The sequence below is a fragment of the Enterobacter sp. RIT637 genome (assembly GCF_019718755.1).
Classification (GTDB): Bacteria; Pseudomonadota; Gammaproteobacteria; order Enterobacterales; family Enterobacteriaceae; genus Enterobacter.
Genome location: NZ_JAIHAZ010000022.1, coordinates 1 through 57,671 on the forward strand (window position 1 = coordinate 1; position 57,671 = coordinate 57,671).

General features: G+C 55.9%; 48 protein-coding genes (1 of these 48 running past the window's edge). 22 read left to right on the forward strand and 26 right to left on the reverse strand.

The window, feature by feature from the left end:
- Positions 1-287: 287 nt before the first annotated feature.
- From hemG to pepQ, 4 genes are read right to left on the reverse strand one after another with little or no spacing between them, the layout of a single operon-like run.
- The gene (gene hemG, locus K5E19_RS21325; RefSeq protein ID WP_221552970.1) at positions 288-833 is read right to left on the reverse strand and encodes a menaquinone-dependent protoporphyrinogen IX dehydrogenase; all 546 of its coding nucleotides are present in this window, start codon (positions 831-833) and stop codon (positions 288-290) included.
- A 10-nt stretch (positions 834-843) separates the two neighbouring features.
- Positions 844-2,295: a Trk system potassium transporter TrkH gene (gene trkH / locus K5E19_RS21330; RefSeq protein ID WP_221552971.1), complete on the reverse strand. Its 1,452-nt coding sequence runs from the start codon at positions 2,293-2,295 to the stop codon at positions 844-846.
- Between the two features lie 40 nt (positions 2,296-2,335).
- Entirely contained in the window at positions 2,336-2,950 is a 615-nt protein-coding gene (locus K5E19_RS21335; RefSeq protein WP_221552972.1) for an IMPACT family protein, read from the reverse strand.
- Positions 2,950-4,281 carry a Xaa-Pro dipeptidase gene (gene pepQ, locus K5E19_RS21340; protein ID WP_221553020.1) on the reverse strand — a complete coding sequence of 444 codons (1,332 nt, stop codon included), beginning with the start codon at positions 4,279-4,281 and terminating at the stop codon, positions 2,950-2,952. The genes K5E19_RS21335 and pepQ overlap by 1 nt, the downstream gene beginning before the upstream one ends.
- 188 nt (positions 4,282-4,469) lie before the next feature.
- Between pepQ and fadB the strand changes: the two genes are divergently transcribed.
- Both fadB and fadA read left to right on the forward strand, forming a co-directional pair.
- On the forward strand, positions 4,470-6,659 hold the full coding sequence (fadB, locus tag K5E19_RS21345; protein WP_221552973.1) for a fatty acid oxidation complex subunit alpha FadB: 2,190 nt from the start codon (positions 4,470-4,472) through the stop codon (positions 6,657-6,659).
- Positions 6,660-6,668: 9 nt separating this feature from the next.
- Complete coding sequence (gene fadA / locus K5E19_RS21350) at positions 6,669-7,832, forward strand: acetyl-CoA C-acyltransferase FadA (protein ID WP_221552974.1); 1,164 nt, start codon at positions 6,669-6,671, stop codon at positions 7,830-7,832.
- Between the two features lie 80 nt (positions 7,833-7,912).
- Here fadA and glyS read toward each other — a convergent pair whose 3' ends face one another.
- The 3 genes from glyS to K5E19_RS21365 all read right to left on the reverse strand — a co-directional run bounded on the left by glyS (position 7,913) and on the right by K5E19_RS21365 (position 11,369).
- On the reverse strand, positions 7,913-9,982 hold the full coding sequence (glyS, locus tag K5E19_RS21355) for a glycine--tRNA ligase subunit beta (RefSeq protein ID WP_221552976.1): 2,070 nt from the start codon (positions 9,980-9,982) through the stop codon (positions 7,913-7,915).
- A gap of 9 nt (positions 9,983-9,991) precedes the next feature.
- Positions 9,992-10,903: a glycine--tRNA ligase subunit alpha gene (gene glyQ, locus K5E19_RS21360; RefSeq protein ID WP_221552977.1), complete on the reverse strand. Its 912-nt coding sequence runs from the start codon at positions 10,901-10,903 to the stop codon at positions 9,992-9,994.
- Positions 10,904-11,063: 160 nt separating this feature from the next.
- Positions 11,064-11,369, reverse strand: coding sequence for a YsaB family lipoprotein (locus tag K5E19_RS21365; RefSeq protein WP_221552978.1), 306 nt, complete (start codon positions 11,367-11,369; stop codon positions 11,064-11,066).
- Between the two features lie 184 nt (positions 11,370-11,553).
- Between K5E19_RS21365 and K5E19_RS21370 the strand changes: the two genes are divergently transcribed.
- Entirely contained in the window at positions 11,554-12,549 is a 996-nt protein-coding gene (locus tag K5E19_RS21370) for an acyltransferase (RefSeq protein ID WP_221552979.1), read from the forward strand.
- Here the strand turns inward: K5E19_RS21370 and K5E19_RS21375 are convergent.
- The 4 genes from K5E19_RS21375 to xylA form a co-directional block, all read right to left on the reverse strand.
- On the reverse strand, positions 12,542-13,462 hold the full coding sequence (locus K5E19_RS21375) for a GlxA family transcriptional regulator (protein ID WP_221552980.1): 921 nt from the start codon (positions 13,460-13,462) through the stop codon (positions 12,542-12,544). The two genes, K5E19_RS21370 and K5E19_RS21375, sit on opposite strands and share 8 nt — an antisense overlap.
- Positions 13,462-14,001 carry an isochorismatase family protein gene (locus K5E19_RS21380; protein ID WP_221552981.1) on the reverse strand — a complete coding sequence of 180 codons (540 nt, stop codon included), beginning with the start codon at positions 13,999-14,001 and terminating at the stop codon, positions 13,462-13,464. Before K5E19_RS21380 ends, K5E19_RS21375 begins: the two co-directional genes overlap by 1 nt.
- A gap of 102 nt (positions 14,002-14,103) precedes the next feature.
- Positions 14,104-15,558 (reverse strand): xylulokinase, encoded by a 1,455-nt coding sequence (gene xylB / locus K5E19_RS21385; RefSeq protein WP_221552982.1) that lies wholly within the window; start codon positions 15,556-15,558, stop codon positions 14,104-14,106.
- Positions 15,559-15,618: 60 nt separating this feature from the next.
- Complete coding sequence (xylA, locus tag K5E19_RS21390; protein ID WP_221552983.1) at positions 15,619-16,941, reverse strand: xylose isomerase; 1,323 nt, start codon at positions 16,939-16,941, stop codon at positions 15,619-15,621.
- A gap of 370 nt (positions 16,942-17,311) precedes the next feature.
- On the opposite strand from xylA, the gene xylF reads away from it, so the two are divergent.
- From xylF to xylR, 4 genes are all read left to right on the forward strand, one after another.
- Positions 17,312-18,304: a D-xylose ABC transporter substrate-binding protein gene (xylF, locus tag K5E19_RS21395; RefSeq protein WP_221553022.1), complete on the forward strand. Its 993-nt coding sequence runs from the start codon at positions 17,312-17,314 to the stop codon at positions 18,302-18,304.
- 71 nt (positions 18,305-18,375) lie between these two features.
- Complete coding sequence (locus K5E19_RS21400; RefSeq protein ID WP_221552984.1) at positions 18,376-19,917, forward strand: xylose ABC transporter ATP-binding protein; 1,542 nt, start codon at positions 18,376-18,378, stop codon at positions 19,915-19,917.
- Positions 19,895-21,076: a xylose ABC transporter permease XylH gene (xylH, locus tag K5E19_RS21405; protein WP_010436746.1), complete on the forward strand. Its 1,182-nt coding sequence runs from the start codon at positions 19,895-19,897 to the stop codon at positions 21,074-21,076. Before K5E19_RS21400 ends, xylH begins: the two co-directional genes overlap by 23 nt.
- 34 nt (positions 21,077-21,110) lie before the next feature.
- Positions 21,111-22,289, forward strand: coding sequence for a D-xylose utilization transcriptional activator XylR (gene xylR, locus K5E19_RS21410; RefSeq protein ID WP_221552985.1), 1,179 nt, complete (start codon positions 21,111-21,113; stop codon positions 22,287-22,289).
- Between the two features lie 39 nt (positions 22,290-22,328).
- Here the strand turns inward: xylR and K5E19_RS21415 are convergent, their stop codons facing one another.
- Positions 22,329-23,153, reverse strand: coding sequence for a protein bax (locus K5E19_RS21415; protein ID WP_221552987.1), 825 nt, complete (start codon positions 23,151-23,153; stop codon positions 22,329-22,331).
- A 315-nt stretch (positions 23,154-23,468) separates the two neighbouring features.
- Here K5E19_RS21415 and K5E19_RS21420 point away from each other — a divergent pair, with 315 nt between their 5' ends.
- Positions 23,469-25,499 (forward strand): alpha-amylase, encoded by a 2,031-nt coding sequence (locus K5E19_RS21420; protein ID WP_221552989.1) that lies wholly within the window; start codon positions 23,469-23,471, stop codon positions 25,497-25,499.
- Between the two features lie 186 nt (positions 25,500-25,685).
- A complete protein-coding gene (gene avtA, locus K5E19_RS21425; RefSeq protein WP_221552990.1) occupies positions 25,686-26,942 on the forward strand; it encodes a valine--pyruvate transaminase in 1,257 nt (418 codons plus the stop codon).
- A gap of 4 nt (positions 26,943-26,946) precedes the next feature.
- Here the strand turns inward: avtA and K5E19_RS21430 are convergent, their stop codons facing one another.
- Both K5E19_RS21430 and K5E19_RS21435 read right to left on the reverse strand, forming a co-directional pair.
- The gene (locus tag K5E19_RS21430; RefSeq protein ID WP_221552991.1) at positions 26,947-27,402 is read right to left on the reverse strand and encodes a 4Fe-4S dicluster domain-containing protein; all 456 of its coding nucleotides are present in this window, start codon (positions 27,400-27,402) and stop codon (positions 26,947-26,949) included.
- 92 nt (positions 27,403-27,494) lie between these two features.
- Positions 27,495-28,304, reverse strand: coding sequence for an AraC family transcriptional regulator (locus K5E19_RS21435; RefSeq protein ID WP_221552992.1), 810 nt, complete (start codon positions 28,302-28,304; stop codon positions 27,495-27,497).
- Positions 28,305-28,529: 225 nt separating this feature from the next.
- On the opposite strand from K5E19_RS21435, the gene K5E19_RS21440 reads away from it, so the two are divergent.
- Positions 28,530-29,930, forward strand: a complete 1,401-nt coding sequence (locus K5E19_RS21440; RefSeq protein ID WP_221552993.1) for an MFS transporter — start codon at positions 28,530-28,532, stop codon at positions 29,928-29,930.
- 10 nt (positions 29,931-29,940) lie between these two features.
- Entirely contained in the window at positions 29,941-31,890 is a 1,950-nt protein-coding gene (locus K5E19_RS21445) for a glycoside hydrolase family 127 protein (protein ID WP_221553023.1), read from the forward strand.
- 55 nt (positions 31,891-31,945) lie between these two features.
- Here K5E19_RS21445 and K5E19_RS21450 read toward each other — a convergent pair whose 3' ends face one another.
- The 3 genes from K5E19_RS21450 to K5E19_RS21460 form a co-directional block, all read right to left on the reverse strand.
- Entirely contained in the window at positions 31,946-32,350 is a 405-nt protein-coding gene (locus tag K5E19_RS21450; RefSeq protein WP_221552994.1) for a type II toxin-antitoxin system HicB family antitoxin, read from the reverse strand.
- A gap of 14 nt (positions 32,351-32,364) precedes the next feature.
- Positions 32,365-32,550, reverse strand: a complete 186-nt coding sequence (locus K5E19_RS21455) for a type II toxin-antitoxin system HicA family toxin (protein WP_221552995.1) — start codon at positions 32,548-32,550, stop codon at positions 32,365-32,367.
- A 209-nt stretch (positions 32,551-32,759) separates the two neighbouring features.
- Complete coding sequence (locus K5E19_RS21460) at positions 32,760-33,500, reverse strand: MipA/OmpV family protein (RefSeq protein ID WP_221552996.1); 741 nt, start codon at positions 33,498-33,500, stop codon at positions 32,760-32,762.
- A 117-nt stretch (positions 33,501-33,617) separates the two neighbouring features.
- Here K5E19_RS21460 and K5E19_RS21465 point away from each other — a divergent pair, with 117 nt between their 5' ends.
- On the forward strand, positions 33,618-34,583 hold the full coding sequence (locus K5E19_RS21465) for a LysR family transcriptional regulator (RefSeq protein ID WP_221552999.1): 966 nt from the start codon (positions 33,618-33,620) through the stop codon (positions 34,581-34,583).
- Here the strand turns inward: K5E19_RS21465 and K5E19_RS21470 are convergent.
- Positions 34,580-36,118 (reverse strand): aldehyde dehydrogenase family protein, encoded by a 1,539-nt coding sequence (locus K5E19_RS21470; protein ID WP_221553000.1) that lies wholly within the window; start codon positions 36,116-36,118, stop codon positions 34,580-34,582. The two genes, K5E19_RS21465 and K5E19_RS21470, sit on opposite strands and share 4 nt — an antisense overlap.
- Positions 36,119-36,283: 165 nt before the next feature.
- Between K5E19_RS21470 and K5E19_RS21475 the strand changes: the two genes are divergently transcribed.
- Entirely contained in the window at positions 36,284-37,168 is an 885-nt protein-coding gene (locus tag K5E19_RS21475; RefSeq protein ID WP_221553001.1) for an ROK family protein, read from the forward strand.
- A gap of 3 nt (positions 37,169-37,171) precedes the next feature.
- Here the strand turns inward: K5E19_RS21475 and selB are convergent, their stop codons facing one another.
- The 5 genes from selB to K5E19_RS21500 all read right to left on the reverse strand — a co-directional run bounded on the left by selB (position 37,172) and on the right by K5E19_RS21500 (position 42,690).
- Positions 37,172-39,010: a selenocysteine-specific translation elongation factor gene (gene selB / locus K5E19_RS21480; RefSeq protein WP_221553002.1), complete on the reverse strand. Its 1,839-nt coding sequence runs from the start codon at positions 39,008-39,010 to the stop codon at positions 37,172-37,174.
- Entirely contained in the window at positions 39,007-40,392 is a 1,386-nt protein-coding gene (gene selA / locus K5E19_RS21485) for an L-seryl-tRNA(Sec) selenium transferase (RefSeq protein ID WP_221553003.1), read from the reverse strand. The genes selB and selA overlap by 4 nt, the downstream gene beginning before the upstream one ends.
- Positions 40,393-40,494: 102 nt before the next feature.
- Positions 40,495-41,103, reverse strand: coding sequence for a glutathione S-transferase (locus K5E19_RS21490; RefSeq protein ID WP_221553004.1), 609 nt, complete (start codon positions 41,101-41,103; stop codon positions 40,495-40,497).
- A gap of 91 nt (positions 41,104-41,194) precedes the next feature.
- Positions 41,195-42,331 (reverse strand): HlyD family secretion protein, encoded by a 1,137-nt coding sequence (locus tag K5E19_RS21495; protein ID WP_089599703.1) that lies wholly within the window; start codon positions 42,329-42,331, stop codon positions 41,195-41,197.
- 2 nt (positions 42,332-42,333) lie between these two features.
- A complete protein-coding gene (locus K5E19_RS21500; RefSeq protein ID WP_010436687.1) occupies positions 42,334-42,690 on the reverse strand; it encodes a DUF3302 domain-containing protein in 357 nt (118 codons plus the stop codon).
- A 661-nt stretch (positions 42,691-43,351) separates the two neighbouring features.
- Between K5E19_RS21500 and K5E19_RS21505 the strand changes: the two genes are divergently transcribed.
- The 8 genes from K5E19_RS21505 to trmL all read left to right on the forward strand — a co-directional run bounded on the left by K5E19_RS21505 (position 43,352) and on the right by trmL (position 51,948).
- The gene (locus tag K5E19_RS21505; RefSeq protein WP_221553005.1) at positions 43,352-45,259 is read left to right on the forward strand and encodes a PTS mannitol transporter subunit IICBA; all 1,908 of its coding nucleotides are present in this window, start codon (positions 43,352-43,354) and stop codon (positions 45,257-45,259) included.
- A gap of 102 nt (positions 45,260-45,361) precedes the next feature.
- Positions 45,362-46,510: a mannitol-1-phosphate 5-dehydrogenase gene (gene mtlD, locus K5E19_RS21510; RefSeq protein ID WP_010436681.1), complete on the forward strand. Its 1,149-nt coding sequence runs from the start codon at positions 45,362-45,364 to the stop codon at positions 46,508-46,510.
- The gene (gene mtlR, locus K5E19_RS21515) at positions 46,507-47,097 is read left to right on the forward strand and encodes a mannitol operon repressor MtlR (RefSeq protein WP_010436680.1); all 591 of its coding nucleotides are present in this window, start codon (positions 46,507-46,509) and stop codon (positions 47,095-47,097) included. The genes mtlD and mtlR overlap by 4 nt, the downstream gene beginning before the upstream one ends.
- A gap of 57 nt (positions 47,098-47,154) precedes the next feature.
- Positions 47,155-47,517, forward strand: a complete 363-nt coding sequence (locus K5E19_RS21520; RefSeq protein WP_039261135.1) for a YibL family ribosome-associated protein — start codon at positions 47,155-47,157, stop codon at positions 47,515-47,517.
- A 271-nt stretch (positions 47,518-47,788) separates the two neighbouring features.
- A complete protein-coding gene (gene lldP, locus K5E19_RS21525; protein ID WP_221553006.1) occupies positions 47,789-49,444 on the forward strand; it encodes an L-lactate permease in 1,656 nt (551 codons plus the stop codon).
- Positions 49,441-50,214 carry a transcriptional regulator LldR gene (lldR, locus tag K5E19_RS21530; RefSeq protein WP_221553008.1) on the forward strand — a complete coding sequence of 258 codons (774 nt, stop codon included), beginning with the start codon at positions 49,441-49,443 and terminating at the stop codon, positions 50,212-50,214. The genes lldP and lldR overlap by 4 nt, the downstream gene beginning before the upstream one ends.
- The gene (gene lldD / locus K5E19_RS21535; RefSeq protein ID WP_126546162.1) at positions 50,211-51,398 is read left to right on the forward strand and encodes an FMN-dependent L-lactate dehydrogenase LldD; all 1,188 of its coding nucleotides are present in this window, start codon (positions 50,211-50,213) and stop codon (positions 51,396-51,398) included. The genes lldR and lldD overlap by 4 nt, the downstream gene beginning before the upstream one ends.
- Before the next feature lie 76 nt (positions 51,399-51,474).
- A complete protein-coding gene (gene trmL / locus K5E19_RS21540; protein ID WP_221553010.1) occupies positions 51,475-51,948 on the forward strand; it encodes a tRNA (uridine(34)/cytosine(34)/5-carboxymethylaminomethyluridine(34)-2'-O)-methyltransferase TrmL in 474 nt (157 codons plus the stop codon).
- 38 nt (positions 51,949-51,986) lie between these two features.
- Here the strand turns inward: trmL and ilvC are convergent, their stop codons facing one another.
- Positions 51,987-53,462, reverse strand: a complete 1,476-nt coding sequence (gene ilvC / locus K5E19_RS21545) for a ketol-acid reductoisomerase (protein WP_221553012.1) — start codon at positions 53,460-53,462, stop codon at positions 51,987-51,989.
- Between the two features lie 152 nt (positions 53,463-53,614).
- On the opposite strand from ilvC, the gene ilvY reads away from it, so the two are divergent.
- Positions 53,615-54,505 (forward strand): HTH-type transcriptional activator IlvY, encoded by an 891-nt coding sequence (gene ilvY, locus K5E19_RS21550; RefSeq protein WP_221553013.1) that lies wholly within the window; start codon positions 53,615-53,617, stop codon positions 54,503-54,505.
- A 45-nt stretch (positions 54,506-54,550) separates the two neighbouring features.
- On the opposite strand, the gene ilvA is transcribed toward ilvY, so the two are convergent.
- Both ilvA and ilvD read right to left on the reverse strand, forming a co-directional pair.
- On the reverse strand, positions 54,551-56,095 hold the full coding sequence (ilvA, locus tag K5E19_RS21555; protein WP_023315026.1) for a threonine ammonia-lyase, biosynthetic: 1,545 nt from the start codon (positions 56,093-56,095) through the stop codon (positions 54,551-54,553).
- A 2-nt stretch (positions 56,096-56,097) separates the two neighbouring features.
- Positions 56,098-57,671, reverse strand: the 3' portion of a protein-coding gene (gene ilvD / locus K5E19_RS21560; RefSeq protein WP_047366694.1) for a dihydroxy-acid dehydratase. It continues 277 nt past the right edge of the window; the window shows 1,574 of its 1,851 coding nt (coding positions 278-1,851); its start codon lies off the right edge, out of view; the stop codon is at positions 56,098-56,100.

A 57,671-nucleotide genomic window follows, 5' to 3' on the forward strand; every position in this document is an offset into this window, starting at 1 on the left:
TATTGTCCGAAGACATTAAGAATCCATGTCACTTTGAGTGCCCACACAGATTGTCTGATAAATTGTTAAAGAGCAGTGCAACGCGGCTTTCGCTCACCGTTGCGAGGTGGCGTATATTACGCTTTCCCGCTTCAGAGTCAAGCGTTTATTTTCGCTTTTCTCTGCTGACCCGGCGGCGTGTGTGCCGTTGTTCCGTGTCAGTGGAGGCGCATTATAGGGAGTTATTCTGAAGTGACAAGCACAAAATACAAAAAACTTTTCGTTCGCTCACTTTTCAAACTTAACGCTTATTTAAGTCGCGAATCGCCCGTTAAATGCGCGATCTCCCGCGCAAAACTGGCTACCTGCGACCAGTCGGTGTACACCACTTCTTTATGCGTATCGGTTTCACCGCCCGTCATCTTCATAATAAAGCGGATCATAAAGCGGTCATACCAGCGGTAGCGCGGATAGCGCAGCGCCCCGGCAAAGACCGCGCAAAGTGTTGGCTGCCACGGAGAGTTAAGTAAAAACTTGCGCGTGTAGCTGTTCGTCTGCGGCGTGCGCTTTTCTGCTTTACGGGCAACCAGATTGACCGAGTAGAAGGCACTGGGCAGCTTATTGAGCACGTCCTTATGTTTCTTCACAAAACGATCCAGCGCAGGATGGAAATGCCCGTAACGAATAGACGCCCCAATCACCACACGATCGTACTCCTGCCAGGCAATGTGTTCGGCACGGTTCAGGTTCACCACATCCGCGTAAATGCCCAGCTCTTTTAATTCAGAAGCCAGATAAGCGGCAATCTCGCGCGTTTGTCCGTCCCGCGTAGAGAAAAGAACTAATGTTTTCATTAATGACTCCTTACTCGCGCCAGAATGTTGGGGTAAACAGCACCAGCAGCGTAAAGACCTCAAGACGCCCAAACAGCATGTTAGCGATAAGGATCCACTTCGCCACCGGATTCATGCTGGCAAAGTTATCCGCCACCACGCCCAGCCCAGGCCCGAGGTTATTAAGCGTCGCCACAACGGAGGCGAATGCGGAGAAATCATCCACACCGGTAGCAATAATAGCCAGCATACTGACGATAAAGACCAGCGCATAAGCAGAGAAGAAGCCCCACACCGCTTCGAGAATACGTTCCGGTAGCGCACGATTCCCCAGCTTAATGCTATAAACAGCATTCGGGTGGACCAGGCGCTTCAGCTCGCGGTTCCCCTGTTTAAACAGCAGCAGAATACGAATGACCTTCAGGCCACCGCCCGTAGACCCCGCACAGCCCCCGATAAATGCGGAGCATAAAAGCAGCACCGGCAGGAACAGCGGCCAGCGCGCAATGCTGTCCGTGGTAAAACCGGCGGTTGTTGCCATCGATACTACCTGGAAGAACGCCTGATTTAGCGTGGTCAGCGCGGAGTTGTAGACATTATGGAACCACAGCACCAGGGTACAGATGATCACCAGCGTCAGCTGGACGCCAATGAACATGCGGAACTCTGGGTCACGCCAGTACACTTTCAGGCTGCGCCCGCTCAGTAAAGAGAAGTGCAGCCCGTAGTTACAACCAGAAATCAGCAGGAAAATGGCAATAATAGTGTTAATTGTTGGGCTGTCGAAGTAGCCCACGCTGGCATCGTGCGTGGAGAACCCTCCAATCGCGATCGTCGCGAAGCTGTGTCCGATGGCGTCGAAAGCGGGCATTCCGGCAAACCACAGCGCCAGCGCACAGGCCACCGTCAGTAATACATAGATAAGCCAGAGCGTTTTCGCCGTCTCGGCAATACGCGGGCGCATCTTATTATCTTTCAGCGGCCCGGGCATTTCAGCGCGATAGAGCTGCATCCCACCGACGCCCAGAATGGGCAGGATAGCCACCGCCAGGACGATGATCCCCATCCCGCCGAACCACTGCAGCATCTGGCGATAAAAGAGAATGGCATGGGGAAGAGAATCCAGCCCCACCAGCGTTGTCGCTCCGGTAGTGGTTAAACCAGAGAACGACTCAAAGAACGCATCCGTGATGCTCAGATTGGGCTGTTCAGAGAAGATAAACGGGAGCGAACCGACGCTTCCCAGCACCGTCCAGAACAGCACGACAATCAGAAACCCTTCGCGAGATTTCAGCTCGCCTTTCTCACGACGGTTTGGCCACCAGAGCAGCGATCCGATCGCCAGCGCGACAAAAAAGGTCTGGGTAAACGCACGTCCCGCGCCGTCCCGGTAGATAAGTGCCACCAGTCCTGGGAGAATCATCGTCCCGGAAAAAAGTATGACCAGCAGTCCAACGATTCGGGTTATGGCACGAAAATGCATCTCTGCCGCTTCCTTTGGTATTCAAAAAGTGAGGTGGGGATTATTCTTCAATCGGCAGCAATTGCAACGAACCACGACTAAAATCAGCGAGTTTTGCTGAAAAAGAAGCCAATTCCGCCTGAGGAAGCGCCACGCGTAATTGCACCATTGCCTGGTAATCACTGTGCACAATCACACCGTTAACGTGCTTCAGTAACGCTTCAATGCCCGAAAGCTGCGAGTACTCGCATACCAGAGTATATTCGGTAAGTGGCGTTTTGCGGGTAGTTATCAGCAGATTAAGAGCCTGCTGGACACCGCCACCATAGGCTTTCACCAGCCCACCCGTGCCTAACAAAATGCCGCCGTAGTAGCGAACCACGACGGCGGTGATCTCACCCACGCCGCTGCCCATCAACTGCGAAAGCATAGGTTTACCGGCCGTGCCAGCCGGTTCACCGTCGTCAGAAAACCCCAGCCGTTGCGAATCGTCCGGCGGTCCTGCCACCCACGCCACGCAGTGATGACGTGCGTCAGGATGCTCCGCCCGGACAGACTCAACAAACGCCTTTGCCGCCTCTACGCCGTCGGTATGCGCCAGCAGCGTAATAAAGCGGCTTTTCTTGATTTCCTCGACAAAGGTGACCGGTTCAGCCGGTATCAGCCAGCTTTCCATCAGGCCAGCTTCAGGTCTCGCGTCATATTCTCGATACCGTTCTCGTGAATAACCACGTTATCTTCGATACGAATGCCGCCAAACGGCTTCAGCGCGTCAATTTTTTCCCAGTTGAAGTGCTTGCTGAACTGCCCTTCACGCCACGGCGCCAGCAGGGATTCAATAAAGTAGATCCCCGGCTCGATGGTCAATACCATGCGCGGCTCAAGAATACGGGTACAGCGCAGGTAAGGATATTTAGACGGTGCCGCCAGGTGCGTGCCGGTATCATCCTGCATAAAGCCCGCAACATCGTGAACCTGCAGGCCCAGCGGGTGGCCGATACCGTGCGGCATAAATGGCCCGGTCAGATCGTTCTCGACCATCGCCTCTTCGCTCATGTCTTTCACAATCTGATGCTTACGCAGCAGTTTGGCGATGCGCTGATGGAACTGGATGTGGTAATCCACGTAGCTGGTTCCCGCCTTCATGGTGCCAATCAGCGCCAGCTGTTCATCGTTCACGTCTTTAATCAGCTGGGCGAAATCGGTATCTGCATTCGCCGCCCAGGTGCGCGTCAGGTCGGCCGCGTAGCCGTTATACTCTGCCCCTGCATCCAGCAGGAAGCTGCGCATTTCCGACGGAACCTGGTGATCCAGTTTGGTGTAGTGAAGCACAGACGCGTGCTCGTTCAGCGCGACGATGTTGCTGTACGGCACGTCGGTATCGCGGTGACCGGTTGCGGTCAGGTAGGCAAGATTGATGTCGAACTCGCTCATGCCCGACTGGAACGCTTCGTGTGCGGCGCGGTGGCCATTTACCGCCGTTTTCTGCGCTTCACGCATGCAGTAAAGTTCGTAATCGGTTTTATACGCGCGGTAATAGTGGAGGTAATCCAGCACCCCTTTCGGGTTGAGTTTATCTGCCGGAATATCCAGACCCAGCGCACGCTCCGGTACAGGGCCGATGTAGCCGATGTTGCCACGCGCGGCAGGCAGCTGGCTGCCAATACCGTCCGCTTTCGGCAGCGCGATGACGTCAATTTCTTCCGTCCAGAAAGAGGTCGGCAGCGGTTCCACGTTGTGCCAGTAATCCACCGGCAGATAGAACCACAGTTTCGGCTTGTTCACGCCATCCACCAACAGCCAGCAATTTGGAACCTGTGTCACCGGCACCCAGGCTTTAAACTGCGGGTTGACCTTAAACGGATAAGCATGGTCATCAAGAAACGTGTTCATCAGCTCGCCGGAGTGGATCAGCAGGGCATCCAGCTTGAAGCGGGCCAGTACATCGCGGGTACGTTCCTGTAGGGTAACGATATGATTTTTATAAAGCGAAGCCAGTGAGTCCATCATTCTTCCTTTCGTTTTTGAGCTCAAGTCATCGCATCTTAGCACACCTCTCTCCGGCTGCGTGATTTCCACCGACCGTGATCAATGCAGCAATTTCTTAATGAGTAATTTGCATTTTATTAACATAAATTCCACACTCCGTCTCATCTGGTATGACCAGATCCACTTGCTGGATTCAGGAGACTGACATGCTTTACAAAGGCGACACCCTGTACCTCAACTGGCTGGAAGACGGCATTGCCGAACTGGTGTTCGATGCCCCCGGCTCAGTGAACAAGCTTGATACCGCGACGGTGGCCAGTCTTGGCCAGGCGCTGGATGTTCTTGAAAAACAACCTGAATTAAAAGGGCTGCTGCTGCGTTCGAACAAAGCGGCCTTTATTGTCGGTGCCGATATCACCGAGTTCCTTTCGCTTTTCCTGGTGCCTGAAGAACAGCTGAGCCAGTGGCTGCACTTTGCCAACAGCGTCTTTAATCGTCTGGAAGATCTGCCTGTTCCGACCATTTCCGCCGTTAACGGCTACGCGCTGGGCGGCGGCTGCGAATGCGTACTGGCGACCGACTACCGTCTGGCGACGCCGGATCTGCGCATCGGCCTGCCGGAAACCAAGCTGGGCATCATGCCGGGCTTTGGCGGCTCCGTGCGTATGCCGCGCATGCTGGGTGCCGACAGCGCGCTGGAGATCATTGCAGCAGGTAAAGATGTCGGCGCAGAACAGGCGCAGAAAATCGGCCTGGTCGACGGCGTCGTGAAACCAGAGAAACTGGTTGAAGGCGCACTCGCCATCCTGCGTCAGGCAATCAATGGCGACCTCGACTGGAAAGCCAAACGCCAGCCGAAGCTGGAGCCGTTAAAGCTCAGCAAAATTGAAGCCACCATGAGCTTCACCATCGCTAAAGGCATGGTAATGCAGACGGCGGGTAAACATTACCCGGCACCTATTACGGCGGTGAAAACCATTGAAGCCGCGGCCCGCCTCGGTCGCGACGAAGCGCTGAAGCTCGAAAATCAGAGCTTTGTCCCGCTGGCGCACACCAATGAAGCCCGCGCGCTGGTTGGCATCTTCCTTAACGATCAGTTCGTTAAAGGAAAGGCGAAACAGCTGACCAAAAACGTTGAGACGCCAAAACACGCGGCGGTTCTCGGCGCCGGTATTATGGGTGGCGGCATCGCTTATCAGTCGGCCTGGAAAGGCGTGCCGGTGGTGATGAAAGACATCAGCGAGAAATCCCTGACGCTGGGCATGACCGAAGCGGCCAAGCTGCTGAATAAACAGCTGGAGCGCGGCAAAATTGACGGGCTGAAGCTTGCGGGCGTGATCGCCACCATTCAGCCTGTGCTGGAGTACAGCGGTTTTGACCGTGTCGACGTGGTGGTTGAAGCGGTCGTTGAGAACCCGAAAGTCAAAAAAGCGGTACTGGCGGAAACGGAAGACAAGGTTCGTCCAGAGACCGTGCTGGCCTCTAACACCTCCACCATTCCAATCAGCGAACTGGCGAGCGTGCTGAAGCGTCCGGAAAACTTCTGCGGGATGCACTTCTTTAACCCGGTACACCGTATGCCGCTGGTCGAAGTGATCCGTGGAGAAAAAACCTCTGACGAAACCATCGCTAAAGTGGTGGCATGGGCAAGCAAGATGGGCAAAACGCCGATCGTGGTGAACGACTGCCCGGGCTTCTTCGTCAACCGCGTCCTGTTCCCTTACTTCGCCGGTTTCAGCCAGCTGCTGCGCGACGGTGCGGACTTCCGCAAAATCGACAAAGTGATGGAAAAACAGTTCGGCTGGCCGATGGGCCCGGCGTATCTGCTGGACGTGGTCGGCATTGATACCGCCCACCACGCTCAGGCGGTGATGGCGGCAGGCTTCCCGCAGCGTATGCAGAAAGATTATCGCGACGCGATTGACGCCCTCTTTGACGCCAACCGCTTTGGTCAGAAAAATGGCCTGGGCTTCTGGCGCTATAAAGAAGACAGCAAAGGCAAACCGAAGAAAGAAGAAGATGCCGCGGTGGATGGCCTGCTGGCCGACGTCAGTCAGCCGAAACGCGACTTCTCCGAAGACGAGATCATCGCCCGCATGATGATTCCAATGATCAACGAAGTGGTGCGTTGCCTGGAAGAAGGCATCATCGCCAGCCCGGCAGAAGCGGATATGGCGCTGGTGTACGGCCTGGGCTTCCCTCCGTTCCACGGCGGCGCGTTCCGCTGGCTGGATACGCTCGGCAGCGCCCGCTACCTCGATATGGCGCAGCAGTACCAGCACCTTGGCCCGCTTTATGAGGTGCCAGAAGGTCTGCGTAACAAAGCGCGCCATAACGAACCCTACTATCCAGCAGTTGAGCCAGCCCGTCCGGTTGGCGAACTGAAAACGGCTTAAGGAGTCACAATGGAAAAGGTTGTCATTGTTGATGCGATTCGCACCCCGATGGGCCGTTCAAAAGGCGGCGCGTTCCGTAACGTGCGTGCGGAAGATCTCTCCGCGCACCTGATGCGTAGCCTGCTGGCGCGTAACCCGGCTCTGGATCCAGCCGCGCTGGACGATATCTACTGGGGCTGCGTGCAGCAGACCCTGGAGCAAGGTTTCAACATCGCCCGTAACGCGTCGCTGCTGGCGGAGATCCCGCACTCGGTTCCGGCTGTCACCGTCAACCGCCTGTGCGGTTCGTCCATGCAGGCGCTGCACGACGCGGCGCGCATGATCATGACCGGCGATGCGCAGGCCTGCCTGGTGGGCGGCGTTGAGCACATGGGCCACGTGCCGATGAGCCACGGGGTCGATTTCCACCCGGGCATGAGCCGTAACGTGGCGAAAGCCGCGGGGATGATGGGTCTGACCGCCGAGATGCTCTCTCGTCTGCACGGCATCAGCCGTGAAATGCAGGATGCCTTTGCCGCGCGCTCTCACGCTCGCGCCTGGGCGGCGACGCAGTCCGGCGCCTTTAAGAATGAGATCATCCCGACCGGCGGCCACGACGCAGACGGTGTACTGAAGCAGTTCAGTTACGACGAAGTGATCCGCCCGGAAACCACGGTCGAAACGCTGTCTACCCTGCGCCCGGCATTTGATCCGGTCACCGGCACGGTAACGGCGGGAACGTCGTCGGCGCTGTCCGACGGTGCCGCCGCGATGCTGGTGATGAGCGAAAGCCGCGCCCGCGAGCTGGGCTTAACCCCTCTTGCTCGGGTACGTTCGATGGCGGTCGTGGGCTGCGATCCTTCAATCATGGGTTACGGCCCAGTTCCGGCCTCGAAGCTGGCGCTGAAAAAAGCGGGCTTAACCGCCAGCGACATCGACCTGTTCGAGATGAACGAAGCCTTCGCCGCGCAGATCCTGCCGTGCATTAAAGATCTGGGGCTGATGGATCAGATCGACGAAAAGATTAACCTCAACGGCGGCGCGATCGCTCTCGGTCACCCGCTGGGCTGTTCCGGCGCGCGCATCAGCACGACGCTTATCAACCTGATGGAACGCAAAGATGCCCAGTTTGGTCTGGCAACAATGTGTATCGGGTTGGGTCAGGGTATCGCGACGGTATTTGAAAGAGTGTAATAAAAAAGCCGGACTGCTTTTGCAGCCCGGCATGAGTTTAGTTGCCGTTCTTCCCGCCTGTCAGGGGCGGGTTTTTTGCATTACTGCAGCAGCGAAATATCCGCCACGCGCAGGAACAGCTCGCGCAGTTTCTCGAGCATAGAGAGACGGTTAATACGCAGATCTTTATCGTCCACGTTCACCATCACTTTCTCGAAGAAGGCGTCGATAACGTCACGCAGTTCCGCCAGCTCCACCAGCGCTTCCTGGTAGCGACCTTCTGCGAAGATCGGCTCGAGCTTGTCGCGCAGCACCACAACCTGCATCGCCAGGGCAATTTCTTCCGGCTCTTTCAGGGTTGCAGCGTTCACGCGCTCGTTCAGCGTCTCGTCGGATTTCGCCAGAATGTTCGATACACGCTTGTTGGCCGCGGCCAGGGCTGATGCCGCTTCCAGGGTACGGAAGTGGGACACCGCCTTCATACGCGCATCAAAGTCTGCCGGACGGGTCGGACGACGCGCCAGCACCGCCTGAATGGTGTCAACGGTATAGCCTTCGTCCTGATACCACGCGCGGAAACGACCAAGCATAAAGTCGATAACGTCATCCACGACCTTCGCGTTGGTCAGCTTGTCGCCGTACAGACGCACCGCTTCTTCGGTCAGCGTTTGCAGATCGAGGTTCAGGTTCTTCTCAACGATAATACGCAGCACGCCCAGCGCGGCACGGCGCAGCGCGAACGGGTCTTTATCGCCTTTCGGATGCTGACCGATGCCGAAGATACCCGCCAGGGTGTCCATCTTATCGGCAATCGCCACGGCGCAGGCAACCGGGTTAGACGGCAGATCGTCACCCGCAAAGCGCGGCTGATACTGCTCGTTCAGGGCCACGGCTACATCTTCCGCTTCGCCATCGTGACGCGCGTAGTGCATGCCCATCACGCCCTGGGTGTCGGTAAATTCGAACACCATGTTGGTCATCAGGTCGCACTTGGACAGCAGACCCGCGCGGGTCGCGTGATTGACGTCTGCACCGATTTCACGGGCGATCCAGCCGGACAGCTCCGCGATACGGTCGGTCTTGTCGCGCAGCGTACCCAGCTGCTGCTGGAACAGCACGGTCTGCAGGCGCGGCAGGTTATCTTCCAGACGCTTTTTACGGTCGGTGTTGAAGAAGAACTCCGCATCCGCCAGACGCGGACGAACGACTTTCTCGTTACCGGAGATAATCTGGATCGGATCTTTCGATTCGATGTTCGCCACGAAGATGAAGTTTGGCAGCAGCTTGCCGTCGTTGGCGTATACCGGGAAGTACTTCTGGTCACCTTTCATGGTGTACACCAGCGCTTCAGCCGGAACGGCCAGGAATTTCTCTTCGAACTTCGCGGTCAGCACGACCGGCCATTCGACCAGAGAGGTGACTTCTTCCAGCAGGCTTTCGCTCAGGTCAGCGTTACCGCCAATCTGGCGCGCCGCTTCTTCAGCGTCAGCTTTGATTTTGGCTTTACGCTGCTCGTAGTCGGCAATGACTTTACCGCGCTCCAGCAGGATCTGCGGGTACTGGTCAGCATTGTCGATGGTGAACTCAGGCTCGCCCATGAAGCGGTGGCCGCGGATCACGCGATCGGACGCCACGCCCAGAATGGTCGCAGGAATCACGGTATCGCCCAGCAGCAGAGTCACGGTGTGAACCGGACGCACGAAGTGAACGTCGGATGCTCCCCAGCGCATCAGCTTAGGAATTGGCAGCTTAGCCAGTGAGGTCGCCATCATATCCGGCAGCAGCGCTTCCGCGCTTTCACCTTTCACATGCGCACGATACAGCAGCCACTCACCTTTGTCGGTGGTCAGACGCTCGGCCTGGTCAACGGTGATACCGCAACCACGCGCCCAGCCTTCTGCCGCTTTGCTCGGCTTGCCTTCCGCGTCGAACGCCTGAGCAATGGCCGGGCCACGTTTTTCCACTTCACGATCCGGCTGAGACGCCGCCAGATTTGCCACTTTCAGCGCCAGACGGCGCGGGGCAGCAAACCACTCAATTTTACCGTGTGCCAGGCCAGCGTTATCCAGCTCGGCGGTCACGTTCGCAGCAAATGATTCAGCCAGGCTGCGCAGGGCTTTTGGTGGCAGCTCTTCGGTGCCGATTTCCACCAGGAAAGTTTTTTCAGACATGGCCGCCTCTTATTTGTTTCGGTTGCACATCGGGAAGCCAAGGGCTTCACGGGACGCATAGTAAGCTTCTGCAACGGCTTTGGTCAGGGTACGAATACGCAGAATGTAGCGCTGACGTTCAGTCACGGAGATGGCTTTGCGGGCGTCCAGCAGGTTGAAGCTGTGGGCGGCCTTCAGAATACGCTCGTAGGCAGGCAGCGGCAGCGGAGTCTCCAGCGCCAGCAGATGCTGCGCTTCTTTCTCGTACTGCTCGAAGCAGGTGAACAGGAAGTCCACGTCCGCGTATTCGAAGTTATAGGTGGATTGCTCCACTTCGTTCTGATGGAACACGTCGCCGTAGGTGGTTTTACCCAGCGGGCCGTCGCTCCAGACCAGGTCGTAAACGCTGTCTACGCCCTGAATGTACATGGCCAGACGTTCCAGACCGTAGGTGATTTCACCGGTGATCGGCTTACATTCCAGACCGCCAACCTGCTGGAAGTAAGTGAACTGCGTCACTTCCATGCCGTTCAGCCACACTTCCCAGCCCAGACCCCAGGCACCCAGCGTTGGGTTTTCCCAGTTATCTTCCACGAAACGAATGTCGTGAATGGTCGGGTCCATACCCAGCTCTTTCAGCGACCCGAGGTACAGTTCCTGAATGTTGTCTGGTGATGGCTTAATCACCACCTGGAACTGATAGTAGTGCTGCAGACGGTTCGGGTTTTCGCCGTAACGGCCATCGGTAGGACGACGTGAAGGCTGCACATACGCGGTCGCCATTGGCTCCGGCCCCAACGCGCGCAAGCTGGTCATTGGGTGTGAGGTGCCTGCGCCTACTTCCATGTCCAAAGGTTGAACAATGGTGCAGCCCTGACGAGCCCAGTAATCCTGTAAGGTCAGGATCAGGCCCTGGAAGGTCTTGGTATCAAACTTTTGCATAGTATTTCGTGCTGGATACGTGTGGTTTTAAATGGAAGGGATCAGTATACCCGCTGGCTGCAAGATATACAGTACGAAACGGGGTTGTTTAAGATAAATTGGGGAATAAGGCGCGCAGCCAGAACGCCAGGGCATTGTGGCTGCTGATTATACGAGCAGATTAGCGCATCGAGAGATGTAAAAACTGACCGTCCGCGTCAAAAGAACAGACAAAGCCTTCTTTACGCGCAGTATAGCCTTTTAGCTCATAGCTCCCCTGAAAGCGCTCAAATCCGTTAACCGTAATTTTCTGCACCTCGGAATTATAGCGGCGCGCCGCCTGGTCTTTGCAGAGCTGCTCCATATTCAGCGAACGTTCAGGGCTGATTTTCCCCTGCTGTGCTTTTTGTTCAGGCACGTCCTGCGAGGCGCTGCACCCCGCCAGTATGAGTAGCAGAAAGAGTGACGCCACACGCTTCATCATCATTTTTATTACCGCCCCGGTCAGTGGCTGTTATTTTTAATATCAACGCTTTTATAGATTATGGTGCGTCATTCTGCGAATCTCGCGCTCCTCGTACAAGTTAAGCGAGTTAAACTCAGAATTTTCCAAGGGGAAAGTTTTACACAATCGCAGTCACACTTTCTTTATCAGAAATACAGAGGAACTGATGTCGTCAAAAATTAACTGGATTGATAACCTGCGCGGAATAGCCTGTTTGATGGTGGTAATGATCCACACGACAACCTGGTATGTCACCAACGCGCACAGCATCAGCCACGTTAACTGGGATATCGCTAATATCCTTAACTCCGCTTCCCGCGTGAGTGTGCCGCTGTTCTTTATGATTTCCGGCTTTCTCTTCTTTGGCGAACGCAGTGCGCAACCGAGGCATTTTATCCGCATCGCGTCATGCCTGGGTTTCTACAGCGCCATTGCGCTGCTCTACATCACGCTTTTCACCACAATTAACGCTGAACTTTCGCTGAAAAACGTGCTGCAGAAACCGATCTTCTATCACCTGTGGTTCTTCTTCGCCATTATCGTTATCTATCTGCTTTCCCCGCTAATCCAGGTGAAAAACGTCAGCGGGAAAATGCTCCTGGCCCTGATGGTGGTGATTGGCATCATCGCCAACCCGAATACGGTCTCGCAGAAAATCGACGGCGTTGAGTGGTTGCCGGTGAACCTCTATATCAACGGCGATACCTTCTACTACGTGCTTTACGGCCTGCTGGGGCGCGCCATTGGTATGATGGATACACAAAAACGGAGCATGAACTGGCTTTGTGGAGCGCTGTTTATCATCGGTGTGGTCGTGATTTCGCGCGGTACGCTTTACGAGCTGAAGTGGCGCGGGAATTTTGCCGATACCTGGTATCTGTACTGCGGCCCGATGGTTTTTATCTGTTCAGTATCCCTGCTGATACTCGTCAAAAATACGCTCAATGAACGCCCGCTTCCCCTGGTGGGATTTATTTCGCGCCACTCGCTGGGGATTTACGGTTTTCACGCGCTGGTGATCCATGCGCTTCGCACGCGTGGAATTGAGCTCAAAAGCTGGCCGCTGCTGGATATTATCTGGATTTTTGCCGCCACGCTGGTCGTAAGCTTATTGCTGTCGATGCTGTTGCAAAAAATAGATACCCGTCGCTTCGTTAGTTAGCGATTCTTTGCCGGGCACGGTGGAACTGGCGCGGGGAGGAAAACCCTGCCGCCAGCGACGCCTGCTCCACCCCACGCCCCTGCAACAACCACTGTTCGGCCACGGCCAGACGCAATTGCTCAAGGTAATCCCTAACGCTTATCCCTAAATGTTCCTGAAAAAGCCGGGTCAGGTGGCGTGGGCTGACGTGCGCCTGCGCGGCGATATCCGGTATCTGCCACGCTTTTTGCGGCTCAGCGGTAAGGGCGTCCTGAGCGCGGTGGATAGCCGGGTGAAGATGATTGCGGTAGCGTAGCCAGGGTGAAAGCTGCGGATCGTCCCCGGAGCGGCGGAACCAGACCACCATCTCACGCGCGACGGCCAGGGCTTTTTCTGGCCCACAAAGGCGGTTAATCATATGCAGCGCCAGATCGATGCCCGACGTGATCCCTGCGCTGGTCCAGATATTCTCATCCTGCACAAATATGCGGTTCTCTTTAATCGTCGCCGTGGGGGCTGCGGCGCGTAAGCGGCTAATGACGTCATGATGCGTGGTGCACTGCCGGTTATTCAACAAGCCCGACTTTGCCGCCAGCAACGCGCCGGAACAGACGCACATCACGGCGATCTCCCGGCGCTGGATCTGCGGCTGCAGCCGCATTAGCCAGTGCTGGACCTGCTGCGCCTGGGGGGTTGAGAACTGAACGAGGGAGTCGCTGACTCCCGGCAGCACAAGCAAGCTCCCTTCTGGCAGACGTTCCGGCAGCGGCTGAATGCCACTCATCGTCAGGCCAATCGACGTCTGAACGTCAGGCTGTGGGCCAATGTAATGCAGACGAAACGCGTCGCCTGCCAGCACAAAGGTTTCTGCCGGGCCGGTCATGTCTAATGACAGCACCCCGGGCAACATAACGAACCAGACGTCTATGCTCATTACAATGACTCCAGCGTCTCCGCTACCGTTTTAATCTCGGCAAAACGCCCGGCCAGCACCGTCTCGGTGCGATGACGCAGTTCGTCAGCGCTAAGCGTAATTCCCTTGTACGTCATCGGGAACGTCAGCGTAGCCTCGCTCACAAAGGTCACGGCATAGCCCAGGTCAGAGGCCACCCGTGCGGTGGTTTCACAGCATTGTTCTGTGCGAATGCCGCAGATAATCAGTCGGTTGATATCACGCTCGCGCAGCCAGCGGTCGAGCCCGGTGTCCGTAAAGGCATTATGGACGTGTTTCTGGAAAACCACATCCGGCTGATGACGTAAAAAGGCCATCGGTTTGACATAGCCGCTTTCCAGGGTGAAGGGACCGTCTTCATCTACATGAAAAATATCAACGACCGGAATATTGCGCGACTTGCAGCCTTCAATCAGCCCCAGCATGGCCTGCTGAAAGGCAGGAATATCGCCCTCCTGCCAGTATACGCGATGATGAAATGACTGCTGAGTGTCAATATTGATTAATGCGGTGCGGGACATGATGGAACTCCTCGTCAGTGGGTATGACCTTATCCTGACGAGGAAACGCAGGCACGAACAGACCAAAAAAGGACATCGTCATGCCTCTATCAGACAATCGTTTTAAGACATTAACGGCAGCAGCTGCTGGTAGATCCTGCGGAACACATCACGCCTTTCCGCGTAGCGCGAATGTCGTGCTGCGTCAGGAAGATGCGTTTGCTCAAGCGCAAGCTGTGGCAGCAACTGTGCGAGGGGTTTATCAGGGTTTACGGCTATCTGTGCCAGCCGCGCTGCGCCAAGCGCAGGCCCGACGTCGCCCCCGGTGCGATAATCAAGCTGTAGCCCGCTGATATCAGACAGCATCTGCCGCCAGTAACTGCTGCGCGCGCCGCCGCCAATGAGCGTAATGCTTGATGGCTTCAGCCCACAGTCATGTACGACGTCCATCCCATCCGCCAGCGCATACCCGACGCCCTCCAGTACCGCACGCGCCAGTTCAGCCGGGCCATGTTGATGAGTTAAACCGAAAAACACCCCTTTCGCTTCCGGGTTGTTGTGCGGCGTACGCTCGCCGGAAAGATAGGGTAAAAACCAGACGGCACCGGCATTTTCATCCGCCTGCTGCGCGGCTTCGATAAACGCAGGGACATCCGCCATTCCGGTCAGCTTCGCTGCCCAGTCAAGGCAGGATGCCGCACTCAGCATCACCGACATCAAATGCCATTTCCCCGGCAGGGCATGACAGAAGCTGTGGACCGCGCTTTCAGGGTTGCTGCGATACCCGTCGCTGACGGCAAAATAGACGCCGGAGGTTCCCAGCGAGAGCATCGCCTGCCCTGCCTCTACCATCCCGACACCGACAGCGCCCGCCGCGTTGTCGCCGCCGCCAGCCACCACCGGTACGGCAGGCATATTCCAGCGTTCGGCAATGGAGGATTGCAGCGTGCCGGTGACCTCGCTGCCTTCGAAGAGCACAGGCATATGGTCACGAGTCAGATGGCAGGCATCCAGCATCGCCTCGCTCCAGTCGCGTTTCGCCACATCGAGCCACATCGTCCCCGCCGCGTCAGACATATCACTGGCGAAATCACCCGTCATGCGAAAACGGAGATAATCTTTCGGCAGCAGAACTTTCGCGACCTGACGAAAAATCTCAGGTTCATGGCGCTGTACCCACAAGAGTTTTGGTGCGGTGAAACCCGGCATCATCAGGTTGCCGGTGATGTCACGAGAGGTCGGTACCCGTTCTTCAAGAAGCGCACACTCTTCTGCACAGCGACCGTCGTTCCAGAGGATCGCAGGACGCAACACGCGATGCTGGCTGTCCAGCAGCGTTGCGCCGTGCATTTGTCCGGCAATTCCCAGCGCTTTTACGTCACGGAGACTGTGCTGCGCACCTAAGGCTGTGATTGCGCGATCTGTCGCCTGCCACCACTGCTCCGGGTCCTGTTCAGACCACAGCGGATGCGGACGTGAAACCTGCAGTTTTTCCGTCTGCGTGTCTAACACGTCGCCCTGTTCGCTTAACAGGATGGCTTTCACACCCGATGTGCCAAGATCGATCCCGATATACATTGTGGTGACTCCTTTGACAGAAATGCCCGGTAGCGCTGCGCTTACCGGGCCGACATGCGGTTATTTATCGAACAGGTAATGATTGACCAGATTTTCCAGCAGTTCCTGGTGCCCGCTCTGATGCTGCGGTGCCAGCTGATGCTGTTCAGCGTACTTCGCGATCTCAGCAAGCGATAACTGGCCTTTCAATATTTGCTGGCCCAGCTCACTGTTCCAGCCGCTATAACGCTTCGCCACGCGTTTATCCAGCTCACCGTCTTCAATCATTCGGGCGGCGATTTTCAGCGCCAGCGCCATGGTGTCCATCGCGCCAATGTGACCGTAGAACAGATCGTACTTATCGGTGCTTTGACGACGCACTTTGGCGTCGAAGTTCAGACCGCCGGTGGTGAAGCCACCCGCTTTGATGATTTCGTACATCACCAGCGCATTCTCTTCCACGCTGTTTGGGAACTGGTCGGTGTCCCAGCCGAGCTGTGCATCGCCCCGGTTTGCATCCACAGAACCAAAGATGCCCAGCGCAATGGCGGACGCAATTTCGTGATGGAAAGAGTGGCCCGCGAGGGTAGCGTGGTTAGCCTCAATGTTCACTTTGATCTCTTTTTCCAGACCAAATTGCTTCAGGAAGCCGTACACGGTTGCGACATCATAATCGTACTGATGCTTGGTCGGCTCTTGCGGCTTAGGTTCAATCAGCAGCGTACCGCGGAAACCGATTTTGTGTTTATGCTCGACAACCATCTGCATAAAGCGACCAATCTGTTCACGCTCCTGGCGCAGATCGGTGTTCAGCAGGGTTTCGTACCCTTCACGACCGCCCCACAGCACGTAGTTCTCACCGCCCAGCTGGTGCGTGGCGTTCATCGCCGTCACCACCTGTGTGGCCGCCCAGCTGAACACTTCGGGATCCGGATTCGTTGCCGCACCCGCGCCGTAGCGAGGGTTAGTGAAGCAGTTTGCCGTGCCCCACAGCAGCTTCACGCCGCTCTGCTGCTGTTTTGCCGCGAGCACGTCCACCATCTGCGCAAAGTTGTTCAGATACTCTTTCAGCGACGCGCCTTCCGGAGAGACATCCACATCGTGGAAGCAGTAATACGGCACATTCAGCTTATGGAAGAATTCAAACGCGACATCCGCTTTACGCTTCGCCAGTTCGATGGCTTCGCCAGGCTGTTGCCATGGACGGTCAAAAGAACCCACACCGAACATATCGGCACCATTCCAGCAGAACGTATGCCAGTAACAGGCGGCAAAGCGCAGATGATCTTCCATGCGCTTACCCAGCACCAGCTCATCCGGGTTGTAGTGACGAAATGCTAAAGGATTGGTCGTTTTCGTGCCTTCGTAACGAACGCGATCGAGTTGGTCGAAATAAGCTTGCATATTGAGCTCCATAATCAGGGTATGCGGCGAGTCGTAGATACAGGAGTAATAGTGAATACACATTCCGGCTTGCTCAATTACGTTATTTCACACTGCTATTGAGAGAATGCACAACTGTGCGCTGGCTCGCAAAATAATGCGCAGACAAACTATTTTTCGGTGCAGATTCCAGAATCAAATGTAATTAATAAGTTACGTGTTTTAAAATCCGATCGCGGTCATAAATTCAGAAATAAACCAAATATCATAATGAGAAGATAAAAATCTGTAATTGCCAGCGGGCCTTTCCACGTTAAAAATTTGCTGCGTCTCAGCAGTGAATGTTTCTTTTATCTCAGCGACACATCCCCTACAAAAAGGCCTAATAATTATGAAGATAAAGAACCTGTCCCTTACACTCTGTACTACTCTCCTGCTTGCAAGCTTTGCCGGACATGCCAAAGAGGTGAAAATCGGCATGGCCATTGACGACCTGCGCCTGGAGCGCTGGCAAAAAGATCGCGATATTTTTGTAAAAAAAGCAGAATCCCTCGGCGCAAGCGTGTTTGTTCAGTCGGCTAATGGCAACGAAGAAACGCAAATGTCGCAAATTGAGAATATGATCAACCGTGGCGTCGATGTCCTGGTCATTATCCCGTATAACGGCCAGGTATTAAGTAACGTGGTGAAAGAAGCCAAACAAGAAGGCATAAAAGTATTAGCCTATGACCGCATGATTAATAACGCGGACATTGATTATTATATTTCGTTCGACAACGAAAAAGTGGGTGAATTACAAGCCAAAAGCCTGGTCGATAAAGTGCCTCAGGGGAATTATTTCCTGATGGGTGGCTCGCCAGTGGATAACAACGCCAAACTGTTCCGCGAAGGACAAATGAAAGTCCTTAAACCGTACATCGACAACGGAAAAATTAAAGTGGTTGGCGATCAATGGGCTGATGGTTGGCTCCCTGAAAACGCGCTAAAAATTATGGAAAACGCGCTGACGGCCAACAACAACAAAATTGATGCGGTCGTGGCCTCTAACGATGCCACCGCTGGCGGCGCGATTCAGGCCCTCAGCGCCCAAGGGCTGGCTGGCAAAGTCGCTATTTCCGGACAGGATGCCGATCTCGCCGGGGTAAAACGCATTATTGCTGGCACCCAAACCATGACGGTCTACAAGCCCATCACCGAGCTTGCAAATACGGCAGCTGAAATTGCCGTTGAGCTGGGCAAGGGTCAACAGCCTAAGTCTGACGCGACCCTGAACAACGGACTCAAAGATGTTCCGGCTCGTCTGCTCACCCCAATTGAAGTCAATAAAGAGAACATTGACGCCACTGTCATTAAAGACGGTTTCCACAAAAAGAGTGAACTGTAATCCCGCGTTGCCCCTGCCCGGCAGGGGCGCACCGGTTTGTCCTGTTCTCCCTCAGGTCACGTGGAGCAGTTATGTCTTATTTATTAGAAATGAAAAGCATCACCAAAGCCTTTGGCGCGGTGAAAGCGGTCGATAACGTAAGCCTGCGGCTAAACCCTGGCGAAGTAGTTTCGCTGTGCGGTGAAAACGGTTCAGGCAAGTCGACGCTGATGAAAGTGCTGTGCGGGATCTATCCATATGGCAGCTATGAGGGTGAAATCGTCTTTGCCGGTGAGGTCATTCAGGCCACACACATTCGCGATACGGAGCGTAAAGGTATCGCCATTATTCATCAGGAACTGGCACTGGTGAAGCACCTCACCGTGCTGGAAAATATCTTCCTGGGTGCCGAAATCTCACGTCACGGCGTGCTGGACTACGACACCATGACGCTGCGCTGTGAAAAGCTGCTGGCACAGGTAAGCCTCAGTATTTCACCGGATACCCGCGTGGGGGACCTTGGCCTGGGGCAACAGCAGTTGGTCGAAATCGCCAAAGCCCTGAACAAGCAGGTCAGACTGCTGATCCTAGATGAGCCAACGGCCTCGCTCACGGAACAGGAAACCGCTGTTCTGCTCAATATCATCCGTGACCTGCAAAACCACGGTATTGCCTGCATTTATATTTCGCACAAGCTTAATGAGGTGAAAGCCATTTCGGACACCATCTGCGTGATCCGCGACGGCCAACACATCGGCACGCGCGAAGCCACGGGCATGAGTGAAGATGACATCATCACCATGATGGTGGGGCGCGAACTCACTGCGCTCTACCCGAACGAACCCCACGCCGTGGGGGATGAAATCCTGCGCGTGGAAAATCTTACCGCCTGGCATCCTGTGAATCGCCATATCAGGCGAGTTAACGACGTCTCCTTTTCCCTTCACCGCGGTGAAATTCTCGGCATTGCTGGCCTCGTTGGTGCCGGGCGTACCGAAGCCGTTCAATGCCTGTTTGGCGTGTGGCCCGGACGCTGGGAAGGCAGCGTTTACATCGATGGTCAGCCGGTAAAAATCGACAACTGCCAGCAGGCGATTGCCCATGGCATTGCCATGGTGCCGGAAGATCGCAAAAAGGACGGCATCGTGCCGGTAATGGCCGTCGGTAAAAACATCACCCTCGCGGCGCTAAACCAGTTCTCCGGCGCCCTGACGAGCCTGGACGACGCTGCCGAGCAGCAGTGCATTCTTCAGTCACTCGCCAGGCTCAAGGTCAAAACCTCCTCCCCGGAACTGGCCATTGGGCGCCTCAGCGGGGGGAACCAGCAAAAGGCGATTCTGGCGCGCTGCCTGCTCCTCAACCCGCGAATTTTAATTCTGGATGAACCGACGCGCGGGATAGATATCGGCGCGAAGTATGAAATCTACAAGCTCATTAATCAGCTTGTGCAGCAAGGCATTGCCGTCATTGTCATCTCGTCTGAATTACCCGAAGTGCTCGGCCTGAGCGACCGTGTGCTGGTCATGCATGAGGGGAAACTGAAAGCCAATCTGATTAACCAGAACCTGACGCAAGAACAGGTGATGGAAGCCGCCCTAAGGAGCGAACGTCATGTCGAAAAGCAATCCGTCTGATATCAAAGTTGCCGTGCCGACACCCGGCGCGTTCGCGGGGCTGAAAGCGCTAAACCTGCAGGTCTTCGTGATGATCGCAGCGATTATCGCCATCATGCTGTTCTTTACCTGGATGACCGACGGCTCCTATTTGAGTGCCCGTAATATCTCTAACCTGCTGCGCCAGACTGCCATCACCGGCATTCTGGCCGTGGGGATGGTGTTTGTGATTATCTCAGCGGAAATCGATCTGTCGGTCGGGTCGATGATGGGCCTGCTCGGCGGCGTGGCGGCGATATTTGATGTCTGGTTAGGCTGGCCGCTGCCGCTCACCATTGTCGTGACGCTGGCGCTGGGTCTGGTACTGGGGGCGTGGAACGGGTGGTGGGTTGCCTACCGTAAGGTGCCGTCATTCATCGTCACCCTGGCCGGGATGCTGGCCTTCCGTGGGATTCTGATCGGCATCACCAACGGCACTACCGTCTCTCCCACCAGCGCGTCTATGTCGCAGATTGGGCAGAGCTACCTCTCTGATGGCATCGGCTTTACGATTGGCGTGGTGGGCATGATGGCCTTCATCGCATGGCAGTGGCGTGGCCGTATGCGCCGTCAGGCGCTGGGGCTGGCTTCTCCGGCATCGACCTCCGTGGTCGGTCGTCAGGCGCTCACCGCCGTGATTGTGCTGGGTGCCATCTGGCTGCTGAACGATTACCGCGGTGTCCCGACGCCCGTTCTGCTGCTGGCGCTCCTGTTGCTGGGCGGCATGTTTATGGCGACGCGCACCGCGTTTGGCCGACGTATTTATGCCATTGGCGGTAATCTTGAGGCGGCACGTCTGTCAGGAATCAACGTCGAACGTACCAAACTCGCCGTCTTTGCCATCAACGGCCTGATGGTAGCAATTGCAGGGCTGATCCTCAGCTCGCGTCTGGGGGCCGGTTCACCGTCGGCAGGGAACATTGCCGAGCTGGATGCCATCGCTGCGTGTGTCATCGGCGGAACCAGTCTCGCAGGCGGTGTCGGTAGCGTGGCGGGTGCGGTGATGGGCGCATTTATTATGGCTTCGCTGGATAACGGGATGAGTATGATGGACGTCCCAACGTTTTGGCAGTATATCGTGAAGGGAGCGATTCTTTTGCTGGCAGTCTGGATGGACTCTGCAACCAAGCGACGTGCCTGAGAACAGTATTGTTACTTATTTGGGAAAGTGAGCCATGTTTGAAAAGCGTCACCGCATTACGTTGTTATTCAATGCCAACAAAGCCTACGACCGTCAGGTGGTTGAAGGGGTTGGTGAATATTTGCTGGCGTCGCAATCCGAGTGGGATATTTTCATTGAAGAAGATTTCCGCACCCGTCTGGAGAACATCAAAGACTGGCTGGGCGATGGCGTTATCGCTGACTATGACGATCCCGTCATTGAGCAGTTGCTAACAGACGTCGACGTTCCTATCGTGGGCGTCGGCGGCTCGTATCATTCGCCCGATCACTATCCGCCGGTCCACTACATCGCAACCGATAACCATGCGCTGGTCGAGGCCGCCTTTCTCCATTTAAAAGAGAAAGGCGTGCATCGCTTTGCCTTTTACGGGTTGCCCTCTTCGAGCGGCAAACGGTGGGCGGTAGAGCGCGAGCATGCGTTTTGCCAGCTGGTCGCAAAGGAGAAATATCGCGGTGTGGTGTATCAGGGGCTGGAAACCGCACCGGAAAACTGGCAGCACGCGCAAAACCGCCTGGCGGACTGGCTGCAAACGCTGCCGCCCCAGACAGGGATTATTGCGGTAACAGATGCTCGTGCGCGCCACGTGCTGCAGGTCTGCGAACATTTGCATATTCCGGTGCCTGAAAAGCTGTGCGTAATTGGCATCGATAACGAAGAGTTAACCCGCTATTTGTCTCGCGTGGCGCTCTCCTCTGTCGCGCAGGGAACCCGTCAAATGGGCTATCAGGCCGCGAAGCTCCTGCACCGCCTGCTGGACAACGAAGCCTTGCCGCTTCAGCGCCTGCTGGTTCCGCCTGTGCGTGTCGTCGAACGCCGCTCAACCGATTATCGTTCCTTAAGCGACCCGGCCGTCATTCAGGCCATGCATTACATTCGCAACCACGCCTGCAAAGGCATTAAGGTGGATCAGGTGCTGGATTCGGTCGGCATTTCTCGCTCAAACCTGGAAAAGCGCTTTAAAGAGGAAGTGGGTGAAACCATTCACGCCGTTATTCATGCGGAAAAACTGGAGAAAGCGCGCAGCCTGCTGATCTCCACGTCGCTCTCCATCAATGAAATTTCACAGATGTGCGGCTACCCGTCGCTGCAGTATTTCTACTCGGTGTTCAGAAAGGAGTATGACACCACGCCGAAAGAGTACCGGGAACGGTATAGCGAAGTGCTGATATAAAAAGAAAAACGCCTTCCGATGGAAGGCGTTTTTTGGGGATTACATATGCGCGGCAATTAAGCGCTGGTTATCCTGGTACATCGCAAACAGATAGTTGTTATAGCGCTGTCCCTGGGTGGAATAACCTTTCAGCTTGTGGATCATCGTGCTGGCCGTCACTTCCTGATCCGCTTTACGCAGCTGGGCGCGAGACTTACGGAACGAAGAGTAGGCCGGATGCGTGTTTAGGTTCACGACATAGGCATTCACGGAATCTTTAACCGATTCAAACTGCGAGTAGCCTTTCACTTTACCGGGTGCATTATTACAACGCCCTTTCACGCATTTCATGCCGAAAAGATTGTTGTTGTTGCGTGCAAGCCTGGAGGTACCCCAACCGCTTTCAGCGGCGGCCATCGTTGCCACCATGCTGCCCGGAATGATGTCTACACGCTCCAGAAGTGAATTCCACGGCACACGACGCGTGTTGCCATTCCATTTCACCTTGTAGCGTTTTGAAATTTCTTTCAGGCGAGTGCGCTCAGACGGCGACCAGCGGCTATCGTACTGTTTTGAGATCAGCCAGTTACGATCCGCAGTAATCGCGGCATTTTGACTTGTGATGTAAGGCATTACCGTCCGGAGAAACGCTTTTTTCCTTGGTGTTCCGGAAGGGTATTTTCGCAAATCAGGAAGTGAACTACTCTTTGCACTATTGCGAGAATACTCTTGTTTACTGCTAACCTTACTACTTGTCGTCTTTATTACGTGGGCTTTCTTACTCGTTGTATCCGTGTGCGTCTTCGCAAGCACCTCACCCGAAAATGCCGTGGTGAGTAACATGAGTATCGCAGCCCCATATCGTCGAATGGGAGTCGATATCATTAGGTCTCCTGGTCGGATGTAATCATCCCAACACCTTATTTTTTTTCACAAATTTGAGAGCGGAATCTCAAATCATATCAAAAATAGTCTTCCAGAGCACGTATAGAAATAGTCCAAATCCGAAACTATGTCACCTGAAACATGCTCACTAAAGCATCAATTCTGAAAAAATGTGTGCGATATCGCAGATAACTGCCTAATTTTGCGCGGGATCACTCATCCCTTCGCGTCCTCCTGGCAGAAACCGTCGGAGGAGGAGTTTTTCCTCCGTAGCCGGTGGCACACTGGTCAAAAAAGCCGCGACAGGAAAATGGAATGAAACGCACCGCATTTGCTCTCCTGATATTACCCGCACTGGCACATGCAGACTGGTCATCGCCGGGATTCAGCGCATTTCGCGCGGAAGGTACCGGGGTCTTTACCAGCCAGGCAAAGCTTGCGAAGGGTACCCGTCCTTTAACAGTGAGTTTTGACAACACGTGCTGGCAGCCAACGGGCGCCATAAAACTCAACGAGATGCTGTCGCTCAAGCACTGCGAGGGCGCACCGCCACAGTGGCGGCTATTCCGTGACGGTGATTATCAGATGCGTGTCGATACCCGCTCTGGGACGCCAACCCTGATGCTGACCATTCAGAGTACAGCAGAGCAACCTGTCGCGAACGTCGCCCGGCAGTGCCCAAAGTGGGACGGCAAGCCTTTGACGCTGGAGGTAAACAATACCTTCCCGGAAGGCACGGTGGTGCGTGATTTCTACAGCAAACAAACGGCGACGGTGCAGAACGGCAAAATCACCCTACAGCCTGCCGCCAACAGCAACGGCCTGCTGCTGCTTGAGCGTGCCGAAACCGACCAGCCCGCGCCCTTCAGCTGGCAAAACGCAACCGTCTATTTCGTGCTGACCGACCGCTTTGTAAATGGCGACCCGAGCAACGACAACAGCTATGGCCGTCATAAAGACGGTATGCAGGAGATCGGCACCTTCCACGGTGGCGATCTCAAGGGGCTTACCGGCAAACTTGATTATTTGCAGCAGCTGGGCGTTAACGCGCTGTGGATAAGCTCTCCGCTGGAGCAAATTCACGGCTGGGTGGGCGGCGGAACCAAAGGTGATTTCCCTCACTACGCCTATCACGGTTACTACACGCAGGACTGGACGAAGCTCGATGCCAACATGGGCACCGAAGATGACCTGCGCCAGCTTGTTGACGAAGCGCACAAGCGTGGTATCCGTATTCTGTTTGATATCGTCATGAACCACGTTGGCTACGCGACCCTTGCGGACATGCAGGAGTACCAGTTTGGCGCGCTCTATCTGCAGGGCGATGAGCTGAAGAAAACGCTGGGTGAACGCTGGACGGACTGGAAGCCTGGCGCAGGACAAAGCTGGCACAGCTTTAACGACTACATCAACTTTAGCGACAAAGCCGCATGGGAAAAATGGTGGGGCAAGAAATGGATCCGCACCGACATTGGTGATTACGACAACCCCGGCTTCGACGATTTAACCATGTCGCTGGCCTTCCTGCCGGATCTGAAAACGGAATCGACGACCCCATCAGGTTTACCAAACTTCTACCAACTCAAGCCCGACACGAACGCTAAAGCGGTAGCCAGTTTCACGCCCCGGGATTACCTGACCCACTGGCTCAGCCAGTGGGTTCGTGACTACGGTATCGACGGCTTCCGGGTTGATACCGCAAAGCACGTTGAACTCGACGCGTGGCAGCAGCTGAAAGATCAGGCAGGCCAGGCACTGGCAGCGTGGAAAGCGGCTAACCCAGATAAAAAACTCGACAATGCACCCTTCTGGATGACCGGTGAATCCTGGGGACACGGCGTGATGCAGAGCGATTATTACCGCCACGGTTTTGACGCGATGATCAACTTTGACTATCAGGAGCAGGCGGCGAAAGCGGTGGAGTGTCTGGCTGATATTGATATGACGTGGCAGCAGATGGCGGAGAAACTGCAAAGCTTCAACGTGCTGAGCTATCTATCGTCACACGACACGCGACTGTTCCGCGAAGGCGGCCAGCGCGCGGCGGAGCTGCTCATGCTGGCGCCGGGCAGCGTGCAGATTTACTACGGCGATGAATCTGAACGTCCGTTCGGCCCGACAGGCTCCGACCCGCTTCAGGGCACCCGTTCGGATATGAACTGGCAGGACGTGACGGGCAAGCAGGCCTTAACCGTCGCTCACTGGCAAACGCTGGGCCAGTTCCGCGCCCGTCACCCGGCGATTGGTGAAGGCAAGCAAACCACGCTGTCGCTGAAAGAGGGGTACGGCTTCGTGCGCGAGCACAAAGGCGACAAGGTGATGGTCGTGTGGGCAGGGAATCAATAACGTTCTCCCCCCTCTCCCCTCCGGGGAGAGGGTTAGGGTGAGGGGAAACCTACCAGAACTATTCACTACACAAATCCAACTCTGCCAGACAAAACAACAAATCCGACCACATCCCCTGATTTGCACCAGCACGGTGCTAGCGTTATGGTTACCCCCTTTCATAATAAGCCCGACAGATCACCTGCTATGACGTTTTCACTTTTCGGCGACAAATTTACCCGCCATTCAGGCATTACCCGCCTGATGGAGGACCTCAACGACGGGCTGCGCACACCGGGCGCAATCATGCTCGGCGGCGGAAACCCGGCTCAAATCCCGGAGATGAATACTTATTTCCAGACGCTGCTCGCTCAGATGCTGGAAAGCGGCAAAGCAACCGATGCACTTTGCAACTATGACGGCCCTCAGGGTAAAACCGAGTTGCTAAAACTCCTCGCCGATATGCTGCGTGAAGAGCTGGGTTGGGATATTGAGCCACAGAATATTGCACTGACAAACGGCAGCCAGAGCGCGTTTTTCTACTTGTTTAACCTGTTCGCAGGGCGTCGCGCCGACGGCACCACTAAAAAAGTGTTGTTCCCGCTGGCACCGGAGTACATCGGCTATGCCGATTCCGGCCTGGAAGAGGATCTGTTCGTCTCCGCGCGCCCGAATATTGAACTGCTGCCGGAAGGCCAGTTCAAATATCACGTCGATTTTGAACATCTGCATATTGGCGAAGAGACGGGCATGATCTGCGTATCACGTCCGACTAACCCAACGGGCAACGTGATCACCGACGACGAGCTGATGAAGCTGGATGCGCTGGCCAATCAGCACGGCATTCCGCTGGTGATCGATAACGCCTACGGCGTGCCGTTCCCGGGGATTATCTTCAGCGAAGCACGTCCGCTGTGGAACCCGAACATCGTTCTTTGCATGAGCCTGTCTAAGCTGGGCCTGCCGGGCAGCCGCTGCGGTATCATCATTGCCAATGAAAAAATCATCACCGCCATTACCAACATGAACGGCATTATCAGCCTTTCACCCGGCGGCATCGGCCCGGCGATGATGTGCGAAATGATTAAGCGCAACGACCTGCTGCGCCTGTCAAATGACGTGATTAAGCCATTCTATTTCCAGCGCGTTCAGGAGACGATCGCGATACTTCGCCGCTATTTACCGGAAGAACGCTGCCTGATCCACAAACCTGAAGGCGCGATTTTCCTGTGGCTGTGGTTTAAGGATCTGCCGATTACGACAGAACTTCTCTACCAGCGCCTGAAAAAGCGTGGGGTGCTGATGGTACCGGGGGATTATTTCTTCCCGGGGCTGGATAAACCCTGGCCACACACGCACCAGTGCATGCGCATGAACTATGTGCCTGATCCAGAAAAAATCGAAGCGGGTGTGAAAATTCTCGCGGAAGAGATTGAGAACGCCTGGCGCGAAAACGGTCAGTAAGTTCTTACACCAGATTATGCAGCCGCTCGGCGCGTAATCTGGCGGGATCGACACAGCTTAACGCGTGGGTCGGGCACGCCTCAACGCAGGCAGGTCCGCCCTTGCGATGCGCGCATAAATCACATTTCAGCGCCTGCGCCCTATTTCCCTCCAGACGAACCTGCATCGCCCCAAACGGACACGCCACCATACAGCTTTTGCACCCGATGCAGCGCGCCTGCTCAACGAGCCAGGCTCCGTCTGAGCGTTGGATTGCGCCGGTTGGGCACACATTTGCACAGGGTGCATCCTCGCACTGATGACACCCGACCGCGGTGGTATAAGAATCTCCTTTCACCACCCGAATGCGGGGCATGAAATCATTTGCGGTGACGAATTCCTGATGCGAAACCGCACAGGCCACTTCGCAGGTGCGGCACCCAATGCATTTATCCGCATCCGCCATGATAAATCGGTTCATCTGTTACGCCTCGCGTGCTTAAAACCGGGTAATGCGGACATGATACATAACGCCCGTTTTAATGAAGATGCTATGCGTCAAATACGATGCGCTCATCCGGAATTAATGTGCTCTTTACAGTACCGCTGTTTCCAGACGGCGGGGGTTAGCCCGGTATGCTTTGAAAATATCTGCCGAAAATAGCCCACGTCATTAAAGCCGCAGCGGGTTGCCACTTCGGTCAGCGAGGCAGAGCCATCCAGCAACAGCTTTTCCGCTGCCCTGACGCGCTGGCGATGTATCGCCTCCGTCAGGGTTAAATGGAAAGTCCGGCGAAATACGCGTCCGAGGTAATCGGCATTGCAGTGCAATGCTTTTGCCAGCTGCGACGTAGAAAGCGGTAAATGAAACTGCGTGCGAATGAGCTGCTTCGCCTTCCACGCCATCGCCGCACCGGCTTCATCAGCATTATCTTCATATCCTGATGAAATGGAAATTTGCTGTAAAATCAGTAATAAAATGATTTCCAGCGCCACGCTTCGCTGTAATTTCTCCTGCTCACTCAGGAACTGGCGAAAAAGAGAAATCACATACTGTGCATCCCTCACTCGGCAATGTTGTTCTATTGCCAAATTTGGCAACCGGGGCGGGTGATGCTCAACCTCAAAATGCAGCCAGTAAAATTTAAGATCGGCCGGAAAGTCGCCCACGCCCACATGGCGTCGGTCTGGCCAAAGCAGCAAACTCTCTCCTGCTTTTACCTCAAATAACGTGCTTTCTTCCTGGATCGTTAATGTCCCTTTTTCGACAAAAATAATCTCCCACGACGTTAATTTTCGCGCAGGGTGGCGGCCCACACCCCGGGAGATAAATAACCCGCCATTTTGGACCTTAATCGGAAGCGCTATGGATAATTCAAGCATGGATATTCACCATTCCGCTTTTATTGCCATCAATATTCAACTTACGCTTTGATTATTAATCAATATTCGAATAACTGTCCGATCGGAATCACATTTTTATCATCAGGTCGGAATCGTCATCTTTTTATACTTTTCCCTTCCCTTGTTGGCCTTTCCGTTCGGTGCAGAATAAATGAGTACCTTGCACAAATACGATAATAAATTCGATTACTGAGGAGTTACTTCATGACTTCCACACCGATTACAGAATCAGACGTGACACAAGGGGCAACAGATAGCCACTTGTCCGTCCGCGAAAAAATTGGCTACGGCCTGGGTGATGCGGGCGGTACGGTGATTACCTGCCTGATCATGAATTTTCTGACCTTCTTCTATACCGATATTTTTGGTCTGACGCCTGCGCTCGTTGGCACGCTCTTTATTGCCTTGCGCGTATTTGACGCCATTTCCGATCCGGTTATGGGCATTATTGCTGACCGCACGCAAAGCCGCTGGGGACGTTTTCGCCCGTGGCAGCTGTGGGTCGCCTTCCCGATCGGGATTATCGGCGTGCTGACTTTCACCGTTCCGGAAGCCAGCATGGGCGTGAAAATCGCGTGGGCATTCGGCACCTACCTGCTGCTGTCCGTTGGCTACACCGCCATCAACGTGCCCTACTGCGCGCTGATCAACACCATGACCACCCGTCACAATGAGGTGATCTCCTGCCAGTCATGGCGCTTTGTACTCTGCGGTGTTGCGGGTTTCCTGGTCTCAGTGGGTCTGCCGTGGCTCGTCGAGGCGCTGGGCCAGGGCAATGCCGCAAAAGGTTACCAGCTTGGCGTTGGGGTGCTGTGCGCTGTCGCCGTGGTGATGTTCCTGTGCTGCTTCTTCTGGGTGCGGGAGCGCGTCCCGCTGGCGCTGATGGGCAAATTCACCCTGCGTGAGCATCTGGCCGGTTTGCGTAAAAACGATCAGCTGCTGCTGATGCTGGTGATGTCGTTCCTGCTGATCAACGTCTTCAACATTCGAGGCGGCGGGTATATGTACTTCATCACCTACGTGCTGCAGGGCAGTACCGCGTATACCTCGCTGTTTTTCACCATGGTGACCTTTGCCGCCATTCTGGGCGCGGTGATCGTCAGCCCGCTGTCGCGCCGTATTGATACCGTCAAACTCTACTATTACACCAACCTGGTGCTCGCCGCGCTCGCAGTGGGAATGTGGTTCCTGCCAGGCGGCCCGGCGTACCAGACGCTCTGGCTGATCGTCATTTTAAGCAACGGCGTGATCCTGGGCTTCAACCTGCCGCTGCACTTCTCGCTGATGGCCTTTGCCGACGACTACGGCGAGTGGAAAACCGGCGTGCGTTCGTCGGGGATGAACTTCGCCTTCAACCTGTTTTTCATCAAGCTCGCGTGGGCGTCCAGCGCCGGGATCATCAGCCTGGTGTTTATTGCCGTGGCCTATCAGCCAGGTGCGGGCAATCAGACGCCTGCTTCACTGCAGGGCATCACCGCCATGGAGACGCTGCTCCCCGCCCTTTTCCATCTGCTGCTGGCCGTCTCTATCCGCTGGTGCAGACTCAACAACCCTATGATGTCGCGCATTGCCACTGACCTGCGCCAGCGTCACATACCCTCCTGAGGAGAACATGATGTCCATTATGGAAGCCGACCTGCATAAACTGAAAATTAACGACCCGTTTCTCGGGCAGTATCAACGGCTGGTGCGTGAGGTGGTGATCCCCTACCAGTGGGATGCGCTAAACGATCGCGTGACGGAAGCCGAACCCAGCCACGCCATCACCAACTTCCGCATTGCGGCGGGCCTGGAACAAGGTGAATTCTACGGCATGGTGTTCCAGGACAGCGACGTGGCGAAATGGCTCGAAGCCGTGGCGTGGTCGCTGTGCCAGAAAGCGGATGCTGAACTGGAAAAAACCGCCGACGAGGTCATCGAACTGATTGCCGCAGCGCAGTGTGAAGATGGCTATCTCAACACGTACTTTACGGTGAAAGCCCCTGAGGAGCGCTGGACGAATCTGGCCGAATGCCACGAGCTATACTGCGCCGGACATATGATTGAAGCGGGCGTGGCGTATTTCCAGGGCACAGGGAAACGCCGTCTGCTGGATGTTGTCTGCAGGCTCGCGGACCACATCGACAGCGTGTTTGGCCCCGGTGAGAACCAGCTTCACGGCTATCCGGGCCATCCGGAAATCGAGCTGGCGCTGATGCGGCTTTATGACGTTACGCAGGAGCCCCGCTATCTCACGCTGGTGAAATATTTCGTTGAACAACGCGGCGTGCAGCCTCACTTCTACGATATCGAATATGAGAAGCGCGGCAGAACATCATACTGGAATACCTATGGTCCGGCCTGGATGGTCAAGGACAAAGCCTACAGCCAGGCGCATCAGCCGCTTTCTGAACAACAAACGGCCATCGGCCACGCAGTGCGTTTTGTCTACCTGATGGCGGGCATGGCGCATCTGGCGCGACTGAGCCATGACGAGGGTAAACGGCAGGACTGTCTGCGGCTGTGGAAAAATATGGCGCAGCGCCAGCTGTACATTACCGGTGGAATCGGCTCGCAAAGCAGCGGCGAGGCGTTCAGCAGCGATTACGATCTACCCAACGATACGGTGTATGCCGAAAGCTGTGCCTCCATCGGTCTGATGATGTTTGCGCGCAGGATGCTGGAGATGGAGGCCGACGGCCACTACGCCGACGTAATGGAGCGCGCGTTATACAACACGGTACTGGGCGGAATGGCGCTGGACGGTAAGCATTTCTTTTATGTGAATCCGCTGGAGGTGCATCCGAAAACGCTGGCGTTCAACCATATCTACGATCACGTGAAACCCGTCCGCCAGCGCTGGTTTGGCTGCGCCTGTTGCCCGCCGAATATCGCCCGCGTGCTGACCTCGCTGGGGCACTACATTTATACCGTCCGCCAGGATGCGCTTTTTATTAACCTCTACGTGGGCAACGATGTCGCCATACCGGTTGGCGACGAAACCCTGGCGCTGCGAATTAGCGGTAACTATCCGTGGCATGAAGAGGTAAAAATCGACATTACCTCGCCTGTTCCCGTCACGCATACGCTCGCCCTGCGGCTGCCGGACTGGTGTGCCGCGCCTGACGTTTTATTAAATGGTGAAGCGGTAACGGGCGAGATCTCCCGTGGATATCTTTATCTGACCCGCAGCTGGCAGGAGGGTGACGTCATTACGCTAACGTTACCTATGCCGGTTCGCCGGGTGTATGGCAACCCACAGGTCCGCCAGCAGGCGGGGAAAGTCGCCCTGCAGCGCGGACCGCTGGTCTATTGCCTGGAAGAGGCCGATAACGGTGCCAATCTTCATCATCTTTCTCTGCCTGAAAACAGCAAGTTCAGGGTCTTTGAAGGGAAAGGGATTTTCGCGCACAAGATGCTGATACAGGCAGAGGGGATTGGGTGTCACGTGAAGGACACGGATGCGCTGTGGCAGTACGATCGCTCGCCGATACAACGTCAGCCCCAGACGCTGACCTTTATTCCCTGGTTCAGCTGGGCTAACCGGGGAGAAGGGGAAATGCGGATATGGGTGGATGAAGGCTGAATATCTGCGGCCTGTTGCCCTCACCCCAACCCTCTCCCACGGGAGAGGGTGAATGCTACGGCAGCACGCGACGTGCTGCCTCAGCCAGAAATGCGCTTCGATTACCGAACTGAGGATGTTCGCTGACGAAGGAATCAATCTTTACCAGCAAACGTCGAGGCATCGTGATGTTGATACGCTCGGCCTTGCCGTCGAACTGTTTCATATTAATATCCACCAACAGCCATTGCCCGCCTGTGAAATCCTCAGGACGACTTTCCAGATGCGCTTCCACATTACCCGGAAGCGGCAGTGCATCATCCATTTCAAACAGCGCTTCGAAGTGCGCTGTGAGCGCATCACGTGCATCCTGAAAAGCATCGTCCAGGGAATCACCTGCAAAAAAACAACCTGGAACGTCAGGGAAAAAGCCGCTGGCGCTACCGTCGGAGTCAGAATGAATGTAAGCCGGATAAAACATAACTACTCCTGATATCAGTGTTTAATTCCCGCCTGTCGCCAGATCTGGGCGAGAGTGCCTGTTTTAATATCCTTCTTAGGATGTGGGACAGTAACCAGCCCTTTCTGTTCGGGATGGCGAAACTGATGATGGCTTCCTTTCGTTCTGACACATTTCCAGCCATGGCTTATCAGAACAGTAATGACATCCGCACTTTTCACATCCCAATCCTTCCATGATTATACACATGATACACACCATTGCTATCGGGTCGAATCACCTTAGCGCATAAGGAACATCAGTGCAGCCGTGTTTTAGTGGAACAGGAAGAAGCATCGAAAAATGAAAAAGGAATACGTTGTATTGCAGATAAAAATGCAGGCACGATCGTAGGCCGGGTAAGGCGAAGCCGCCACCCGGCTTTACCGCATCAGAAACGCCAGGTCAGGCCGGTCATCAGCGCGAAGCTGTCGTCGCGGTCAATCATCGGGCTGTTCTTCACGTCGTCAGGCAACACGGTATAGACCGCGCTGGCATTCAGGTACAGATTCTGCGTCAGCTGATATTTTGCCGCCAGGCCAACGTATGGCGTCCAGGTGTCGCCCGCGGTGTATTCATCCAGACCTGAGCGGCGAGACTCGCTGCCGGATACGCCGTAGTAGTAATCGTTATAGCTTTCATCGCTGTAGAAAATGCCCACAGAAGGCGTCAGCGTCAGGCGTTCCATGCGGATCGGGCGGAAGTAAGAAATCTCACCCACCACGCCGCCGCTTTCATCCATCGCATCACCGGAAACGGCAAATTTCAGGGAACCCCATTTTTCATGGCGATAGTACGCGCCGCCGAGGAATGCCGAAGCTTTACGCTCATCGAGGTGCTTCATCTGATGGTCGTCATTGTCATCCGGGTCGAAATGCAGCGGCATCCAGGATGCGGTCAGGCTGATTTCATTCTTACTGTCTTTCCACAGGATCCATCCGCCCGTGGTTTGGCGCACATAGAAGTTATCGCCTTCGTAGCTAATTAACGGTACAGCGGTGGTATTTTCGTTATACCCTTTGTAAGGCGACTCGTTAAATACCGCCCCCGCCCCTAGTGAAAAGTCGCCAGCCATTGCGGATGAAGCCGAAAATAATGCGGCAGCGATGAGTAAATTATATTTAACAGTCATTCTATGCAATCCATTTAAACGCCGAACAAGCGAGGCGCATAATAATGGTTACAAATTTGCCAAAGCAACGCTGCCGTTTATATAATACTATATATAAAACCATATAGATGGGCGTGTATGATGAATAGCTTACAATTGAAACCACGTGAATTAAAAATTATTTCCGTCATCGCCGCTACCCACAGTATTGGCGATGCTGCTGCCCTGCTGGGGATGGCGCAGGCCAATGTAAGCAAATATTTGTCCGATTTTGAAACCCGCGTTGGACTCAAGGTGTTTGAACGTACGACACGCCAACTAGCGCTGACGCAATTCGGTGAGGCGTTGCTACCTTATGTGAATGCCACACTGGATAAAAATAGCCAACTCATTAATTTTATTGCCGATTATAAACACGAAAAACGCGGCAAAGTGACGATTTACGCCCCAACAGGTATCGTGACCTATCTGGCGCGTCATGTGATCCATAAGATAGAAGAGATTGGTGATATTCGCCTGTCGTTAAAAACCTATAACCTCGATCGGAACGAGTTTTCCGACGGTGTGACGTTTCCAGACGATTGCGATATTCTCATTACTTACGCCCAGCCAAAAGATGAAAGCCTGGTCGCGAGCGTGCTGACAAAATATTCCGTCACCGCATTTGCCAGCAAGGAATATTTAACTAAACACCCGATTAAAGGACCGGAAGATTTAATAAATCATTCGTGTATATTAATAGACTCGATGTTGGTCGATGATGCCAATATCTGGCGCTTCCGCGTACACGGCAGTGAAGAGGCTCATGACTATAAAGTATCCGGAAATTATATTTGTGATAATACGCAGACGGCGCTAGAGCTGGCCAGAAATAATCTTGGTATTGTCTTCGCGCCAAAAGAAAGTCTAAAAAAAGAGCTGACTCATGGCATGCTGGTCGCCTGTTTCCCACATCAGGAAGAGTGGTGGCTCGATCTCACAGCGATATTCCGCAAGCGCGAATATCAACCCTGGCGTGTGCAGTATGTCCTGGACGGTGTACTGAACTGCCTGCGCCAGCAAATCACTCAGGCCGTCCAGGGACGGCCTGAGTTAGGCAATTAAAACAGTCCCAAAGGCTTATCGGAATAGCTGACCAGCAAACATTTTGTCTGCTGATAATGTTCCAGCATCATTTTGTGGGTTTCTCGCCCAATCCCCGACTGCTTGTAACCGCCAAATGCCGCATGCGCCGGGTAGGCGTGATAGCAATTGGTCCATACGCGCCCGGCCTGAATGCCGCGCCCCATTTTGTAAGCCAGATTTCCGTTGCGGCTCCAGACGCCCGCACCCAGGCCATACGGCGTATCGTTAGCAATCTCCAGCGCCTCCTCCATGGTTTTGAAGGTCGTTACGGCCAGCACCGGTCCGAAAATTTCTTCCTGGAAGACGCGCATGTTGTTTTGACCGGACAGGATTGTCGGTTCAAGGTAGTAACCCTCCTGCAAATCCCCGCCCAGCAGCTTACGACGGCCCCCGGTCAGGATCTCAGCGCCCTCTTTCTTACCTATATCAATGTAATTAAGAATGGTTTCCAGCTGCCCGTGCGAGACCTGCGCGCCCATCTGCGTGACGTTATCGAGCGGGTTACCGCTGCGGATAGACTCCACGCGGCGGATTGCCCGCTCCATAAAGCGCTCATAGATGGACTCCTGCACCAGCGCGCGGCTTGGACAGGTGCACACTTCCCCCTGGTTGAAGGCAAACAGCGCAAACCCTTCCAGCGCTTTATCGAAGAACGCATCCTCTTCATCCATAACGTCGGCGAAGAAGATGTTCGGTGATTTACCACCCAGCTCCAGCGTTACCGGGATGATGTTCTGGGTGGCGTACTGCATGATTTGCTGGCCCACTTCCGTCGACCCGGTAAACGCCACCTTAGCGATGCGTTTTGAGGTGGCGAGATATTCCCCAATCTCGCCACCGGCGCCGTTGACGACGTTAATGACGCCTGGCGGCAGCAGGTCTCCAATGACCTCCATCAGCAGCAGCACCGACAGCGGGGTTAAACGTGCCGGTTTGAGCACGATGCAGTTCCCGGCCGCCAGCGCGGGCGCCATTTTCCAGCTCGCCATCAGCAGCGGGAAGTTCCACGGGATAATTTGCCCCACCACGCCCAGCGGCTCGTGGAAATGGTACGCCACGGTGTCTTTATCAACTTCACTTATTCCCCCCTCCTGAGCACGAATACAGGAGGCAAAATAACGGAAATGGTCAATCGCCAGCGGCACATCTGCCGCCATGGTTTCACGGATCGGTTTGCCGTTGTCCCAGGTTTCCGCCGTCGCTAACAGCTCCAGATTCTGCTCCATCCGGTCGGCGATTTTGAACAACATGGCGGCTCTGTCCTGAACGGAAGTCTGGCCCCATTTATCTTTGGCTTTGTGCGCAGCATCCAGCGCCAGGTCGATATCGCGCTTGCCGGAGCTGGCTATCTCACACAGCGGCTGGCCTGTGACGGGCGTGAGGTTGGAATAGTATTCACCGTCGACGGGTGCTACCCAGTCGCCGCCAATAAAGTTGTCATAACGGGGCTTCAGCTTGAGGGGAAAACCATACTCGCCAGGCTGGATACGTGATGAGGGAGGATTGTTTGTCATGACCGTCTCCTTGCTGTTGGTGTACATCAAGGGTAGCTCCCACTGGCGATTTTCTCGCCAACCGGTGACGGGTTTACGAGGCGTATCACGGATTACCGTACTTTACGTTTCGTTTCTGCCGCTGAGCCATACTTAACAGCTCAAGGGCTCATGAGGAACGATGCGATGCAGCTATTTATCGGCTTTGACGTGGGCGGAACCCACATCAAACACGGCGTGATTGATGAAAACGGCAACGAACTCACGTCCGATGAGTACGATACCCCTGAGGATGCCAGTACATTCAAAGAGAAATGGAAAAGCGTTGTAGAGCAGTACCGAAAGGAAAATGACATTGTCGGCATCGGCGTCAGTTTTCCCGGCCATATTAACCACCATACCGGCGAAGCGGCAAAAGCGGGGGCGCTTGACTATCTTGATGGTGAAAACCTGTGCGAGCTGTTTACCGGGCTGACCGATCTTCCCGTTACCGTGGAAAATGACGCCAACTGTGCGGCACTGGGCGAACGCTGGCAGGGCGCAGGTAAGGACTACGAACATTTCGTCTGCATCACCATCGGCACGGGCATTGGCGGCGGAATAGTGATGGAAGGCGATCTCTATCGCGGGTCGCATTACCGTGCGGGTGAATTTGGCGTGCTGCCCGTAGGGGACAAGGGTGAACCAATGCATGAGGTCGCCTCTGCCAGCGGTCTGATGAAAGCCTGCAGCCGTGCGCTGGCGCTGTCAGAAGACGAAATGCCCCACGGGGAAGAGCTGTTTAAACGTATGGAAAGTGACGTGCATCTGCGCGAAGCCATTGAAGCCTGGGCGCATTTTCTGTCGCGCGGCGTTTATAGCGTGATCTCGATGTTCGATCCCCAGGCCGTGCTGATTGGCGGCGGGATAAGCGAGCAGGAGAAAATTTATCTCCTGCTCGATAAGTACCTACAGCGATTCGAGGAGTGGGAGGCCCTTAAGGTGCCCATTCTTCCCTGTAAACTGGGTAACCAGGCAGGAAGACTGGGCGCGGTGTGGCTGGCGAAGCAGAAACTCGCTCGTCATACGTAACGCTTAAGGGAACAGCTGCGCGTCGCGAAGCAGATGGTCATTACCCCGGCGACGCGTAAACCCAATGCGGTTGAAATATTCCAGGATCTGAATCGCCAGCTTGCGGCCCACGTTCAGCTGGTCACGGAAATCTGCCGCACAGGTTGATCCGCGAGCCTGATCCAGTTCGCGGATCATATTCGCGAACGCCACGATCCGATCGTTCCGGTAATAACGATCTTTTACGATCGCCACAATCAGCCCCTGCTGCGCGGCATGACGCAATACCTGCCGCATTACCTGCTCGTCGGTATGGGTTTCACGCGCGAGATCGCGGACCCACCAGGGTTCATCGCCAAACAGCGGTGCCGTTTTCTGCCAGACCGACTCTTGCTCGGCGGTAAAACCTGCCTTGTGATCCGGCAAATGCAGCCAGCCGTGATGGCTTTTAATCACCCCGCTTTCTCGCATGTTTTCAATCAGCAGGAGCACCAGCGCATCGTCTTCCATCGGCAATGCCATGCGTCGCAGACGTTCACGCCCCGGACCGGGTTCATCCTGATGCTGTTCATGGTAGGTAGCGAGCGTACTCAGTATTTTGCGCTGCCAGTGTGCGGCAACCGGCGCGTTCAGCATGTTATTACCGGCCTGAATAAAGCCTGGCTCCTGGGTTAACTGGCGCAACCCTTCACTGCTCAACTGGCGTGCCCAGGCGAAATCAGCGAGATTCACCGCACCGCGCTCAAGATGGACCCGCAGTGCGGCCTTATCATCGCTGGCCTGCGACAGCGCTGCCAGCCATTGCAGGTACTCTGGCTTACGCTTGCCACGACGTGGCGGATTGAGCGTCACCACGCGCGCCCCGGCCAACGTCTCCCGCGCCGAGATATCGCGCAGCACCAGACGGTCGTTATCCGCAAGCCAGAGCGGCGCATCGAACACCAGCTCGGCGAGATCGTTTTCCAGCAGTGATACGCGCCCGGTAATATGGCTGGCCGCATGGTGAATATGCAGCGGCTGCCATTGGGTCAGCGCCGCATGGGTCTGGAGAGAAACAATGACCCGCCCGGAAGGCTCCGGCGGGGCGTCAGCCAGCAGCCAGTCTCCACGGTTGATGGCATCTTTTTCAGCATCCCCGGCGATGTTCAGCGCGATACGCTGTCCGGCATGGGCATGCTCCGTGGGCTGGTTTTGCGCATGTAACCCACGCACGCGCATCGGTTTATTCACCCCCGTCAGCCAGAGCGTATCCCCGACGTTCACTTCACCGCTTAGCGCGGTTCCGGTCACCACCAGCCCCGCACCTTTTACGGTAAAGGCCCGGTCAATAGCCAGACGGAAGCGGTGATAGCTGGCGTGTTCGCGTGATGAAAGCTGCTGTAAGTGGTGGCGAAGTTCATCGATACCGCGCCCTTCTGTCGCCACTGTGACAAACAGCGGTGCATCAGCAAAACCATATTCACGCAGGGTGGCCAGTACTTCCTCGCGCACCTCATTTATGCGCGCTTCATCCACGCGATCGGCTTTCGTGAGTGCGACGGTTAACTGCGGGTTGCCCGTCAGCTGCAGGATCGCAAGATGTTCACGCGTTTGCGCCATCACGCCGTCATCGCAGGCGACCACCAGCAGGGCATGGTCAATCCCCCCCACTCCTGCGAGCATGTTGGAGAGAAATTTTTCATGTCCCGGTACATCAATGAAGCCCAGCACGCGGCCATCGGGCTGCGGCCAGTAGGCATAACCCAGATCGATAGTCATGCCGCGCTTTTTCTCTTCCGGCAGACGATCGGCGTTAATGCCGGTAATGGCCTGCAACAGCGTGGTTTTTCCGTGGTCGACGTGACCGGCGGTGGCAATAATCATTTCAACAGCATCTCCAGAAATCGCGCTTCGTCTTCAAGACAGCGTAAATCCAGCCACATTCGGCCACCGTAAATACGGCCAATCACGGGCATCGGCAGCGCGCGCCAGCGCGCTGACAGCGCCTCAAGGTGGCTACCGCGTCCATCACGCGGCATGAAGGTCAGCGCTTCGCTCGGCAGCCTGTCTACCGGCAGCGATCCGCTGCCAATCTGCGACTGACAGGGCTCAATGCGCACGTCAAAATCGGGGTAATGCGGTGCAACCTGCGGCAACAGTAATTCAGCCTGCGCGCGGATTGACGCGGCGTCACGGCCCAGCAGTCGCAGCGTAGGCAGGCGTTCGGCCAGCTTCTCCGGGTGCAGGTAGAGCCGCAGGGTCGCTTCCAGCGCGGCGAGCGTCATTTTATCGGCGCGTAACGCGCGCTTCAGCGGATGTTGCTGGAGCTGGGCTATCAGCCCGCGCTTGCCGACGATAATCCCCGCCTGCGGCCCGCCCAGCAGTTTGTCGCCGGAGAAGCTCACCAGGCTCACGCCAGCGGCAATCATCTCCTGCGGCATGGGCTCTTTTGGCAGACCGTACTGGCTTAAATCCACCAGCGAACCGCTGCCGAGATCGGCAATCACCGGCACATTCAGCTCACGCCCAATCGCCGCCAGTTCCGCTTCATCAACGGTTTTGGTAAAGCCTTCTATATGGTAATTGCTGGTGTGGACCTTCATCAGCAGCGCGGTATTTTCATTCACCGCCGCGCGGTAGTCTTTAGCATGCGTGCGGTTGGTCGTGCCGACTTCATGCAGCGTACAGCCCGCCTGGCGCATCACATCCGGAATGCGAAACGCTCCGCCAATCTCCACCAGCTCGCCGCGGGAAACCACCACCTCTTTACCGCTGGCGGTCGCCGCCAGCATCAGCAGTACCGCTGCCGCGTTGTTATTAACAATGCAGGCATCTTCCGCCCCGGTCAGCTGACATAGCAGCTCCGCCAGCGCCCGGTCACGGTGACCGCGCCCGGCGCCGTCCAGATCGTATTCCAGCGTCACCGGCGAGCGCATAGCCTGCACCACCGCAGCGACCGCCTCTTCAGCCTGTTGCGCGCGCCCAAGGTTGGTATGCAGCACGGTTCCCGTCAGGTTGATGACCGGCCGTAACGCGCTTTGCGTTTTCTCTGCCAGCCTTCTCTGCGCTTCCTCTCCCCACTGCTCGCACCAGGCGGGCAGCGCATTTTCAGCCTGAATATGGCGTCGGGCTTCGTCCTGAAGCTGGCGAAGCATGTCGACCGTGGCGGTATGGCCGAACTGTTCCAGAGCGGTTTGAACGTACGATTCACGAAGCAGACGATCGGTGGCAGGAATCTGGCTGTAGAGGGAATGATGAGTAGTCATAATGCGCCCGGCGAGTAAATATCTTCCCCCCTCCCGACGGGAGAGGGAGTTAACATGTGGCGGGATTGTACCGCCTCCCGGCGGGAAGTGTTATATCTCGCGTCAAGCCTTTGGCGGTTCGGTACGGGCAAAGCTCTCGCGCTGACAAAGCGTTTCCGTGAGCTTCACCAGCAGCGGACGGTTGACGCACCATCCCGGGGAAACGTGGCGGAAGTTGAGATAACCCATGGCGCAGACGATGGCAATGGTTGCCAGATCCACGCTATCGATCTGAATTTTCCCTTCTCGGAGGAGCTGCTCGCACCGGTCCAGGCTGCGGCTGATTTTTTCCCGCTGGCGCAGCAGCTCCGTTTCCGACTGCTGGGCGACAGGTCGCGCCAGCTCCCGAACCGAGGTTAACGCCGCATCCATGATGCCATCTGCGAGCGCTTCTATTTGCTTCATGGCCAGCGCCGCTTTTGGATCGGCTGGCAGCATGGCTGGCGCAACGCCGAGTTGTTCGACGTATTCCGCAATAATCGGCGAATCAAACCAGCATTCCCCCTCATCGGTCACCAGCGCAGGGACTTTACCCAACGGATTGTACTGGGCAACGCCATTGTCGGCGCTGTAGGGCTGTTCATTGACGAATTCAAATTCAATCCCTTTCTCCAGCAGGAGAATCGAGATTTTACGCACGAAGGGACTGGTGTAGCTGCCGATGAGTTTCATTGCCTGATCCTGGATGCTCACAAAGAGGTCAGTATGGATCAAGCAGCGAAAAAAGGCAGGTATGCATATCGCATTCCTGCCTTGGGGGAGATTAGTGATCGAGGTAGAGGTAGTGCATCCAGCTGGTCATACGTAACAGGACCTTACGCATCACCGAGACGTGGGCGAAGTGGTCGGAATAGACCGCCACCTGGGCATAGATACCGTCAGGCAGCGCATCAACGTCCGCGTTTGGCTCCAGTTCGATGAGCGCCTGCACGCCATCGGTGCCCGGCACGACCGTCAGCGCCTGCAGCGCGCCCTGCGCCTGATACGTACCTCCCGGCACCACCGGCAGGACGCTGGTCAGTTTACCGGTGAACACCTGGCCCGGAAGCGCATTGAACACCACTTCCGCTTCGTCGCCCGGTTTTAAACGCAGTAACGAGTTCTGACGGAATTGCGCCACGATTTGACGTTTCTGTTCCGGGATGAAAACCATCACCGGACGCAGCGGCAGCGCGGCGGCATAGGTACCCGGACGGATCAGCACCTGAGTGATGTAACCATTGCTTGGCGCACGCACCACGGTCTGATCGAGGTTATAGGTGGCTTCTGCCAGTTGGGCACGAAGAGAAGCAATCTGCGACTGTTCGCCATTCACCATGCTGTCCAACTGGCTTTGAATCTGCGTTTGTTCGGCAACAGAGCCTTTCACCATCGCATCCTGGGCCAGGTAATTCTGACGCGCGTTGTCGATGTCGCTTTCAGAGAACGGATTCACCTTCGCCTGGCTGCCTTTCAGGTAGCGCTGATAATCTTTAAACAGACGGTCACGTTCAGCGGACACGCGTGTCGTATTAGCGACCGCTTCCGACAGCTGAGCTTTCAGATTGTCGATATTGTGCGTAGCGGTCACCAGATCAGCCTTCAGCCTGTCGACGCGCGCCTGATAGCGGCCCGGATCCAGTTTAAATAACACTTCGCCTTTTTTAATAAGCTGGTTATTTTTATCGGTCACTTCCGTGACTATTCCCGTCACCTGCGGGGTGATCGGAATGGAAATAACCGCTTTTTGCGCCGTAAAGGTATACGGGTGGTTATAGTTCATTAATAAGATAAGGCCCGCGACAATAAAAACCCCACCTAGCGTTGCGGTGGCGAGCGTCCATTGGTTGACCGGAATACGAAATATTTTAAAGATGGCCCATGCAAAGGCCACATAGGTCAGAATAATTAACAAATCCATGATCAGCGCTCCAGCGTATTTTTATCGGCAGCGGGTTGCACTGCGGCCAGTTTTTGCTCGAGTTCGGCTACGCGTTGGGTCAGGGCATCCATACCCGGCACCTCATCCGGTTTTGAGATATGGTTCTGCATACCCCAGCCGCGATCTTCCCGATACAGCGTGGCCCATATCCACAGAAACGGCCAAATGGCATGGAGCGTAAACAGGCTTATCCACCCCGCCGTATGGATAGCATCGGCATGGGGATGGTTACGTTTTTTAGCCATATTATAAGGGATGTCATGAATAGCGATGATTCCGTAAAACAGAACCAGGAACACAAAAATCAATACACCCAGCGCAAAATAGTTGAGAAACATATTCTCCTCACTTAAACAACGTCAACTCATTAAATTAATAAAACAGTGCGCAGCCTAATTAATTTATTTTTAAACACCAAAACAACACTTGTTATTTCAAAGCCGGGGAGTATCGGTTTTTATAATATCTCCATGCAAGTTTATAAGCGTGTCAAAATATATCCTGAATAATAATATACTTAACCTTACATTATGAGCGTAATCTACCTTGTCCCTTTTCGCCATACCACATCATAAAAGTGGTTTTTTAGCTTTCCGTGTTGCTTGCTTTCATTCTGGCGTTGAACGGAAAAGCAAAGTTTGCCAAGGATCACACGCAGATAAATCCGCATAAAAATATTTTGTGAATGACGTCACATCTCAGAAACAAACCCGCCACCACCAAATGTGATGCTAATCACAAAAAAGGGGTGATTTTGCTGCTTTTCTACACGTTGTATTTATTTTGCACACTGATTTTGTGATGAAGATCACTTCATTATTCGCCCCACCCCCTACATTTACGTGACTGAGATCACACAAATTTTCGCTGTCTGGACAGTTGAACGATTCAGTGCCAGATTTCACAGCATCAGAACAGGGCCCGGCTACCTCTGCCGCCGCACATTAACGATAAACCTCGGGCCGCAAGCCTAAGCGTAAACATAAGAAGGGGTGTTTTATGTCATCCGATTTCAAGATCAAAGTTCAAAGCTTTGGTCGTTTCCTCAGCAACATGGTGATGCCAAACATCGGCGCGTTTATCGCGTGGGGTATCATCACTGCATTGTTCATTCCGACAGGGTGGTTGCCTAACGAAACGCTGGCGAAGCTTGTTGGTCCAATGATTACCTATCTGCTGCCGCTGCTCATCGGTTTCACCGGTGGTCGTCTGGTCGGCGGTGACCGTGGTGGCGTAGTGGGCGCGATCACAACCATGGGTGTTATCGTCGGTGCGGATATGCCGATGTTCCTCGGCGCCATGATTGCCGGTCCTCTGGGCGGCTGGGCGATTAAGAAATTCGACGTCTGGGTTGATGGCAAGATCAAATCCGGCTTCGAAATGCTGGTGAACAACTTCTCTGCGGGCATCATCGGGATGATCCTCGCGATTCTGGCGTTCATGGGCATTGGCCCTGCGGTTGAAGTGCTGTCCAAAATTCTGGCAGCAGGCGTTAACTTCATGGTTGCGCACGACATGCTGCCGCTGGCGTCTATCTTTGTTGAACCGGCGAAAATCCTGTTCCTCAACAACGCCATCAACCACGGTATCTTCTCACCGCTGGGTATTCAGCAGTCCCATGACCTCGGCAAGTCCATCTTCTTCCTGATTGAAGCGAACCCGGGTCCGGGTATGGGCGTTCTGCTGGCGTACATGTTCTTTGGCCGCGGCAGCGCTAAGCAGTCTGCGGGCGGCGCGGCTATCATCCACTTCCTGGGTGGTATCCATGAAATTTACTTCCCGTACGTGCTGATGAACCCACGTCTGATCCTGGCCGTTATCCTCGGCGGTATGACCGGTGTGTTCACCCTGAGCGTGCTGGGCGGTGGTCTGGTTTCTCCAGCGTCTCCTGGCTCTATCCTGGCGGTGCTGGCAATGACGCCGAAAGGGGCTTACTTCGCTAACATCGCGGCGATCTGTGCGGCGATGGCGGTCTCCTTCGTGGTGGCGTCTATCCTGCTGAAAACCAGCAAAGTGAAAGAAGACGACGATATCGAAGCGGCAACCCGTCGTATGCACGACATGAAAGCTGAGTCCAAAGGCGCAACCCCGCTGGCGGCTGGCGATGTCTCAAACGATCTGAGCCACGTGCGTAAAATCATCGTTGCCTGTGACGCCGGTATGGGCTCCAGCGCAATGGGTGCAGGCGTGCTGCGTAAGAAAGTACAGGATGCGGGTCTGACCAATATCTCTGTGACCAACAGCGCGATTAACAGCCTGCCGCCGGACGTTGACCTGGTGATCACGCACCGCGATCTGACCGAACGCGCCATGCGTCAGGTGCCTCAGGCGCAGCACATTTCGCTGACTAACTTCCTCGACAGCGGCCTGTATACCAGCCTGACAGAGCGTCTGGTTGCGGCCCAGCGTCACGAAGATAACGAAGTCAAAGTGCGCAGTAGCCTGCAGGACAGCTTCGACGAGAGCAACGCCCACCTGTTTAAACTGGGCGCGGAGAATATCTTCCTCGGTCGTACCGCAGCCACCAAAGAAGAAGCGATTCGCTTTGCCGGTGAACAGCTGGTGAAAGGGGGTTACGTTCAGCCTGAATACGTTGACGCAATGCTGGAACGCGAAAAACTGACCCCAACCTACCTGGGCGAATCCATCGCGGTGCCGCACGGTACGGTTGAAGCGAAAGACCGCGTGCTGAAAACGGGCGTGGTGTTCTGTCAGTATCCTGACGGCGTGCGCTTCGGTGAAGAAGAAGACGACATCGCCCGTCTGGTGATTGGTATCGCCGCTCGCAACAACGAGCACATTCAGGTGATCACCAGCCTGACCAACGCGCTGGATGACGAAACGGTTATTGAGCGTCTGACCAACACTACCAGCGTTGAAGAAGTGCTTGCACTGCTCAACAAATAGCAGCGACTCTACCCTCTCCCCCCGGGGAGAGGGCTAGGGTGAGGGGGAAAACGTTCCTCACCCCAGCCCTCTCGGGTAAAAACATTGATGAAGGTTAATACTATGAAAGCATTACATTTTGGCGCAGGTAACATTGGCCGTGGTTTTATCGGCAAACTGCTGGCAGACGCGGGCATTACGCTGACGTTTGCCGATGTGAATCAGGTGGTCCTGGATGCCCTGAATGCCCGTCATAGCTATCAGGTCCACGTAGTGGGTGAAAACGAGCAGGTTGAAACTGTGTCGGGCGTGAATGCAGTAAGCAGCATTGGCGACGACGTTATCGACCTGATTGCCAGCGTTGATCTGGTCACCACGGCGGTAGGTCCGGTGGTGCTTGAGCGCATCGCCCCGGCAGTGGCAAAAGGTCTGGCGAAGCGTAAAGCACAGGGCAACGACGCTCCGCTGAACATCATCGCCTGCGAAAACATGGTGCGCGGCACCACGCAGCTGAAAGGCCACGTTCTGGCGGCTGTCGCTGACGAAGACAAAGCCTGGGTTGAAGCGCACGTCGGCTTTGTCGACTCCGCCGTTGACCGTATCGTACCGCCATCAGAATCTGCAACCAACGACCCGCTGGAAGTGACCGTTGAAACCTTCAGCGAGTGGATCGTCGATAAAACCCAGTTTAAAGGCACACTGCCCACCATCCCGGGGATGGAATTAACTGATAACCTGATGGCATTTGTCGAACGTAAACTCTTCACGCTGAACACGGGTCATGCTATAACCGCGTACCTCGGAAAATTGGCCGGTCATCAGACCATTCGTGACGCGATCCTTGATGAGAAGATCCGCGCGGTGGTTAAAGGGGCAATGGAAGAGAGCGGCGCGGTGCTGATCAAACGCTACGGTTTTGATGCTGACAAACACGCAGCATACATCCAGAAAATCCTCGGTCGTTTTGAAAACCCGTATCTGAAAGATGACGTTGAGCGCGTGGGTCGTCAGCCGCTGCGTAAATTGAGCGCGGGCGATCGCCTGATTAAGCCGCTGCTGGGCACGCTGGAATACGGCCTGCCGCACGCCAACCTGGTGAAAGGGATTGCGGCCGCAATGCACTACCGCAGCGAGCAGGATCCGCAGGCGATTGAGCTGGCTCAGCTGATTGACGACAACGGCGCGCAAGCTGCGCTGGCGCAGATTTCCGGTCTGGACGCCAACAGCGACGTGGTGGCGGAGGCGGTAAGCGCATATAACGCAACCAAATGATACAGAGTCCGGCGCAGGTTAGCCTGCGCCCGAATAACAGATTGTCAGATATGCAGGCAATAATGGAACAAACCCAGGCCTTTGAAAACCGTGTGCTTGAGCGTCTGAATGCTGGCAAAACCGTACGAAGTTTCCTGATTGCCGCCGTCGAACTGTTAACTGAGGCGGTCAATATCCTGGTGCTTCAGGTGTTTCGCAAAGACGACTACGCGGTAAAATATGCTGTAGAACCGTTACTGGACGGAGACGGACCGCTGGGCGATCTTTCAGTGCGTCTGAAGCTGATTTATGGCCTTGGCGTGCTAAGCAGGCCAGAGTATGAAGACGCTGAACTGCTGATGGCGTTACGCGAAGAGTTAAATCATGACGGTAATGAGTACACCTTTACTGATGATGAAATTCTTGGGCCTTTCGGCGAATTACACTGCGTCACCGCATTGCCCCCTGCGCCCCATTTTGATAACAGCGACCCTGAGCTATACGCGATGCAAAAGCTGCGTTATCAACAGGTTGTCCGTTCCACCATGGTCCTTTCCCTGACTGAGCTGATTTCCCGAATCAGCTTAAAAAAAGCGTTTCAGAAGTAAGCCTGCGCACATTGGTGTATCCTTCCTGTAAATTCCCCCGATTTAGAGTCATTTGTCATGAAAGAAGTCGAAAAGAACGAAATTAAACGCTTGAGCGACCGTCTGGATCTGATCCGTCACCAGATGGCTGGCCTCTCCCTGGTAGAGTCCGCCGAGAAGTACGCCGAGCTGGAGAAAGAAGCCGCCACGCTGGAAACAGAAATTGAGCGCCTGCGCGAAGTGAAAGGCCAGAAGCTGAGCAAAGAAGCGCAGAAGCTGATGAACATGCCGCACCGCCGTGCGATCACTAAAAAAGAGCAGGCCGACATGGGCAAGCTGAAAAAAAGCGTCCGTGGTCTGGTGGTGGTACACCCGATGACTGAGCTTGGCCGCGAGATGGGCCTGAAAGAGATGACGGGTTTTTGTAAGACCGCGTTCTGATTTCATGCCGGGTGGCGCTGCGCTTACCCGGCCTACTCTTTTCCCCTTCGCGTGAATTGGTCCAACCAATAGCGCAATCAATCCTCCCCCGGTTCACAATTCCATTAATTCCGCTCACAAACCCATTGCCTGACCATAACATTTGGTTAACCATTCATTGTCATTAACCCTACAACACAACATTGGCAGGACCACTTTTACACATTCTGTGACGCAGAGATGAGCGGAGACTCACCCGCAGCGCTAATTGTGTGGTCCCCAGGAGACCTGCATGAGCCTCTGGCAACAAAACTACGATCCGGCCGGAAACATCTGGCTGTCGAGCTTGATCGCATCGCTTCCGATCCTGTTCTTCTTCTTTGCGCTGATTAAGCTCAAGCTGAAGGGCTACCTCGCCGCGACCTATACCGTTGCTATCGCCCTGATGGTGGCGCTGTTCTTCTACAAAATGCCGGTCGATCGCGCGCTGGCCTCCGTCGTCTACGGCTTCTTCTACGGACTGTGGCCGATTGCGTGGATCATCATCGCCGCCGTCTTTGTCTACAAAATCTCGGTAAAAACCGGACAGTTCGACATTATCCGCTCATCGATTCTCTCCATCACGCCTGACCAGCGCCTGCAGATGCTGATTGTCGGCTTCTCCTTCGGGGCGTTTCTGGAAGGGGCGGCAGGATTCGGCGCGCCGGTGGCGATCACCGCCGCGCTGCTGGTCGGGCTGGGCTTTAACCCGCTGTATGCCGCTGGCCTGTGCCTGATTGTGAACACCGCGCCGGTTGCGTTTGGCGCGATGGGTATTCCGATTCTGGTGGCGGGCCAGGTGACCGGACTGGACAGCTTCGAGATTGGCCAGATGGTTGGCCGTCAGCTGCCGTTCCTGACCATCATCGTGCTGTTCTGGATCATGGCGATTATGGACGGCTGGCGCGGCGTGAAGGAGACCTGGCCGGCGGTGATGGTGGCGGGTGGTTCGTTCGCGATTGCCCAGTATCTCAGCTCCAACTTCCTCGGCCCTGAACTGCCGGACATTATCTCTTCCCTGGTGTCGCTGGTCTGTCTGACGCTGTTCCTGAAACGCTGGCAGCCGGTGCGCATCTTCCGCTTTGCGGACATGGGCGCCTCGCACGTGGATCAGACGCTGGCCCGCACCGGCTATACCGCCGGGCAGATTGTACGCGCGTGGTCACCGTTCCTGTTCCTGACCGCCACCGTAACACTGTGGAGCATTCCACCGTTTAAAGCGCTGTTCGCGCCGGGCGGCGCGCTGTACGACATGGTGATTAACATCTCCGTGCCGTTCCTCGACAAGATGGTCGCGCGTATGCCGCCGGTGGTGCACGACGCCACGCCGTATGCGGCAGTGTTTAAGTTTGACTGGTTCTCTGCCACCGGCACGGCCATCCTGTTTGCGGCACTTCTTTCCGTGGTGTGGCTGCGCATGAAGCCTGCCGCCGCGGTACAGACCTTTGCGGCGACGATTAAAGAGCTAATGCTGCCGATCTACTCCATCGGCATGGTGCTGGCCTTCGCGTTTATCTCAAACTACTCCGGCCTGTCGTCGACGCTGGCGTTAGCGCTGGCGCACACCGGACACGCGTTTACCTTCTTCTCGCCGTTCCTCGGCTGGCTTGGGGTGTTCCTGACCGGTTCCGATACCTCGTCAAACGCCCTGTTTGCCGCCTTACAGGCAACGGCCGCGCAGCAGATTGGCGTGTCGGATGTCCTGCTGGTCGCCGCAAACACCACCGGCGGCGTGACCGGGAAAATGATCTCCCCGCAGTCCATCGCCATTGCCTGTGCCGCGGTGGGACTGGTGGGTAAAGAGTCGGATCTGTTCCGCTTTACCGTTAAACACAGCCTGATATTTACCTGCATGGTGGGCGTTATTACCACGCTGCAGGCCTATGTCTTAACCTGGATGATTCCATGATAGTGATGCCCAGACGCCTGTCCGACGAGATTGCCACTCGCGTGCGGGCGCTGATTGAAGAACAACATCTGGAAGCGGGCATGAAATTGCCCGCCGAACGCCAGCTTGCCGCCCAGCTTGGCGTGTCGCGCAATTCACTGCGCGAGGCGCTGGCGACGCTGGTTAACGAAGGGGTGCTGTTGAGCCGTCGCGGCGGCGGCACTTTCGTGCGCTGGCAGCATGACGACTGGTCCGAGCAAAATATCGTCCAGCCACTGAAAACGCTGATGGAAAACGACCCGGACTACAGCTTCGACATCCTTGAAGCGCGTCATGCCATCGAAACCAGCACGGCCTGGCACGCGGCCATGCGGGCAACCGAGGCCGACAAAGAGAAGCTCAAAGCCTGTTTTGAGGCCACGCAAAGCAGCGACCCTGACATCGCCTCCCAGGCGGACGTGCGTTTTCACCTGGCGATTGCCGAGGCGTCGCACAACGTCGTTCTGCTGCAGACCATGCGCGGGTTCTTCGACCTGCTGCAATCCTCCGTAAAGCAGAGCCGCCAGCGCATGTATCTGGTCCCGCCGGTTTTTGCTCAGCTAACAGAACAGCACGAGGCGGTGCTCAACGCCATTCTGGCGGGCGATGCCGAGGCCGCGCGCAAGGCGATGATGGCGCATCTCGGCTTCGTGCACACCACCATTAAACGATTCGATGAAGATCAGGCCCGACAGGCGCGTATTACCCGTCTGCCTGGCGACAGTGATATTTCCAGGGAGAACAAAGCATGATTATTTCAGCAGCCAGTGACTATCGCGCCGCGGCGCAGCGCATTTTGCCGCCGTTCCTGTTCCACTACATCGACGGCGGGGCGTATGCCGAATACACCCTGCGCCGCAACGTGGAAGATCTCTCAGAAGTGGCCCTGCGCCAGCGCGTGCTGAAGAATATGTCTGACCTGAGCCTTGAGACGAAGCTGTTCAACGAAACGCTCTCCATGCCGGTGGCACTCGCGCCCGTAGGCCTGTGCGGTATGTACGCCCGCCGTGGCGAAGTACAGGCCGCCGCTGCGGCGGATGCCAAAGGCATTCCGTTTACCCTTTCCACCGTGTCCGTCTGCCCGATAGAAGAGGTCGCCCCGACCATCAAGCGCCCGATGTGGTTCCAGCTGTACGTCCTGCGGGATCGCGGCTTTATGCGCAACGCGCTGGAGCGCGCCAAAGCGGCGGGCTGCTCCACGCTGGTCTTTACCGTGGATATGCCAACACCGGGCGCGCGCTACCGCGATGCCCACTCCGGTATGAGCGGCCCGAATGCTGCGTTGCGCCGCTACTGGCAGGCAGTGACCCACCCGCAGTGGGCGTGGGACGTGGGTCTGAACGGACGTCCGCACGATCTGGGCAATATCTCGACCTATCTCGGCAAACCTACCGGGCTGGAAGATTACATCGGCTGGCTGGCAAATAACTTCGATCCGTCCATCTCGTGGAAAGACCTGGAGTGGATCCGCGAATTCTGGGACGGTCCGATGGTGATCAAAGGGATCCTCGACCCGGAAGATGCCCGCGACGCGGTACGCTTTGGCGCAGACGGGATCGTGGTCTCGAACCACGGTGGACGCCAGCTCGACGGCGTGCTCTCTTCTGCCCGCGCGCTGCCTGCAATCGCAGATGCAGTGAAAGGGGATATCGCGATTCTGGCCGACAGCGGCATTCGTAACGGGCTGGACGTGGTGCGCATGATTGCGCTGGGCGCAGACAGCGTGCTGCTGGGTCGTGCGTACCTGTACGCGCTGGCCACCAGCGGTCAGGCGGGCGTGGCGAACCTGCTGAACCTGATCGAGAAAGAGATGAAGGTGGCGATGACGCTGACCGGTGCGAAGACGATTAGCGAAATCAGCCGGGATTCGCTGGTGCAGGAGTTGAGTAAACTGCCTGCAGCGCTGGCACCGCTGTCGCACGGCGACGCTGCTTAAGAAGTTGTGCGGTCTTTAGTCCTCTCCCCAAAGGGGAGAGGGGATGCTATTCTGCCCCCGCAATTAAGGGGGCAGCATGCTTAACATCGTTTTATTCGAACCAGAAATTCCACCCAATACCGGCAACATCATCCGACTGTGCGCCAACACCGGTTTTCGCCTGCATATCATTGAGCCGATGGGCTTCACGTGGGACGACAAGCGCCTGCGTCGTGCTGGGCTGGATTACCATGAATTTACTGCCGTCGTTCGCCATCGCGATTACGCCACGTTTCTGGAAGCCGAAAAACCGCAGCGCATGTTCGCCCTGACCACCAAAGGCACGCCAGCGCACAGCGCCGTGAGCTATCAGGACGGGGATTATCTGATGTTTGGCCCGGAAACACGCGGCCTGCCCGCCACCATTCTTGATGCCTTGCCAGCCGAACAAAAAATTCGTATTCCGATGATGCCGGACAGCCGCAGCATGAATCTGTCAAATGCGGTGTCGGTGGTGGTGTATGAGGCGTGGCGCCAGCTGGGATACCCCGGCGCAGTACTGCGTAGCTGAAACAGTTCGGGTGGCTTTCGCCACCCGATTAATTACGCTTAGCCTGCTACCGCGATACGCTTCATATCGGTCATGTAGCCACGCAGTTTGTGACCGACTTTCTCGATCTGGTGACTGCGAATCGCTTCGTTCACATCGCGCAGCTGCGCGTTGTCAACCGCACCTTCCGCAATCGCTTTGCCCAGATCGCCCGTCTGCAGAGTGGTCATAAACTCTTTCAGCAGCGGTACACAGGCGTATGAGAACAGGTAGTTACCGTATTCTGCGGTATCAGAGATAACCACGTTCATTTCGTACAGACGCTTACGGGCGATGGTGTTCGCAATCAGCGGCAGCTCGTGCAGTGATTCATAGTACGCAGACTCTTCGATGATGCCGGAGTCCACCATGGTTTCGAACGCCAGCTCAACGCCTGCTTTCACCATCGCGATCATCAGTACGCCTTTATCGAAGTACTCCTGCTCGCTGATTTTGCCGTCGAACTGGGCAGCGTTTTCAAACGCGGTTTTACCGGTCTCTTCACGCCAGGTCAGCAGGTTTTTATCGTCGTTCGCCCAGTCCGCCATCATGCCGGAAGAGAATTCGCCGGAGATGATGTCGTCCATATGTTTCTGGAACAGCGGTGCCATGATGGTTTTCAGCTGTTCAGACAGCGCGTAAGCACGCAGTTTTGCCGGGTTGGACAGACGGTCCATCATCAGCGTAATACCGCCCTGCTTCAGCGCTTCGGTGATGGTTTCCCAGCCGAACTGAATCAGTTTTTCCGCGTATGACGGGTCGGTACCTTCTTCCACCAGCTTGTCGAAGCACAGCAGAGAACCGGCCTGCAGCATGCCGCACAGAATGGTCTGCTCGCCCATCAGGTCAGATTTCACTTCGGCAACGAAGGAGGATTCCAGAACGCCCGCACGGTGGCCGCCGGTCGCCGCTGCCCATGCTTTGGCAATCGCCATGCCTTCGCCTTTTGGATCGTTTTCCGGGTGAACCGCGATCAGGGTCGGCACGCCGAAGCCACGTTTGTACTCTTCGCGTACTTCCGTACCCGGGCACTTCGGTGCCACCATCACTACGGTGATGTCTTTACGGATCTGCTCACCCACTTCAACGATGTTGAAGCCGTGGGAGTAACCCAGCGCGGCGCCATCTTTCATCAGCGGCTGTACGGAACGCACAACGTCTGAGTGCTGCTTGTCTGGCGTCAGGTTAACCACCAGATCCGCCTGCGGGATCAGCTCTTCGTAGGTACCCACTTTAAAGCCGTTTTCGGTCGCTTTACGCCAGGACGCGCGCTTCTCAGCAATCGCTTCTTTACGCAGGGCGTAGGAGATATCCAGACCGGAGTCACGCATGTTCAGACCCTGGTTCAGACCCTGTGCGCCACAGCCGACGATGACCACTTTTTTACCCTGAAGGTAGCTCGCGCCATCGGCAAATTCATCGCGCGCCATGAAGCGGCATTTGCCCAGCTGCGCCAGCTGCTGGCGCAAGTTCAGTGTATTAAAGTAGTTAGCCATGGGTGATACCTCGTGATGTTGTGTGTCTTATTGTTCGGTTCGCGTTTCAGCGAGAATGTACCCACATTACAACAGGAAATTTATTGCGGAAATTGATATATTCACAACGTCATGTTGCAATTTTTGCAATGTAAAAAGAGGGAGTGGAATCGGTGGATTTACGCGATCTGAAAATGTTCCTGCACCTGGCGGAAAGCCGTCACTTTGGCCGCAGCGCCCGGGCGATGCACGTCAGCCCCTCCACGCTTTCGCGCCAGATCCAGCGCCTTGAGGAAGACCTCGGCCAGCCGCTGTTCGTGCGCGACAACCGCACCGTCACGCTGACGGAAGCGGGTGAAGAACTGCGCGTCTTTGCCCAGCAGACCTTGTTGCAGTACCAGCAGCTGCGACACACCATCGATCAGCAGGGGCCGTCGCTCTCCGGCGAGCTGCATATTTTCTGCTCCGTGACCGCCGCCTATAGCCATCTGCCGCCCATTCTGGACCGCTTCCGCGCGGCGCATCCGTCGGTTGAAATTAAGCTCACGACCGGCGACGCCTCCGACGCAATGGAAAAAGTGGTGACGGGCGAAGCGGATCTCGCCATTGCCGGGAAACCTGAAACCCTGCCGGGCGCGGTGGCATTCTCAATGCTGGAGAATCTGGCGGTGGTGCTGATTGCCCCGGCGCTGCCCTGCCCGGTGCGTAACCAGGTATCGGTGGAAAAACCGGACTGGTCCACGGTGCCGTTTATCATGGCCGATCAGGGTCCGGTGCGCCGCCGCATTGAGCTGTGGTTCCGTCGTCAGAAGATCAGCAACCCGTCGATTTACGCCACGGTCAGCGGCCATGAGGCGATGGTGTCGATGGTGGCGCTGGGCTGCGGCGTGGCGCTGCTGCCGGAAGTGGTGCTGGACAACAGCCCGGAGCCGGTGCGCAATCGCGTGATGATTCTGGAGCGCAGCGACGAGAAAACGCCGTTTGAGCTCGGCGTGTGCGCACAAAAAAAGCGGCTGCATGAGCCGCTTATTGATGCGTTTTGGAAGATTTTGCCCAACCATTAAAGCCGGGTGGCGCTGCGCTTACCCGGCCTACACGCAGCTCAACCCTTAGCCCGCGAGGAAGAAGCGGAAGGCCGGGTTATGGGTTTCGTCGTGACACTCGTAGCCCAGCTCGTTCAGCCGCGTTTCGAAATCCGGCTCGTGCTCGCCCAGTTCGAACGCTGCCAGCACTCGGCCGTAGTCGGTGCCGTGGCTGCGGTAGTGGAACAGGGAAATGTTCCAGTGCGTGCCCAGCGTGTGCAGGAACTTGAGCAATGCGCCCGGTGATTCCGGGAACTCGAAGCTGAACAGACGTTCCCTGAGCGGCTTCGATGGACGCCCGCCGACCATGTAGCGCACGTGCAGCTTCGCCATTTCGTCGTCAGAGAGATCGACCACGCTGTAGCCGCCCTCATGCAGCAGGCTGAGGATCTCTTTGCGCTCCTCAACGCCGCGGCTCAGACGCACGCCGACAAAAATACAGGCGTCTTTGGCATCGGCAAAACGGTAGTTAAACTCCGTCACCGAACGACCACCCAGCAGCTGACAGAACTTCAGGAAGCTGCCCTTCTCTTCCGGAATGGTCACCGCCAGCAGCGCTTCCCGCTGTTCGCCCAGCTCGCAGCGCTCGGAAACGTAGCGCAGACCGTGGAAGTTCACGTTTGCACCAGACAGCACGTGCGCCAGCCGCTCGCCGCGAATATTGTGCTGCGCGATGTATTTTTTCATCCCCGCCAGCGCCAGCGCGCCGGAAGGCTCCGCCACCGCGCGCACATCCTCGAACAGATCTTTCATCGCCGCGCAGATAGCATCGCTATCAACCGTGACGATATCGTCGAGATATTCCTGGCACAGGCGGAAGGTTTCATCCCCAATGCGCTTCACCGCCACGCCCTCGGCAAACAGCCCGACGCGCGGCAGGTCTACCGGATGGCCCGCATCCAACGCCGCCTTCAGGCAGGCTGAATCTTCCGCTTCAACGGCGATGACTTTGATCTGCGGCATCAGCTGTTTGATCAGCACCGCCACGCCTGCGGCTAACCCGCCGCCTCCAACCGGGACGAAGACGCGGTCAAGATGGGCATCCTGCTGCAGCAGTTCAAGCGCCAGCGTGCCCTGCCCGGCAATCACCATCGGGTGATCAAACGGCGGTACCCAGGTGAAACCCTGCTGCTGCGCCAGCTCGATCGCTTTGGCTTTTGCTTCGTCGAAGTTAGCCCCGTGGAGCAGCACTTCGCCACCGAAACCGCGGACCGCATCGACTTTGATGTCTGCGGTAGCGACCGGCATCACGATCAGCGCTTTCAGCCCTAAACGGGCAGACGAGAACGCCACGCCCTGAGCGTGGTTGCCCGCCGACGCGGTAATCACGCCGCGCGCTTTTTGCTCGTCAGTCAGCCCGGCCATCATCGCGTAAGCGCCGCGCAGCTTGAAGCTGTGCACCGGCTGGCGGTCTTCGCGCTTCACCAGAATGACGTTATCGAGGCGCGAAGAGAGTTTTTCCATTTTCTGCAGGGGCGTGACCTGCACGGCTTCATAGACCGGCGCCCGCAGCACCGCTCTCAGGTATTCCGCCCCCTCGGGGGCGGCGGATAAGGGTTGTGACTCGGCCATCATTAGCCCCCAAGTTTAGATTTATCGCGCACCGCGCCTTTATCTGCACTGGTGGCAAGGCTCGCGTAGGCGCGCAGGGCGAAGGAGACTTCACGCTGGCGGTCTTTCGGCGTCCAGGCTTTGTCGCCGCGGGCTTCCTGCGCTTCACGGCGGGCCGCAATTTCCTGGTCGCTCAGCTTGAGCTGAATGCCGCGATTCGGAATATCGATTTCGATCAGGTCGCCGTCTTCGATGATGGCGATGTTGCCACCGCTTGCCGCTTCCGGGGAAACGTGGCCGATAGAGAGGCCGGAGGTGCCGCCGGAGAAACGCCCGTCGGTGATCAGCGCGCAGGCTTTACCGAGTCCCATGGATTTCAGGAAGGTGGTTGGGTAGAGCATCTCCTGCATGCCCGGACCGCCCTTCGGCCCTTCGTAGCGAATGACAACCACGTCGCCTTCCACCACTTTGCCGCCGAGGATCGCGTCTACCGCTTCATCCTGGCTTTCGTACACTTTCGCCGGACCGGTGAATTTCAGGATGCTGTCATCCACGCCAGCGGTTTTCACGATGCAGCCGTTTTCCGCAAAGTTACCGTACAGCACGGCCAGACCGCCGTCTTTGCTGTAGGCGTGTTCCAGCGAGCGGATGCAGCCTTCGGCGCGGTCATCGTCCAGGGTATCCCAGCGACAGTCCTGCGAGAACGCCTGGGTGGTACGAATACCGGCAGGGCCGGCGCGGAACATCTTTTTCACCGCGTCGTCTTTGGTCAGCATGACGTCGTACTGGTCCAGCGACTCAGGCAGCGTCAGGCCGAGCACGTTTTTCACGTCACGGTTCAGCAGCCCGGCGCGATCCAGTTCTCCCAAAATACCGATTACGCCACCGGCACGGTGTACGTCCTCCATATGGTACTTCTGGGTACTCGGGGCAACCTTACACAGCTGCGGCACTTTGCGGGACAGCTTGTCGATGTCGCTCATGGTGAAGTCGATTTCGGCTTCCTGCGCGGCGGCCAGCAGGTGCAGAACGGTGTTGGTGGAGCCGCCCATGGCGATATCCAGCGTCATGGCGTTTTCGAACGCCGCTTTGCTGGCGATATTGCGCGGCAGCGCGCTGGCATCGTCCTGCTCGTAGTAGCGTTTGGTCAGCTCAACGATGCGCTTACCGGCATTGAGGAACAGCTGCTTACGGTCGGCGTGGGTCGCCAGCAGCGAGCCGTTGCCCGGCTGAGAAAGACCCAGCGCTTCGGTCAGGCAGTTCATGGAGTTCGCCGTGAACATCCCGGAACAGGAGCCGCAGGTCGGACACGCGGAGCGTTCCACCTGGTCACTCTGCTCGTCAGAGACTTTCGGGTCCGCGCCCTGGATCATCGCATCAACCAGGTCGAGCTTGATGATTTTGTCGGAGAGCTTGGTTTTCCCCGCTTCCATTGGACCACCGGAGACGAAGATCACAGGAATGTTCAGGCGCAGGGAGGCCATCAGCATCCCCGGGGTGATTTTGTCGCAGTTGGAGATGCAGACCATCGCATCGGCGCAGTGGGCATTAACCATGTACTCAACCGAGTCGGCGATCAGCTCGCGCGACGGCAGTG

Coding starts and splice junctions, on each gene's coding strand:
- mtlR (WP_010436680.1), top strand. CDS start 46,507: ATGATACAGAGTCCGGCGCAGGTTAGCCTGCGCCCGAATAACAGATTG.
- xylB (WP_221552982.1), bottom strand. CDS start 15,558: ATGTATATCGGGATCGATCTTGGCACATCGGGTGTGAAAGCCATCCTG.
- lldR (WP_221553008.1), top strand. CDS start 49,441: ATGATAGTGATGCCCAGACGCCTGTCCGACGAGATTGCCACTCGCGTG.
- xylR (WP_221552985.1), top strand. CDS start 21,111: ATGTTTGAAAAGCGTCACCGCATTACGTTGTTATTCAATGCCAACAAA.
- fadB (WP_221552973.1), top strand. CDS start 4,470: ATGCTTTACAAAGGCGACACCCTGTACCTCAACTGGCTGGAAGACGGC.
- K5E19_RS21375 (WP_221552980.1), bottom strand. CDS start 13,462: ATGAGCATAGACGTCTGGTTCGTTATGTTGCCCGGGGTGCTGTCATTA.
- K5E19_RS21370 (WP_221552979.1), top strand. CDS start 11,554: ATGTCGTCAAAAATTAACTGGATTGATAACCTGCGCGGAATAGCCTGT.
- pepQ (WP_221553020.1), bottom strand. CDS start 4,281: ATGGACTCACTGGCTTCGCTTTATAAAAATCATATCGTTACCCTACAG.
- ilvA (WP_023315026.1), bottom strand. CDS start 56,095: ATGGCCGAGTCACAACCCTTATCCGCCGCCCCCGAGGGGGCGGAATAC.
- fadA (WP_221552974.1), top strand. CDS start 6,669: ATGGAAAAGGTTGTCATTGTTGATGCGATTCGCACCCCGATGGGCCGT.
- K5E19_RS21415 (WP_221552987.1), bottom strand. CDS start 23,153: ATGATATCGACTCCCATTCGACGATATGGGGCTGCGATACTCATGTTA.
- xylF (WP_221553022.1), top strand. CDS start 17,312: ATGAAGATAAAGAACCTGTCCCTTACACTCTGTACTACTCTCCTGCTT.
- K5E19_RS21495 (WP_089599703.1), bottom strand. CDS start 42,331: ATGGATTTGTTAATTATTCTGACCTATGTGGCCTTTGCATGGGCCATC.
- trmL (WP_221553010.1), top strand. CDS start 51,475: ATGCTTAACATCGTTTTATTCGAACCAGAAATTCCACCCAATACCGGC.
- avtA (WP_221552990.1), top strand. CDS start 25,686: ATGACGTTTTCACTTTTCGGCGACAAATTTACCCGCCATTCAGGCATT.
- glyQ (WP_221552977.1), bottom strand. CDS start 10,903: ATGCAAAAGTTTGATACCAAGACCTTCCAGGGCCTGATCCTGACCTTA.
- lldD (WP_126546162.1), top strand. CDS start 50,211: ATGATTATTTCAGCAGCCAGTGACTATCGCGCCGCGGCGCAGCGCATT.
- K5E19_RS21380 (WP_221552981.1), bottom strand. CDS start 14,001: ATGTCCCGCACCGCATTAATCAATATTGACACTCAGCAGTCATTTCAT.
- ilvC (WP_221553012.1), bottom strand. CDS start 53,462: ATGGCTAACTACTTTAATACACTGAACTTGCGCCAGCAGCTGGCGCAG.
- K5E19_RS21400 (WP_221552984.1), top strand. CDS start 18,376: ATGTCTTATTTATTAGAAATGAAAAGCATCACCAAAGCCTTTGGCGCG.
- K5E19_RS21520 (WP_039261135.1), top strand. CDS start 47,155: ATGAAAGAAGTCGAAAAGAACGAAATTAAACGCTTGAGCGACCGTCTG.
- K5E19_RS21465 (WP_221552999.1), top strand. CDS start 33,618: ATGATGAATAGCTTACAATTGAAACCACGTGAATTAAAAATTATTTCC.
- selA (WP_221553003.1), bottom strand. CDS start 40,392: ATGACTACTCATCATTCCCTCTACAGCCAGATTCCTGCCACCGATCGT.
- glyS (WP_221552976.1), bottom strand. CDS start 9,982: ATGTCTGAAAAAACTTTCCTGGTGGAAATCGGCACCGAAGAGCTGCCA.
- K5E19_RS21470 (WP_221553000.1), bottom strand. CDS start 36,118: ATGACAAACAATCCTCCCTCATCACGTATCCAGCCTGGCGAGTATGGT.
- mtlD (WP_010436681.1), top strand. CDS start 45,362: ATGAAAGCATTACATTTTGGCGCAGGTAACATTGGCCGTGGTTTTATC.
- K5E19_RS21430 (WP_221552991.1), bottom strand. CDS start 27,402: ATGAACCGATTTATCATGGCGGATGCGGATAAATGCATTGGGTGCCGC.
- K5E19_RS21435 (WP_221552992.1), bottom strand. CDS start 28,304: ATGCTTGAATTATCCATAGCGCTTCCGATTAAGGTCCAAAATGGCGGG.
- K5E19_RS21420 (WP_221552989.1), top strand. CDS start 23,469: ATGAAACGCACCGCATTTGCTCTCCTGATATTACCCGCACTGGCACAT.
- xylH (WP_010436746.1), top strand. CDS start 19,895: ATGTCGAAAAGCAATCCGTCTGATATCAAAGTTGCCGTGCCGACACCC.
- K5E19_RS21335 (WP_221552972.1), bottom strand. CDS start 2,950: ATGGAAAGCTGGCTGATACCGGCTGAACCGGTCACCTTTGTCGAGGAA.
- K5E19_RS21505 (WP_221553005.1), top strand. CDS start 43,352: ATGTCATCCGATTTCAAGATCAAAGTTCAAAGCTTTGGTCGTTTCCTC.
- K5E19_RS21365 (WP_221552978.1), bottom strand. CDS start 11,369: ATGATGATGAAGCGTGTGGCGTCACTCTTTCTGCTACTCATACTGGCG.
- lldP (WP_221553006.1), top strand. CDS start 47,789: ATGAGCCTCTGGCAACAAAACTACGATCCGGCCGGAAACATCTGGCTG.
- selB (WP_221553002.1), bottom strand. CDS start 39,010: ATGATTATTGCCACCGCCGGTCACGTCGACCACGGAAAAACCACGCTG.
- K5E19_RS21490 (WP_221553004.1), bottom strand. CDS start 41,103: ATGAAACTCATCGGCAGCTACACCAGTCCCTTCGTGCGTAAAATCTCG.
- K5E19_RS21460 (WP_221552996.1), bottom strand. CDS start 33,500: ATGACTGTTAAATATAATTTACTCATCGCTGCCGCATTATTTTCGGCT.
- K5E19_RS21440 (WP_221552993.1), top strand. CDS start 28,530: ATGACTTCCACACCGATTACAGAATCAGACGTGACACAAGGGGCAACA.
- K5E19_RS21500 (WP_010436687.1), bottom strand. CDS start 42,690: ATGTTTCTCAACTATTTTGCGCTGGGTGTATTGATTTTTGTGTTCCTG.
- K5E19_RS21475 (WP_221553001.1), top strand. CDS start 36,284: ATGCAGCTATTTATCGGCTTTGACGTGGGCGGAACCCACATCAAACAC.
- trkH (WP_221552971.1), bottom strand. CDS start 2,295: ATGCATTTTCGTGCCATAACCCGAATCGTTGGACTGCTGGTCATACTT.
- xylA (WP_221552983.1), bottom strand. CDS start 16,941: ATGCAAGCTTATTTCGACCAACTCGATCGCGTTCGTTACGAAGGCACG.
- K5E19_RS21445 (WP_221553023.1), top strand. CDS start 29,941: ATGTCCATTATGGAAGCCGACCTGCATAAACTGAAAATTAACGACCCG.
- K5E19_RS21450 (WP_221552994.1), bottom strand. CDS start 32,350: ATGTTTTATCCGGCTTACATTCATTCTGACTCCGACGGTAGCGCCAGC.
- hemG (WP_221552970.1), bottom strand. CDS start 833: ATGAAAACATTAGTTCTTTTCTCTACGCGGGACGGACAAACGCGCGAG.